Genomic DNA, 55475 nt, shown 5'->3' on the forward strand with positions numbered 1-55475 from the left:
ACTGGGAGGGAACCGGAATGAAGAAACTGCTCGTGTCCGTGCTGACCGCGTTGTCGCTGGTCGCCGTTGCCGCACCGGCCTCGGCGGCGGATTCGGCTCCGCCGAAGGTCACGTCGGGGCCGTGCCGGTACACCTCGACGCCGGACGATCCCGCGGTGCGCCCGGTTTCGCTCCCGCGCGATCCGAAGCACACGCCGAACCACGGCAGCGTCGACGTCGCGGTGTTCTCCAACCAAGGCCTGCTCCCGCTGAAGCTCAACCGCGCGCAGGCTCCGTGCACCGTCCAGAGCTTCCTGCACCTGGCGGCCAACGGCTTCTACAACCAGACGACCTGCCACCGGCTCACCGCGTACCCGACGCTGAAGGTCCTGCAGTGCGGCGACCCGTCCGGCACCGGCGAGGGCGGTCCGGGCTACAAGTTCCGCGACGAACTGCCGACGACGCTCCCTCCCGCCCCGTCCGACCCGACCGGCAAGCGCCGGACGTACGCGCGCGGCCTGCTGGCCATGGCGAACGCCGGACCGGACACGAACGGCTCGCAGTTCTTCGTGGTGTACGGGGATTCCAGCCTGCTGCCGAACTACACGGTCTTCGGCACGGTCGGCTCGGCCGGACTCCGCACGCTGGACCGCGTCGCGGCGGGCGGCATCCAGCCGGACGCGGACACCCCGCCGGGGAAGACACCGGTGGACGGGAAACCGGTGCGGAAGACAGATCTCGAGCTGGTTTTGCCGCTTTGCCTGTTCTGCGGTCGCTGAGCGCGCAGTAGAACAGGGGGATGCGACCCGAGCCTGGCCAGGTGCTGCACTTTTCCGAGGACCCGGGGATCACGCGGTTCGTGCCCCACATCGCGGCGACCGCACGGCAGCCGCGGCCGTACGTCTGGGCGGTCGACTCCGCCCGCTGCCCCGATTACTGGTTCCCGCGCCAGTGTCCTCGGGCGATGGCGTGGGCGACGTCGTCGACCACCGATGCCGACCGGGAACGGATCCTCGGCGGCGACGAACGGGTCCACGCCGTCGAGTACCGCTGGTTGGATGCGCTCCGGACGGCGAAATTGTTCGCCTACCGGCTTCCCGCCGCCAGCTTCCGGCCGTTCGGCGAGCCCGAGCCCCATGCCCAGGTGGCAACTGAACCGGTCGAACCGCTCGGCCCGCCGGAACCAGTCGGCGATCTCCTGCGCCTGCACGAGGAGGCGGGGATTCAGCTGCGGGTGCTGCCGAATCTCTGGCCGTTCTGGGACGCGGTGACCACCAGCACGGCGGGGTTCAGCGGGATCCGGCTCCGCAACGCTCGGCCGCGGCCCTGACTGGCCCACGCCACTCACCCCGAACTGGACCACCTGCCTAGGCCAATCCCGATTAGCGTGGGTGGCATGACGAAGCGAATCGCGCTCGCCACGGGCGGGTTGTATCAAGCGATGTCCCACCTGCAGGGCGAGGTGAAGAAGGCCAGCGCGAACGCCGGGCTCGACGAGAAGCTCATCGAGCTGGTCAAGATGCGCGCGTCGCAGATCAACGGATGCGCCTTCTGTCTCGACATGCACGCGGCGGAGGCCGTCGCGGCCGGGGAAGCGCCGCGGCGGCTTTACGTGCTCGAGGGGTGGCGTGAGACCGAGCTGTTCACCGAACAGGAACGCGCCGCGCTCGCCTACACCGAGGCGATGACCCTGATCTCGGACCACAAGGACGTCCCCGAAGACGTCTACGCCGAGGCCGTCCGCTTGTTCACCGAGGACCAGTACCGCGCGCTGGCGTGGTGCGTCGTCGCCATCAATACCTGGAACCGGCTCATGGTCGCGAGCCACGCCGAGCTGCCGGAGCGTGCGGAATGACCGCGGAGAAGCTGCGGGCGCTGCATGTGCCCGGGAAGCCGTTGATCCTGCCGAACGCCTGGGACGCGGATACCGCGCAGGCAGTGGAAGCGGCCGGGTTCCCGGTCGTGGCAACGAGTTCCGCGGCGGTCGCGGCGGCGCTCGGGCAGGCGGACCACGAGGGCGGGTCCGCGGACGAGATGCTCGCGGCGGCCAAGCGGATCGTGGACGCGGTGTCGGTGCCGGTGACCGTCGATGCCGAGGCCGGATATGGGTTGGCGCCAGCCGATCTCGCTGCCCGGCTGAAGGAAATCGGTGCGGTCGGCTGCAATATCGAGGACACCGATCACAGCAAGGGCAGTCAGCGACCGGCGGCGGAGCAGGCGGAGTGGCTCGCCGGGTTGCGCCGGGCGGCGGGCGACAGGCTCGTGGTCAACGCGCGGGTGGATTCGTTCCTCGGGGTGCCGGACGAGCAGGCGGTGCTTGACGACGCGGTGGCCCGCGGGCGCGCGTATCTCGAGGCCGGTGCGGACTGTGTGTACCCGATTCTCGTGCGTTCGCCGGACGTGCTGGCCGAATTCGTCCGCCAGGTGGGCGGTCCGGTCAACGCTTCGGCGCTTCCCGGCGGTCCGGGTCTGGCCGGGCTTGCCGAACTGGGGGTAGCCCGGATTTCCCTGGGGGCCGGGTTGTGGCGGTATCTGCGCGGCGTGCTGGAAAGCACGCTCGGCGGGATCGCGCAGGGGACGCTGCCGTATTGAAAAACCGCTGGGTGCCGCGGCAAAAGCGGCACCCAGCGGTTTCAGCGGGTAAAACTCAGTGCTCCACAGCCTTTTCCGCACCGGCGCCGGTGAGTGCCCGTACTTCCATTTCGGCGTACTTCGCCTTGTCGTGTTCCTTCGACAGGATCGTGCCGAGCCAGCCGAGCACGAACGCGATCGGGATGGACACCAGACCCGGGTTGTCGAGCGGGAACCAGTGGAAGTCGACGCCCTGCAGCATCGACGCGCTCTTGCCCGTCTTCGGGTCGACCGGCTTCCCGGAAACGGCGGGCGAGAACACGATGAGCACGATCGTCACGATCAGCCCGCCGTAAATGCTCCACAGCGCGCCCTGGGTGTTGAACCGCTTCCAGAACAGCGAGTACAGAATCGTCGGCAGGTTCGCCGAAGCCGCCACCGCGAAGGCCAGCGCCACCAGGAACGCGACGTTCTGCCCATTCGCCAGAATGCCGCCGAGAATCGCGACAATGCCGATCACCACGGCGGTGATCCGGGCGACCCGGACCTCCGAACCGGTGTTGGCCTTGCCCTTCTTCAACACGTTCGCGTACACGTCGTGGGCGAACGAGGCGGACGCGGTGATCGTCAATCCCGCGACCACGGCGAGGATCGTGGCGAACGCGATCGCCGAGATCAACCCGAGCAGCACCGGACCGCCGAGGTTCAGCGCCAGCAACGGCGCCGCGGAGTTCACGCCGCCCGGCGCCTTCTTGATCGCGTCCGGTCCGACCAGCGCGCCCGCGCCGTAGCCGAGCACCAGGGTGAACAGGTAGAACACGCCGATCAGCACGATCGCCCACACCACCGAACGACGCGCCTCGCGCGCGGTCGGCACGGTGTAGAAGCGCATCAGCACGTGCGGCAGGCCCGCGGTGCCCAGCACCAGTGCGATGCCGAGGGAGAAGAAGTCCAGCTTGGTCGTGCCGTTGGTGCCGTACTGCTTGCCCGGCCCGAGCAGCGCCTCACCGGCGTGGCCCGCCTTGTCGACCGCGCCCTGCAGCAGCGCGGAGAAGTTGAAGCCGTACTTGCCGAGCACCCACAGCGTCATCGCCAGCGCGCCGACGATCAGCAGCGCCGCCTTGATGATCTGGACCCAGGTGGTGCCCTTCATGCCGCCGATGAGGACGTAGGCGATCATGATCACGCCGACCACCGCGATCACCAGCGACTGCGCGGCCTTGCCCTCGATGCCCAGCAGCAGCGCGACCAGACCGCCCGCGCCCGCCATCTGCGCCAGCAGGTAGAAGAACGACACCACGAGCGTCGAAACCGCCGCCGCGGCGCGCACCGGGCGTTGCCGCATCCGGAACGCCAGCACGTCGCCCATGGTGAACTTGCCGGTGTTGCGCAGCAGTTCCGCGACCAGCAGCAGCGCGACCAGCCACGCCACCAGGAAGCCGATCGAGTACAGGAACCCGTCGTAGCCGTACACCGCGATGGCGCCGGCGATGCCGAGGAACGACGCCGCCGACAGGTAGTCGCCGGAGATCGCGATGCCGTTCTGCGGGCCGGTGAACGCGCGGCCGGCCGCGTAGTAGTCGGACGCGGTCTTCGTGTTGCGGCTCGCGCGGAACACGATCACCAGGGTGATGACCACGAACAGCGCGAAGATCGTGATGTTGAGCGTCGGGTTGCTGCCCTCGACGCTCGCGGCGAGAGTCTTCACGCCCCCTCCTTCGCCGGGTTCTCGATGTCGTCCTTGATCCGCGCGGCCAGCGGGTCGAGCTTCTTGTTGGCGTAGCGCACGTACAGCCACGTGATGAGGAACGTGGAGACGAACTGCAGCAGCCCGAAGAGCAGGCCGACGGTGAAGTTGCCGGTGATCTTCGTGCTCATGAAGCCGTGCGCGTAGTCGGCGAGCAGGACGTAGAGCAGGTACCAGGCGAGGAACAGTCCGGCCATCGGGAACACGAACCGGCGCAGCCGGCCGCGGAGTTCGCGGAACTCGGCGCTGTCGTGCGCCTGCTCCCAGATCGTGTCCGGCGGCGCGCCGGACGGGTCGCCTGCGCTCATGGGATCTCCCTTGTGCGACGCTGCGGATGTGGTGCGCGACACAGTAGGGAGGACTCCGAGCCAGCGGAACCGTCAGCGGCTCAAACGCCTCGCCGCACGACGAACGGTTGACGAACGGTCACCGGGCGTGGACGAAGGGCGTTCGTCGAGGTGCAGGCGCAGCATCGCGGCCCCGGCCCAGGACGGTGGGCGCCCGCGCAGTGACACCGTGATCATCACGCCGAAAGCGAGCGGTACTGACCAGGGTGCCGGTTGCGAGACCAAGATCGCCACCCAACCCTGCATCGCGGGTCCCGCCAGCGCAAACAGGATCGACCCGGACGAGGCGGCCAGTCCGGTCAGCACCCCGGCGATCGCGCCCGCCGCGGTGAGCCGCTGCCACCAGATGCCGAGCACGAGCAGCGGGCAGAACGTCGACGCGGCGACGGTGAACCCCCACGTCACCAGCACCCCGGCGTCGAGTCGCGCGGAAGGCAGCGCGAGCAGCACCATCGCGATCGCGGCGAACACGACCGTCACCCGCAGGCGGCGCAGGCCGCCGGGCATCAGGTCGTAGGCGAGCGCGCCGGACATCACCAGCAGCAATCCCAATGACGTCGCCAGAAACGCCGCGAACGCGCCTGCGGTGAGCAACGCGGTGAACAACTGCCCAGCCCAGCTGTGATCGACCTGCGAGGGCAGTGCGACGACCACGGTGTCGGTGTTGCCAGACAGGTACAGCTGCGGCACGAGCACCCGGCCGAGCACGCCGTAGACGCCGGGAAAAAGGTAGAAGACTCCGAGCAGCGCCACGGTGATCGCGGCGGTGCGGCGCGCGGCGCGGCCGTCCGGGCTGGTGTGGAAGCGCATCAGGACGTGCGGGAGGCCCATCGTGCCGAGGACGGTCGCGATGAGGACCGCCCAGGTGCCGAGCAGCGGGTAGCCCTTGTCGATCTCCAGCAGCGGACGCTGCCAGTCCGGCCCGCCGAGCGCGACCTCTCCGCTGACGCCGGGAACCTGCGCACCGGCGGCGAAGGTGAGCTGTTCTCCCTTGTGCACCACCAGTTGTCCGGGCGGGACGGTGCCGCGGTCCTCGATCGCGGTGGGTTCGCGGAAGGTGAGCGTGACGTCGTGGTCGAACTGCACCGGGGTGGCGTGCGAGAAGCGGGTGAACTCGACCGGCGTGAGGCTGGCGTCGCGGGTGTCGGAGCTGATGTGAAGCACCAGCCACAGCGCGGGGACTAGGAACAGCACGAGTTTCAGGAAGAATTGGAACGCTTGGACGTATGTCGCGGCGCGCATGCCGCCGAGCGCGAGCGTGACGCTGACTGCGGTGCCCGCGATGACCACTCCGACCCAGTACGGGGTTCCGCCGACAGCAGTGAGCACGAGACCGGCTGTGCGGAATTGCGGGACTACGTAGATGGTCCCGATCACCAGCACGACCACTGCGGCGAGGCGGCGCAACGCGGGGGAGGCGAGGCGGGCTTCGGCGAAGTCGGGGACGGTGAGTGCGCCGGATCTCCGCATGGGCGCGGCGACGAGCACCAGCATCGCGACGTACCCCGCGGTGAAGCCGACCGGATACCAGAGCGCGCCGACGCCGTCCTTTACCATCAGCCCGGCGACGCCGAGGAACGACGCCGCGGACAGGTATTCGCCGGAGACCGCGGCGGAGTTGACGAAGGGCGAGATCCGCCGGGATGCCACGAGAAAGTCGGACGTGGTGCGCATGGCGGCGACCCCGCGCACGCCGATGAGCAGCGTGACGAGGACGACCGGAGCTACCGCGAGTGCGATGTCCATCTATCCGCCCCCGCCCGCCGCTCCAGCTGTGCACCCCAATGGGGTTTTCTCGACAGCGCGGTGTGCGGCGGGTTCGCGGTAGCGGTGCTGATCAGGGCGCTGCGGCGCACTGGCCGACGAGACGTGCGGGGCGGCTTTTCTCTTGCTGACGTCCGTGAAGGGCTCCTTGAGGGAATCAGATTCCTTCAAGGAGCCCTTCACGGACCTCGCCACCGTGCCCCGAATCCGCCGCGGCAGGGGCGGGAACCTCCGCGGGCGCAGTGCGCGAGGCTTTCCGTGACCGCTGGCCTCGGTCGGGCAGGTGCGAACGTCCGTGAGGGGAACCCTGAGGGAATCTGATTCCCTCAGGGTTCCCCTCACGGACGCGACCACTCGACCTGGCCGGATGTCGCGCATCGCCGCAGCGGCTGAGAAAACCCCAATGTGGCGTTGGGTGCGTGGGACGCACCCAATGTGGCGTTCGGTGCATCTAACGCACCCAACGCCGCATTGGGGCGCTGCGGGCGGGCGGCTCACCGATCGTCCTCGATCTTCTCCGCGCGGCGCAGCTGCCACCACGAGAGCCCGGCGAGCACCGGGTACGGCAGGACCGCGATCAGCAGCCAGGACAGCGGAATTCCCCACACCCGCACGCTGTCGAGCGACGGGGCGAGCGAGAACAGCACCGGCAAACCCAGCACCAGCACGAACATCGCCACCAGCGCGGGGATCCCGCGACGGCGCTGGATCCGGTACAGCACGGCCGCGCGTTCCGCTTCCGGCGCGCGCAGGCGGGGCATCCGCCAGCGGCCGCGTTCGAGCCGTCGCGACCGGGCGAGCCTGGTCTGCGGGCTGGTGACGGCGACGCGTTTGGTGCGGCTCATCGGGCGACCCGCTGAGGCGTCGTGAGTGGCGTTCGCGGTTCCAACCGGGATAAACGCGCACGAGACGCGAAGGGAAGGCGCGGCTCGGGCCTGGTGAGTGGCGGCACCGGTTCCAACCGGCATTGCCACTCACGAGCGGCGCGGCGCGAGCCCCTCACCGGGTGCTCCCGAGTTGCCCGCGCTGTGCCGCCTCCAGCAACCGGTCCCGAAGATCCCGCGCGTGCCGTCGGCTCACTGGCACATCGCCAGCCTCGGTGTGCGCCAGCAGCCCGCCGGTCGTGTCGCTCCGCAATTCCAGCACCGCGCTCACCGCGAGCAGGAATCCGCGGTGCACCCGGGTAAAACCGGTACCTTCCCAATACTCTTCAAGCCGCGAGATCGGCATCCGCACGGGATGCACGCCGCCGCGCGTGTGCAGCCGGACGTAATCGCCGTTGGCTTCGGCGAACAGCACGTCATCACGGCGGACGTAACGAGTCCGGCCGCCGGAATCGACTGGCAGTGCGGCCATCGCGTCCGGTGAGGACTTTCGACGGCCACTCGGGACCAACCGGGTCACCTTCCCCAGCGCGGCGGAAAGCCGTTCCGTGCGCACCGGTTTGAGCAGATAGTCCACCGCGCCGATCCCGTACGCGGCCACCGCGTGTCCGTCGTGCGCGGTGACAAAAACGATCACCGGCGGCTCGGACAGTTTCGCCAGCAGCGTCGCGAGTTCCAGCCCGTCCAAACCCGGCATGGAAATGTCGAGGAAGACCGCGTCGAAATGGTCTGCTTGCAACAGTTTCAATGCCTTCAACGCATCGCTCGCGCCGACGACCTCGCCGACTTCCGGTGCTTCGCGCAGCATCCGGCACAGTTCGTCCAGCGCCGGCGCGAGATCGTCGACCGCCAGCACCCGCAGCCCGCTCACGGCAGCACCCCCGGCTGGAACCGCGGTACTCGCAGGACGACCCGGGTGCCTTCGCCGACCGCGGTTTCCACTGTCAGCCCGTACCAGGCCCCGTAGACCGTGCGCAATCGTCTGTCCACATTGGCCATTCCGAGCCCGGTGCCGTCGCCGCTGCCCGCGAGGATGGCGGCGGCGCGCTCGGGCTCCATGCCGACCCCGTCGTCCTCGACGCTGATCACGCAGTCGTTCCCTTCCGCCTGTCCGTGCACCTGGACGAGCCCGGTGCCCGACCGCGGCTCGATGCCGTGCCGGATCGCGTTTTCCACGAGGGGTTCGAGTACCAGGTACGGCACCGCCACCGCAAGTACCTCCGGTGCGACCCGCACCTGCACCTTGAGCCGTTCGCCCAGCACCGCCCGCTGCAGCGCGAGATACGTTTCCACCGCGCGGAACTCCTCGGCGACGACGGTGTACTCGCCGTGCCGCGACAGGCTGTAGCGGGTGTAGTCGGCGAAATCGAGCATCAGCTCACGCGCGCGGTCCGGTTCCGATCGGACGAACGAGGCGATGACGGTGAGCGCGTTGTAGACGAAATGCGGCGACATCTCCGCCCGCAGCGCCCGGAGTTCGGCTTGCGCGGCCTGATCCGCCGAAGCCTCGAGCCGGCCCCGTTCCAAAGCCTGCACGACGAGGTCCGAAGCCTGCCGGGTCACCGCGCCGGGCACCTCGCCGACCAGCAGCAACGCGCCTGCCAACTCGTCGTGGACGTGCAACGGAACCGCCGTCACACCGCCCGAGGAGATCGGCTCTTCCTGGTGCAGCACGTCGTCCAGAATTCGGGACACCGCGTCGTCGGCACCGGGTCGACCGGACCACATCAAGGTGCCGGACAGATCGGAGAGCCCCAGCCCGGCGACGTCGAACAGTCGCCGCAACCCGTGCGCGGCGCGTCGGGCGCGGACTCCGGACAGGCCGTCCTTCAGGTCGTCGGCGACCTTCCGCGCCGCGCCGAGCACGCCGACGGCGTCCGGGCGGGAGCGCCACGGCAGCCGGGCACTCTCGGTCATCGACGGCCTCCCCTCGGGTACCTGGGGGAGTAGATACTAGCCCGTAACACGAAGAAGGGGACTTTCCACGCGGAAAGTCCCCTTCGGCCGTGCCTGAAGCTAGCACTTCTGCTTGTAGAAGTACTGGGAATTCGCGTCCAGGTCGTCCTTGGTGATCGAGTGCAGCTGCGCGGTCAGGTTTCGTTCGGTCGGCTTGCCCTCGAGCGCGGCCACCGCCTGGTCGACACCCTTGGTGCCGATCTGTGCCGGGTCCTGCGCGATGAGCGCCTGGTACTCGCCCTTCTTCAGACCGTCCACTTCGGACGGGCTGGCGTCGAAGCCGACCAGGTTGACCTTGCCGATCTTGCCCGCGTTGCGCAGGCCGGTCGCCGCGCCCTCGCCGGTGTTGAGGTTGGTGGCGAAAATGCCCACGAGGTCCGGCGTCGAGACCAGCGCCGCGGTCACCTTCGACGCGGCCTGCTCCGGTTCGTTCTGGGTGAACTGGATGCCCACCGACTTGAGGTTCGGGTGGTTCTTCAACTCGTCTTCGAAGCCCTTCGCGCGGGCGGCCGTGGTGGACGTGCCCGCGATGGTGTCGAGGACCATCACCGAACCCGGCTTGTCGCCGACGAGCTTCGCCATGGTCTGCGCGGCCAGCTTGCCGCCCTCGGCGTTGTCCGAGGAAACCGACGACACCGCGACGCTCTTGTCCTTGAGCGAAGTGTCGACCTCGACGATCTTCGCGCCGCGGTTTTTCACCTGCTGGATCGGCGCGAGCATCGCCTGGTCGTCCGTCGGTGCGACGAGCAGCGCGGCGGGCGGGTTGGAGCCCATCGCGTTCACGATCGGAGTCTGCATCGCCGCGTCGAACTTCTGCGGCGCCTGCGTGGTCAGTTCATAGCCGAGCTTCTTCGCTTCGGCCTCGGCGCCGCACTGCATCGAGATGTAGAACGGCTCCGCCTGCACGCCCGGGACCAGCGCCAGCTTCTTGCTGTTCGCCGAGTTGCCGCCGGGTTTGTCCCCGGACCCGCTCTGCCCGATCTGTCCGGTGCCGCACGCGGTCACCAGCATCGCTGCGGACGCGAGAGTCCCCGCGGCGAGGACGGTTTTGCTGAATTTCATCGTAAGCACCTCTTTGTACTCGGGGACCGATTCAGCGGGAGTTGCGCTTGCGGCGGCGGCGCTGGTCGAACCACACCGCCGCGATCAGGACCGCGCCGATCGCGATGTACTGCCAGTAGTCCTGCACGTGCGTGATGTTCAAGCCCTTGTTCAGCACCGCCGGGATGAACACCCCGATCACCGTGCCGAGCATCGAGCCGACGCCGCCGAAGAGGCTGGTGCCGCCCATCACCGTCGCGGAGATGGCGTTCAGATTGTCGTTGGTGTGCGCCGAGATCGTGGTCGAGTTCTGGTAAGCCAGCGACATGAAACCGGCGATCCCGGCCAGGAAACCGGTGAGCAGGTACACCTTCAGCAGGTGCGCGGTCACGCCGATGCCCGCCCGCCGCGCCGCCTCGGCGTTCGAGCCGACCGCGAACGTGTACCGGCCGAACCGTGTGGTGTGCAGCAGCCACGCGCAGATCAGCGTGATCACCACGGCCACCAGCACGAGATTCGGGATCCCGCCGAACGACGTGCCGTAACCGAGGGTCTGGTTCAGCTCGGTGGGCACGCTGCGCACGTCCGACCCGTTGTTGAGCAGGTACGACACGCCGAGCGCGGCACCCATGGTGCCGAGCGTGACGATCAGTGGCGGGATGCCCGCCACTGCGATGAGGAATCCGTTGATCAGGCCCCAGACCGTGCCCGCGAGCACCGCCGCGACGAGCCCGACGGTGATGACGCCCCAGCCGGCGTGCGTGGCGTTGCCGCTGCTGAGCGCCTCCATGGTCTTGCCCGCGACCATCCCGGCGAAGATCAGCACCGACCCGACGGAAAGGTCGATGCCGGAGGTGATGATCACGAACGTCATGCCGACCGAAAGCACCAGCAGCACGGACGTTTCGTTCAGCAGTGTCTGGAAAGTGAACAGGTTCGCGAACTCGGCGGGTGCGATGGCGGTGAAAACCGCGATCAGCGCGATCAACACCAGCGCGATCCAGAACGTGTTGGCCCCGACGAGCCGCTTTCCCAGGGGAGGTTTGACGAAATCGCCGTCCACAGTGGTCTGGATGTCCTTGACCGGTGCGCTCATCAGGCAGCCTCCTCCTGGACCAGCGCGCCGGTCATGGCCGCGACCAAGTCTTCGAGTTTCGTGTCCGCACCGGCGAACCGGGCGACGCGCCTGCCCTGCAGCAGCACCTCGACCCGGTCCGACACCGAAAGCACCTCGGGCATGTTGTGGCTGATCAGCACCACCGCGATGCCTTTGTCCCGGACCTTCTTGATCACGTCCAGCACGCGCCCACGCTGCCGTACGCCCAGCGCCGCGGTCGGCTCGTCCATGAACACGACCTTCGACGCCCACGCGACCGACCGCGCCACCGCGACGCTTTGCCGCTGCCCGCCGGACAGCGACCCGATCGACACTTCGGTGCTCTGCAGCGTGACGCCGAGCTTTTCGAACTCGATGACCGCTTGGCGGCGCATCTCCGCCTTGTCGAGCATGCCGAGCTTGCCGAGGATGCCCTTGCGCGGGATTTCCCGGCCCAGGAAGAGATTCGCCGCCGGGTCGAGTTCCGGGGCCACGGCGAGGTCCTGGTACACGGTCTCGATGCCGGCCCGGCGCGCGGCCACCGGCGAATCGAAACGGACTTCCTCGCCCTCGAGCAAGATCCGGCCCGACGTCGGCTGTTCGGCCCCGGACAGGCACTTCACGAGCGTCGACTTGCCCGCGCCGTTGTCGCCGATCAAAGCGGTCACCTCGCCCGCGCGCGCCTGGAAAGACGCGCCGCCCAAGGCTTCCACCGATCCGTAGTGCTTGGTCAGGTCCACCGCTTCGAGCAGGATCTCGCTCATCGGCGCTAACTCCCTTCGGGGGCGGGCGGGCGGCAGCGGATGACAGTGAGCGAACCGGACAGCTCGGTCTGGCCGGCGGAGAACGGCACCGCGTAGGTGTCGCCCTTCGCCACCGGGAACTCGCCGCCGTGCTCGGTGCGCAGGGTGCCCTCGCCGTCGAGCGCGACGAGCACGCTGAACGACGGGTCGAGCGAGAACGCGTTGCCGGACAACTGGATCCGGTCGGCGCGGAAGAACTCCGCCGAGTCCGGTGCGAGCAAGTCCACCGCGGTCGCTTCGTCGCCGGAGGTGTGCTTCACGATCGTCTTGAGCCGGTCGTCGTCCCAGCCCGAGGTGTCGAGCGTTTCGATCGCGGTGTCGAAGCCGATCCCGAGGTGGCCCTTTTCCGGCGACGTGAGGAAGTCACGCCATTCCAGGGTCAGCGAGAAGTCCGTCGGCTGCTGCAGTTCGACCACGAACACGCCCTCGCCGATCGCGTGCGGCAGCCCGGCCGGGATGTAGACCGTGTCGCCCGCCCGCACCGGGATGCTGTTGAGCGCGCCCAGCATGCTCGGCGCGTCCTGCTCGCGGGTCCATTCGGCGACGGTTTCCTTGCTCAGCGTCTCCCGGAAACCGGGGTACACGCGCGGGTCGTCGCCGTAGGTGCCGACCACGATCCACGCCTCGGTCTTGCCGAAGTGCGAGTCGAAGTGCTTGCGGGCGAAGGAATCCGACGGGTGGAAGTGCACCGGCAGCCGCTGTCCGGCGTCGAGCAGCTTGACCAGCAGGCCGGTCGAGTCGCCGAGTTTGGCGACGTGCGCCGCGCCCAGCCACGCGTCCGGGTCGCCGCCGACCGCGTCGCGCAGCCAGATCCCGCTGGGCAGTTTGGTGAGACCGTTGGTCTCCTGGCCGAACATGGTCGTGACGGACCCGACCCAGTCCTCCGGCCCGAATTTCGAGTCGGTGCCGGTCGCGCCGCGCAGGGCGGCGATGGCGTCGCCGCCCCGGTAGAACTGCGGCGGCTGGTTGGCCGGGAGCGCGACCGGCTCGAGGTGCTTGGTCACAGGGCGGCCTCACCGGAACCGCGGGCGACTAGGTGCACGGGCAGAACTACCTTTCTCGGGGCGGACTGGTCTCCCTGGATCCGGGCGAACAGCAGCTCGGCCGCTGCGTGCCCGAGGGCGCTGACGTCGTGGGCGATCACGGTGACCGGCGGGTCGAGCAGGTCCGCCAGTTCGAAATCGTCGAAGCTCACCAGCGCGGGCCTGCGCTCGGAGTGCGCGAGCGCGCGCAGCAGGTGCACCGCGACCCGGTTGTTGCCCGCGATCACGGCGGTGGCCGGGTTCGGCCCGCCGATCAGCTTGCGCACGGCGTGGCCGACGGTTTCCGGCGTCGGCGTCTGCATCGCCACGAGGCTCTCGTCGTAGGAGATCCCGTTGCGCACACAACCTTCGCGGAACCCGCGGAGCCGTTCGGCGGCGGTGAAGATGTCCGGGCTGTCGCCGAGGAACGCGATCCGGCGGTGGCCGTGCCGCACGAGGTGGCCGACCGCCTCGATAGTGCCGCCGAGGTTGTCGACGAGCACGGTGTCGGCCACGATGTCGCCGGCCGGGCGGTCGAGGAACACCACCGGCGTGCCCGCGCGCATCTCCGGTACGAGATACCCGTGCTGCAGCCCGGCGGGCACGATCAGCAGGCCGTCCACGCGCCGCGCGCAGAACTCCAGCGACAGCTCGCGCTCGCGGTCGGAGTTCTCGCCGGACGACCCGGTCAGCACGTGTCTGCCGAAGGACGTCGCGATCCGTTCCACCGCGCGGTTCAGCTCGGAGTAGAAGGGGTTGCCGACGTCCTCGACGACCAGGCCGATGGTGCCGGTGGTCGAGCCGCGGCGCAGGTTGCGGGCGCCGAGGTTCCGGCGGAACCCCAGCTGTTCGATCGCGGCCACCACGCGCTCGGCGGTGTCCGGATGCACCGCGGGCTCGTCGTTGACGACCCGCGACACCGTTTTGATGCTGACGCCGGCCAGCCGGGCCACATCGCTCATCGTGGCCCGCCTGCTGGCGGGGCGGGGGAGTCCGTCCGCGTCCCGGCCCGAGTGAGACAACGTTGTCATAATGCGGGGGATTGGACACCATCCGGCTCCCCGGTGTCAATGCTTGCCGGTCCGCGCTGCCCGCTTCGACGAATCCGCTGGTGCGGATGGTGGACATCGTTGTCTTGAATCGGACAGGCTCTCACCTCGGTCTTGACGATCCGGTGAGCCATTGCCGAAGGTAGCCCGCATCGACGGTGCGCGACAAGGTTGTCATCGATGCCTCGAAGGCCGGTGACGGCGGATTCGCGCCGGACAACTGGAGAGGCGATGGCGATGGCGCGAGCGCGCTGGAGAGCCGGACTGATCTTCCTGACATCCGCGGTCGTGGCGGCGGCAGCGCCCGCTGCCCCCGCACTGGCCGATCCCGCGGCGAGCGCCGCGAAGTCCGCGGACCTGGCGAAGTGGGTGAACCCGTTCGTCGGCACCCGGCCCGGCGGCGCGGACCACGGGACCGGCGGCGGCGCGGGCAACACCTTCCCCGGCGCGGTCGCGCCGTTCGGGATGGTGCAGTGGAGCCCGGACACGAAGAAATCCCAGCCGGGCGGCTATTTCTACGACGACAACACGATCACCGGGTTCAGCCTCACGCACCTTTCCGGCGCGGGCTGCACGACGTATCAGGACCTGCCGTTCATGCCGTACGTCGGCGAGATCAGCACGTCGCCCGCGACCGATCCGGGCCACTACACCTCGACGTTCTCGCATCAGAACGAGCACGCGACCGCCGGCGCTTACGACGTCGCCCTCGACAATGGCGCGAAGGTCGAACTGAGCGCGACGCAGCGCACCGGTTCCGGACGGTTCACCTACCCGGCGGGCGCGGCGTCGACGTTGCTGGTCAACACTTCGGGCTCGGTCAACGGCACCGACGACGCGTCGATCAGCATCGGCAAGGACACCATCAGCGGCTGGGCGACCAGCGGCCGGTTCTGCGGTGCGAAGGACTCGTACCGGGTCTACTTCTCGGCGAAGTTCGACACCCCGTTCGAGTCCGTCGGGACATGGAAGAACGGTGCGGTGACGCCGGGCAAGACCGCGGAGACCGGCGGTGCCAAGGCGAAGGTCGCGCAGCCCAACGGCATCGGCTCGTCGATGGCGCGCCCGGCGGCGGCGAAACCGCAGGACACCACGGTGAGCGGGCCGGGCAGCGGCGGGTACGTGACGTTCCCGAACCTCAACGGCGCGCAGGTCAACGTCCAGGTCGGACTGTCCTTTGTGTCCGTCGACGGCGCGAAGGCGAACCTGAAGGCGGAGAACAACGGCAAGAAGTCGTTCGACGCGGTGGCCGCGTCCGCGCGCAAGGCGTGGAACGACCAGCTCGGCAAGATCCAGGTCAGCGGCGGCAGCGACGCCGACACCACGACGTTCTACACCTCGCTGTACCACTCGCTGATCCAGCCGAACATCTTCTCCGATGTGGACGGTCGCTACCCCGGCTTCGACGGCCGGATCCACCAGGCCGAACGCGGGCACGCGACGTACACCAACATCTCCGGCTGGGACATCTACCGCTCCGAGGTCCCGCTGCTGGCCACGATCGCGCCGAAGCAGACCTCGGACCTCGTGCGCTCGATGATGGCCTTCGCCGAACAAGGCGGTTCGTGGGACCGCTGGACGGTGGCGAACGACTACACCGGCGTGATGAACGGGGATCCTTACCACATCATCGTTTCCAGTGCCTACGCTTTCGGTGCGCGTGACTTCGACGCACAGAAAGCGTTGCTGCTCATGATCAAGGGCGCGACGCAGCCGACCCAGGGCTACACCGAACGGCCGGGCCTGCAGGACTATCAACGGCTCGGCTACGTGCCCGGCGCGGCGGCGGACACCTTGGAGTACACGAGCGCGGACTTCGCGATCGCCCAGTTCGCGAAGAGGCTCGGCGACAGCGCCACGTACACCACGTTCATGAAGCGCGCGCAGAACTGGCAGAACCTCTACAACCCGGGCAGCGGACACCTGCAGCCGCGCAACTCGGACGGCTCGTTCTCCGCGAACTACGACCCGGCCAGCTCGCAGGGCTGGGTCGAGGGCAACGGCGCGCAGTACGACTGGATGGTCCCCTACGACCTCGGCGGGCTCGTGACCGCGTTCGGCGGCACCACCGCCACACAGTCGCGTTTGGACACTTTCTTCACGAAGCTGAACGCGGGAACCCATGAGCCGTATGCGTTCCTCGGCAACGAGCCGAACTCGAACGCGCCCTACGTGTACTCGTTCGCAGGTGCCCCGGCGAAGACGCAGAACATCGTGCGCCGGGCGATGGACGAGCTGTACAACCCGCGTCCGGAAGGCTTGATCGGCAACGACGATCTCGGGCAGATGTCGTCCTGGTACGTCTGGTCCGCGCTCGGCGTCTACCCGGAGATCCCGGGCCGCGCCGAAACCGTGCTGACCACGCCGCGCTTCGCGCACGCCGAGGTGACCACTGGAGCGGGCAAGAAGATCACCGTCAACGCCCCCGGCACCGGCGAATACACCAGCAGTCTGAAGGTGAACGGCGGCGCGGCCACCAAGGCGTGGCTGTCGGAGGGCTTGCTCTCGCAGGGCGGCAAGCTGGACTTCACTCGCTCGACGACCGCTACCGCGTGGGGTTCGGCTCCGGCTGACGCGCCGCCGTCGTTCCGTGAGCAGGAGAAGCCGAGCCTGTCCTTTGTGGACCCGGCACGCGCGGTGGTGCCCGCGGGCACCACCTCGACCGCTTCGGTGGGCGTGCAGGATCTGTCCGGCACCGCGAAGACCTGGACCTATTCCGCGGGTAGCGCCGACGGCATCACGCTGTCGCCCGCGACCGGTTCCGTCCAGGTCCCAGCGGCCGGAAAGGGTCACGCTCAGGTGACGGTAAGCGTTCCGGCAGGCACGTCCGACGGTCCGCGCCGGATCCCGGTCACGTTCTCCTCGCCGGGCCTCGCGGATGTGCAGGCGGTGCTGACGGTCCTGGTGGCGAAGCCGAACAGCTGGCTGGCCACAGTGGACAACACCGGTCTCTCGCCGGACGCCAACTCGGCCGCCGGGAACTTCGACGGCGGCGGCTGGAGCTACTCGGCGGACGCGCTGGCCAAGGCCGGTGCCAAGCCGGGTGGCACGGTGTCGAGCGACGGGCTGAACTTCACCTGGCCGTCGTACCCGGTCAGCGACCCGGACAACGTCGTGGCTTCGGGCCAGACGATCAACCTGTCCGGTTCGGGACGGCTCGCGCTGCTCGGCTCCGCCAGCAACGGCAACGCACAGGGCACGCTCACCGTCACCTACACCGACGGCAGCAAGTCCACCGCCGCCGTCGGATTCTCTGACTGGACCCTGGGCGGCGGCGGAGCGCAGCCAGCGTTCGGCAACCGGATCGCACTGTCCACCCCGTACCGCAACTCCGCGGGCGGCGACGCGCAGCAGATCCGCACGATGGTGTTCGCCACCGCGCCGATCACGCTGGACACGGGCAAGACCGTCGCGAGCGTGACGCTGCCGAGCGGCGTCAGCGGCGGCTCTATGCACGTGTTCGCCATCGCCGCGGGCTGACCTTCCGTGAGGGGAACCCTGGGGGACTCAGAGTCCCTCAGGGTTCCCCTCACGTACTTTTCCCAGAGGAGTCCCATGAGGAGCAGGGTTTTGGCGAGTGCGGTGGCGCTCGCTGTCACCGCGACGGCGCTCACGCCGGTCGCGGCGGAGGCGCGGCCCGCGGATCCGCTGGACGCGGTGAACACGTTCATCGGCACGCAGGACGAGGGCAACACTTTCCCCGGTGCGTCGGCGCCGTTCGGCATGGTGCAATCCAGCCCGATCACCACGCATTACGCGGGTTATCTCTACACCGACACCGCGATCCGCGGCTTCGGGCATTTCTTCCTGTCCGGCGCGGGATGCTGGGAACAGGGCGGCCTGGTGTCGATGCTGCCCACCACCGGCGCTATCGGCCCGGGCGCGGCGTTCGACACGAGCAAGCCCGCCACCTTCGACCAAGCCAAGTACGCCGCGCCGTACACGCACGAAGGCGAGGTCGGGAAACCCGGCTACTACAAGGTGCATCTCACCGGATACGGCGGCATCGACGTCGAAACCACCGCCAGCACGCGTAGCGGCGTCGAGCGATACTCCTTCGACAAATCCGGTCCGGCCAACGTTTTCGTGAACGTCGGGCAAGCCAACGCGAAGGAACCGGTCAGCGGCAGCAGCGTCCGGATCGTCGACGACCGCACCATCGCGGGCACTGTCGAGTCACAAGCCTTCTGCGGCGGCAAGCCGTACACCACTTACTTCACCACCAAATTCGACCAACCCTTTTCTTCCTACGGCACCTGGTCACCGGACGGCGGCACGCCCGGAAGTCGCTCGGCGCAAGGCGGTGCGGGCCTGCGCGGCGCTTGGCTGACCTTCCCGAAGGGCGGCCAAGTCACTGCCACCACGTCGATTTCCCAAGTGGACGCTCGTGGCGCGGACACCAACCTCGCCGACTCGCGCGTCCGTCCATTCGACGCGGTGAAGAACGACGTCCAGCGCGCCTGGCGACGTGAACTGTCCAGTGTGGACATCACCGGCGGCACCCCCGATGACCGCACAGTCTTCTACACCTCGCTCTACCACGCCTTCCTGCAACCGCTGACCGCGAACGACGCCGACGGCCGCTACTACGGCTTCGACAAGAAGATCCACCGCGCGATCGGCTGGACGTACTACGACTTCTTCTCCCTCTGGGACACCTACCGCTCGCAAAACCAACTCCTGGCGCTGCTGAAACCGGACCGGGCCCGGGATGTCGCGAAGAGCATCCTCGCGATCCATGACCAAGGCGGCTGGCTCCCGCGCTGGGCGTACGCGAGCCAGGAAACGAACACCATGACCGGAGACCCGGTCACGCCATTCCTGGTCGACCTGTGGCGCTTCGGCGCGTTGAGCGGCGACGAAATGCACGCCTACCAAGCATTGCTGCAGAACTCCCGCGAAATCCCGCCAGCGTCGTCACCGTTCCAAGGCCGCTCCGGCAACGCGAGCTACCAGGCCGACGGATTCGTCCAATACGACCCGAACTTCCCGAAAAAGGGCCAAGACACCGATCCAGCACACGGTGCGTCGGCGACCCTCGAGTACGCCCTCGGCGACTGTTCCCTCTCCGTGATGGCCTCCGCGCTCGGCCGGAAGCAGGACGCGAAACAGTTGGCGGCCAAAGGCCGGACGTACACGACGTTGTGGGATCCGTCCGTGACCGACCGCGGCTTTACCGGCTACTTCCGCCCGAAGGTGACCGGCGGCAGCTGGTACACCCCGGCCGACGGCCCGTACAGCCCGCAAGGCCAGGACGGCTTCCACGAGGGCACCGCGTGGCAGTACCAGTGGCTGGTGCAGCAGGACGTGCCCGGCCTGGTCGCGAAGATGGGCGGCGCGGCCAACGCGGGCAAGCGGCTCGACGACTTCTTCGCCTACGACGACCTGGTGAAGGACCCGGCGAAAACCGCGCACGAGAAGTGGGTCGTCGGACCATATGACTACTACAAGCAGTTCCGCTACAACCCCAACAACGAGCCCGATCTGCACTCGCCGTGGATGTACACGCTCACCGGACAGCCGTGGAAGACCTCCGCGGTGGTGCGGGCCGCGCACACGCTGTTCACGAACGCCCCCAACGGCGTCACCGGAAACGACGACCTCGGCACCATGTCCGCCTGGTACGTCTTCAGCGCGCTCGGCCTCTATCCGGCCGTCCCGGGCACCGGCGACTTCGTGCTGAACGCGCCGCGGTTCGCCAAGTCCGTGCTGCATCTGCCCAACGGCCGCGACTTCACCGTCAACGCGCGCGGCGCCAGCGGGGCGCAGCTGCAGTACGTCTCCGGGCTTCGCGTCAACGGCACGGCGTCGGACAAAACGTTCGTCAGCCTCGAACAACTGCGCCGCGGGTCCACTCTGGACTTCTCGCTGACCGGCGACGCGCCGCAGGCCACGTGGGGAACGTCACGCTCCTCCGCGCCGCCTTCTCCTTGTGCCGGTTAGTGATCGCCGCGGGACAGTCGGTGAAGACCGCCTCCCGGATCTTGGGATCCGGAGGCGGTCTTTCCCGTTAACCGGGCATTTCCCGCCCGTTTCCGCCCGTCGTCCGGAATTGGTTCAGACCTTTACGGGGATCGCTCGTGACCAGAGTCACGGGCCCCGGTGTTCCGGTGAAGCGGGTCACGCCTCACACTGGTCTCATACCCGTTCGACAGTGCTGTTGACGCCAGGCGGTTTCCGTCCGCCTTGGACAGTCCGTCGGACGTGTTTTTTGTGTGTGCAGTCAGCACGCACGAGGTGACGCACAGGAGGATGTCGTGTCCAGCAAGGCCGCTATCGTGTTCCGCGTGGCCGCAGTCGCCGAGGCTCTGTCCTGGCTCGGCTTGCTGATCGGGATGTTTCTCAAGTACGTCGTCGGCGCCTCTAACGAGGGCGGCGTGCCCGTCCTCGGCATGGTGCACGGCGTCGTCTTCGCCCTGTACGTGATCGTCTCCCTGTCCGTGGCGAAGCCGCTGGGCTGGCGGGGCAAGACCCTGGTGCTGGCGCTGCTCGCGAGCATCCCGCCGCTGTTCACCTGGCTGTTCGAGAAGTGGGCGCTGCGCAACGGCAAGCTCGACGGCCCGCAGCGGCTCACGCACGGCGGCGTCGGCCTCTTCGTGCGCGCCGCGGAGCCGGTGAACGCCTGATCTTCCGCTTTTCCCGAAGGGCCCGTGCGAGCAGCGCGGGCCCTTCGTGCGTTTACGCGGTGAAATCGCCCGCGGACTTGCGGACCTTGGTGAGCAGTTCGGTCAGCTGCTCCACCTGCCGCTCGGTGAGCCCGGTGAGCCCGAAATCGATGCCGGTGACTGCGGCGGTGGCGGTTTCCCGCAGCGCGCGGCCGTCGTCGGTGATCTCGACGAGCGTGGTGCGCCGGTCGGTGGGATGCGGCACGCGCTTCACGAGCCCGTCGCGCTCGAGCCGGTCCACTATGTTGGTGACGCTGGTGGGATGCAGCTGCAGCCGTTCGCCCATCACCCGCATCGGCAGCCGCGCGTTGCGGGAGAAGGTGAGCAGCACGAGCGCCTCGTAGCGGGCGAAGGTGAGGCCGTGCGGCTTGAGAGCGCCGTCGACCGCCGACTGGATGATCTGCTGCACCCGCATCACACCGGTGACCGCGGCCATGGTTCCGGCCGGGCCGATCCGGTCTTCCCACAGCTGCGCGGCACGGGCGATCGGATCGAACGGCAGCGGACGGTTCATGGCAACCGAAGCTACCAGCGGGTACCCCGGTCGTGGGGGTCGCCCTGCGAGAACAGGGAAAGGAAAGCCACATGATCGTCGCGTTCAGCGTGAGCCCCTCGGCGGGAGAACCGGACGGCGGAGTCAGCGAGGCCGTCTCGCGCGCGGTGAAGGTGGTGCGCGAATCGGGGCTGCCGAACTCGACCAGCTCCATGTTCACTGAGATCGAGGGGGAGTGGGACGAGGTCATGGCGGTGGTGAAGAAGGCGGTGGAAGCCGCGGGCGAGGGCTCGGCGCGCGTCGGGCTGGTGCTGAAGGCCGACATCCGCCCCGGCTACTCCGGGCAGCTCGCCGCGAAGGTCGAGCGGGTCGAAGCGCACCTGCGCGAGGACTGAGCCGCGGTTACGGAATCGGCGGCGTGAACGCGACCGTCCAGCGTCCCTTGGCGCTGGTCACCGCGAGCCGGTAGCTGAACTGCTCGCCCGCCCCGGTCTTCCCGTGCACGACGGCCGCGGTGGGGGAGTGCTCGTCCGGCGAGAGCCGCACGGAGATGTCGCGCGCGTTGCCGTCCTTGAGGACGCCGACGTAGTCCTTGGCGAGGTCGTCCCCGCCCGAACCGGGGACGTCGAAGAGCCCGGCGAGCGCGTCCGCGTCCCGCCCGCTCAGCGCGGCGGCGAGCTCCGTGCGCAGCTCCGGCGGGGACGCCGCACCGGGCGGGTCCTGGTGCGCGACGGTCACCGTGATGCTGGCGATCCACGCCACCGCGACCACGACGGCGGCGGCCACCGTGACGTTGCGCCGGCTCAGCATTCTCGGCCTCCCTGTTGTCCTCGCGGAGAGCATGCCTCAGGGGCGCGCGCATGCCAAAAGCGAACCTCGGGACTGCCGCTGAACTCTCGCGGCGAGGCGTGCCAGGATGGAGGGCGTGACACACCCACGCGGATCTGCAGCGAACTCAGCGGCCATGTCCGCCGCGTTGTCCGGCGCGGTCGACCTGTCCGCGCTCAAGGCAAGGGCGGAAGCGACCCGGAACCAGCCGCCTTCGGGCGCGGGGCAGCCGGACGGCGCTCCGGCCCCGTCGTCGGACGCGGTGCTCGAAGTCACCGAGGCGACCTTCCAATCCGTCGTCGAACTCTCGCTCAACCAGCTCGTGGTCGTCGACCTGTGGGCCGGGTTCTCCGAGCAGTGCCAGCAGCTGACCGCCGTGCTGGAACGCCTGGCGGGCGAGAGCGGCGGCTCCTGGGTGCTCGCGAAGGTCGACGTGGAGGCCAACCCGCGCATCGCGCAGGCGTTCGGCGCGCAGTCGGTCCCGACCGTGGTCGCGATCGCCGGCGGCCAGCCCGTGGACGCCTTCTCCGGCGCGCTGCCGGAGCCGGAGATCCGCAAGTGGCTGAGCTCCCTGCTCGACGCCCTGCGCGACCGTCTCCCCGGCATCCGCGCCGCCGAAGAGGCCCGCGGCGGCCCGGTCGAGGAGCCGGAAGACCCGCGCTTCACCGAGGCCGAAGACGCCTTCGAACAGGGCGACTACGCCGCCGCGCAGGCCGCGTACGAGCGCATCCTGGACGCCGAACCGGCCAACGAGCTGGCGAAGAACGCCCTCGCGCAGGTCAAGTTCACCGCCCGCGCCGAAGCCGCCGACCCGAGCGCCCGCGAGAAGGCCGAAGCCGACCCGAAGGACATCGACGCCCAGCTCGCGGCCGCCGACCTGGACATCGCCGAGCAGGACGTCGAAGGCGCGTTCCGCCGCTTGGTCGACGCCGTCCGCCGCACCGCCGGGGACGACCGCAACCGCGTCCGCGAACACCTGGTCGCCCTGTTCGAGCTTTTCGACCCGGCCGACGAGCGCGTGGCGAAGGCTCGCCGCGACCTGGCGAGCGCGCTGTTCTGAGCCCCTGCTTCAAGTCCGTGAAGGGCTCCTTGAGGGAATCAGATTCCCTCAAGGAGCCCTTCACGGCTTTTCAGCCACCCGCGCGCCCGGCCCCCACGCCCGTTCTCGCCCGCGAAACGTCCGTGAGGGCCACCTTCAGGGACTCTGATTCCCTCAGGGTTCCCCTCACGACCCGCAACCATCCTTCAAGCGCAGAAGCTCAGGCGTATTGCTTGGAGCAGGAAGACGACCCCTCGAGGTACCCGCGCCGCAGTGCCTCGACCCGGTCGAACCCGCTGTCCGGCCGCTCCCCGTTCACGTTCGCCGACACCAGCCCGTCCGGCCGGAGCAGATCCGCGATCGCCTCGTCCAGATCCCCGGACGACAACTTCAGCTGCACCCCGCCCGTCGGATTGTTCGAGAACGCCGCCCAAGCCCCCACCAGGCACGCGGTCCGCAACCCGGCATTGGGCGTGTCGATCGACGCCCCCACGCCCTTCTGCACCCCCACCGCATACCGCGACGCCAGTTCGGCGAAGGCCGCGAAGTCGCCAAGCCCGCCGCCGGCCCGGCCGGCCATCTCGGCCTCCTGATCCACCGGCTCGGCCAGCTTCTCCAGCGCCCGCTGATCGAAATTCACCGTGTTGTCGTTCGGGCAGTAAGACGCGGGCGGAGTGCTGGGCCCGCCGGAGCAGCTGCCGGAACCCGCGGTGAACCGAGGCCCCTGCACCCCGGCCCCCTTGAACGCCTCGTCGAGGCTGGCCTTCAAATCCGTCACCGTCTTCTCGCTGAACCGAGCGTCGCCCTTCCCCCGGTCCCCGGAATCGAACGGCCGCTCAGTCAACCGCTTCTGCACGTTCTGCGCGTTCATCCCCGCGCATTCCTTCGGCCCCTTCTCGAACCCGGCCTGGAACGCATACGTCCGGTCGAACGCTGTGCCGTGCGCCTGCCGATCAGTCGCACTCGTCCCGGCCTGGTCGCGAATGAAGAACATCGCCGCCAGGATCTGGTCCAGCCCCTCCGCGGTCGACACCCGGTAGAACTTGCTCTTGTCCTCCGCGACCCACCGGAAGTACCCGCCGGCGAAACAGTCCGCCTGCTGCTCCTTCACGACCGTCGGCGTCGACTTCGAAATCCCCGCCGCGGCCCCGAGCCGGTACTGGATCGCGTGGCCGAACTCGTGCGCCAGCACGGTCACCACGGACATCGGCCCGAACCGCTTGCGCAGCATCGGCAGCAGCACGCCGCGGTCCCACGCCACCGAATCGTCGCCCGCGCAGTAGAACGCGTTCACCAGCTGCTTGACGCTGCCGCACGCGGTGTTCTGGGTGTCGCGCTTCGAGTCGTACGACAGCAGCGATTTGACCGGCTCGAACCGCTTGCCGCCGAACTCCGCGGGCAGCGCTTCGCTCCAGTAGGCCTGCACGTCCGCGATCGCGGCGGTGGCGAGCTGGTCGTCCTCGCCGCCGCTGGCGTTCTTTACGGGAAGATCCGGCCGCGGCGCGTCCGCGCGCAGCCCGCTCTCGAAATGCGTGACCGGCAGCCCGGCGACGTTCCCGGCACCCGGCGTCGCCGGAGGAGTCTTGGTCCCGCACGCGGCCGTCCCCAGCACGGTCGCCGCAACCAGCGCGACCAGCGCGTACCGGCGTCCCCCTCGGCTCATGTTCCCTCGTTCCACTTCCGCGTCCGACAACGAACCCGGACATTACTGACCCGGATGGCGCAACGCGCGGACAATCCCCGAAGTGGGGTGCGAGCGCGAGCGGAGCGGGCCGGATATCGTCGCTGACCATGCGTGCAGTCCGCCGGTTCACCGTCCGCGCCAGCCTGCCCGAGCCGCTCGCCGGGCTCGGGGCCCTCGCGACCAACCTTCGCTGGACCTGGCATCCGCCGACGCGCGACCTGTTCGCCTCGATGGACGCCGAGCTGTTCAACAAGATCCGCGACCCGCTGCGCATGCTCACCGCGCTGCCGCCGGAGCGGCTCGAGGAGCTGGCGAAGGACGAGGACTTCCTCAGCCGCACCCGCGAGGCCGCGGCCGGGCTGGAGCGCTACCTCACCGAACCGCGCTGGTACCAGCGGCGCAGCGACGACGGCCTGCCGCGGGCGGTCGCGTACTTCTCGATGGAGTTCGGGGTCACCGAGGCGCTGCCGAACTACTCCGGCGGCCTCGGCGTGCTCGCCGGCGACCACCTCAAGGCGGCCTCGGACCTCGGCGTGCCGATGGTCGGCGTCGGCCTGCTCTACCGGTCCGGCTACTTCCGTCAGGGCCTGTCGCTCGACGGCTGGCAGGTCGAGCACTACCCGGTGATCGACCCGAACGCGTTCCCGCTGGAGCTGGTCACCGAGGACGGCCGCCCGGTGCTCGTCGAGGTCGCCATGCCGGGCGGGCGCGACCTGCGCGCGCAGATGTGGCGGGCCCGTGTCGGCCGGATCCCGCTGCTGCTGCTCGACACCGACATCGAGGCCAACGACGAGGACCTGCGCTCGGTCACCGACCGGCTGTACGGCGGCGACGCCGACCACCGGATCCGCCAGGAGATCCTGGCCGGCATCGGCGGGTTCCGCGCGGTGCGGAAGTTCTGCGAGCTGACCGGGCATCCGCAGCCGAAGGTGTTCCACACCAACGAGGGCCACGCCGGATTCCTCGGGCTGGAGCGGGCCCGCGAGATCATCCAGTCCGACGGGCTCGCCTTCGACGAGGCGCTGCCCGCGGTCCGCGCCGGGACCGTGTTCACCACGCACACGCCGGTCAGCGCGGGCATCGACCGCTTCCCGGTCGATCTGGTGCAGCGCTACTTCTCCGACGGCAGGCTCGTCCCGGATGTCGACGTGCGCCGCGTGCTGCAACTCGGCGCGGAGGACAACCCGGGCCTGTTCAACATGGCGCACATGGGACTGCGTCTGGCGCAACGCGCGAATGGCGTCTCCGAGCTGCACGGCCGCGTCACGCGCCGGATGTTTTCCCGGCTGTGGCCCGGTTTCGACGACGCCGAGGTGCCGATCGCGTCCATCACCAACGGCGTGCACGGGCCGACCTGGGTGGCGCGCGAGCTGAGCGCGCTGCTCGGCGGCAACCACGAGGAGTTCGGCCACGAAGGCCGCACGCCGGACAGTTCGCTGCGCGACGGCGTCAGCGATCAGCAGCTGTGGGAACTGCGCCGGGAACTGCGGGGAAAGCTCGTCGGCGAGGTCCGGCGGCGGGTGCGGGCGGCGTGGATGCAGCGCGGCGCGTCAGCGCTGGAACTCGGCTGGACGGACCGCGTCTTCGACCCGGACGTGCTGACCGTCGGCTTCGCCCGCCGCGTCCCGACGTACAAACGGCTCACGCTGATGCTGCGCGACCCGGACCGGCTGCGCGCGCTGCTGCTGGACGAGAAGCGGCCGATCCAGATCGTGATCGGCGGCAAATCGCATCCCGCCGACGAGAACGGCAAACAGCTGATCCAGCAGATCGTGCGGTTCGTCGACGATCCCGCCGTGCGCCACCGCATCGTGTTCCTGCCGGACTACGACATGTCGATGGCCCGCTACCTCTACCGCGGCTGCGACGTGTGGCTGAACAACCCGGTGCGGACGCTGGAGGCGTGCGGCACGTCCGGGATGAAGTCGGCGCTCAACGGCGGCCTGAACCTGTCCATCAAGGACGGCTGGTGGGACGAGTGCTACGACGGCTCCAACGGCTGGGCCATCCCCACCGCGGACGGCGTCACCGACCCGCTCCGCCGCGACGACCTCGAAGCCGCCGCGCTGTACGACCTGCTGGGCCAGCAGATCGCTCCGCTCTACTACGACACCGGCGCGGACGACGTGCCGACCGGCTGGCTCGCGATGGTCTGGCACACCCTGGAAACGCTGGGCCCGCGCGTGCAGGCGTCGCGGATGGTGCGCGAGTACGTGGACTCCGGCTACCTGCCCGCGTCGCGGATGGTCGCCGCCGCCACCGACAACGGCCACCAGGGCGCGCTTTCGCTGGCTGACTACCGGACCAAACTGGAAGTCGCGTGGCCGCGCGTGCGGATCTTCGACGCCGAACTCCAGTACGACCACACCGGACGGCTCGTGGTGGGCGCCGAGGTCACCATCCGCGCCCGGATCGACCTGGCCGGGCTCGAACCGTCCGAAGTGGACATCCAAGCCGTGGTGGGCCAGGTCGGCGACGGGGACGAACTCGCGGATTCGGTGCAGGTCCCGATGACGCCGGACGGGATCGGCGCGTTCGCCGCGACCCTGCGCCTGCCGCGCGCGGGCTCGGTCGGCTACACGGTGCGAGTGCTGCCGAAGCACCCGCTGCTGGCCAGCCCGGCGGAGCTGGCGCGCGTCGTGCTCGCCTGACGCGGGCGCCCCAATGCCACATTGGGTGCATGCGACGCACCCAATGTGGCATTGGTTGCGTGGGACGCACCCAACGCCACATTGGGGCGCTCCCGGCTTACGGAACCGCGGGCGATCCGCCCTCCCGCACCGGCAACCCAGCCGCCGCCCAAGCCCGGAACCCGCCCGCCAAATCCGTAGCCTTCGCCAGCCCCAGCCGCTGCAGATCCGCCGCCGCCAGGCTCGACGCGTACCCCTCGTTGCACACCACCACCGCGACGGTCTCCGCCGAAACCCCCGGCAGCCGCCACTCGCTGTCCGGGGCGAGGCGCCACTCCAGGTGGATCCGCTCGACCACCACCGACCCGGGGATCTCGCCCTCGGCGAGCCGGTTGGCGTACGGCCGGATGTCGACGATCAGCGCGCCGTCGGCCTGCAGGTCGGCGGCGCGCGCCGGGTCCGCCCGGTCCAGCGAGGACCGGGCGCCGGCGAGAAAACCTTCGATAGCGGTCATGACCGCACAATGGCAGGCAGCGGCGGGATCTCGTTCGGCACGTCCGCGAGGCTCGTGTATTCGCGGGTCGGCACCAGCGGCGGCGAGTAGGCGTGCACGCTGGCCGCAGGTTCGCTGCCGACGCCGAGCACCTGGTGCGCGCGCCCGGCGCCGAAGCCGATGCCCTGCCCGGCGGTGTGCGTGCGGCGGCGCACCGGGCCGCCGGGGTAGCGGTACTCCTCGCCGAGTTCGCCCTGCAGCACGGTGAACGAACCCGACGCGCCGCCGTGGTCGTGCGGCTTCGTGTGCTGCCCGGGCAGCCACGACAGCAGCCACAGCTCGACGCCGTCGGTGAGCGCGAGGCGCGCCCACCAGCGCTGGTCCTCGTCGAAGCGCAGGACGTCGCGCAGGCTGGTGGTCAGTTCGGTGGTGACCGTGCGGGTCAGGTCGGCCAGCTCGCGCGGCGTCCACAGCAGCCGCGACGGGTGCAGCAGTTCGGGCAGCAGCGGATCGGCCAGCTGGGGGTGGATTTCGACTTCCGGACGGACAATGGACGTGGTCAACGGAGGCTCCTGGAACTAGCTCGGATGGTGCCGGACGCGAGGCGACGCGGCACGCCGACGAGGATCAGCGTGCGTGCCGCGCCCGGCTACACCCGCTGGAGGCCACCAGGAGAAGGTCGATCGCGCGACGGCGCCAGAACACGGGGCGCGCGGAGACGAACATGGCGTGGATGCTGCCACAGCCTCGCGATCACGGCCCCCCGTCCCATCCGCTGGACACCCCGCCGCGCCGCCTTTGACGTCCGTGAGGGGAACCCTGAGGGACTCTGAGTCCCTCAGGGTTCCCCTCACGGACGTGAAGATGCGCCGTTACCCCCGGGCGGGTGCGCGCCCGCGCCCGGGGGACCGCCACAATGGGGCTCGTGAGCGAGCCGATCCTGCCCAGCGATCCTGACGACCTCGTCGTGCGGATGTCCGGTGTCGGCGTCCGCCGTACCGGAAACGACCTCCTCGCGGCCCTCGACTGGGCGGTGGAGCTGGACGAGCGATGGGTGGTGCTCGGGCCCAACGGGGCCGGCAAGACCACCCTGCTGCGCCTGGCCGCCGCCGAACTGCACCCCACGTCCGGCACGGTCGACCTGCTCGGCGACCGCATCGGCAAGGTGAACATCTTCGACCTGCGCCCGCGCATCGGCTTCACCTCCGCCGCGATCGCCCAGCGCGTGCCCGGCGACGAGCGCGTCGCCGACGTCGTGGTCAGCGCCGGGTACGCGGTGATGGGCCGCTGGCGCGAGCAGTACGACCGGATGGACCTCGACCGGGCGACCGAACTGCTCGGCACGCTCGGCATCGCGCACCTGGCCGAGCGCACCTTCGGCACGCTGAGCGAGGGCGAGCGCAAGCGCGTGCTGATCGCCCGGTCGCTGATGACCGACCCGGAGCTGCTGCTGCTCGACGAGCCCGCCGCGGGCCTCGACCTCGGCGGCCGCGAGGACCTCGTGGCCCGGCTGTCGGTGCTCGCGATGGACCCGGACGCGCCGGCGATGGTGCTGGTCACCCACCACGTCGAGGAGATCCCGCCCGGCTTCACCCACGCCCTGCTGCTGCGCGAGGGCCGCGCGGTGGTGTCCGGGCTGGTGGACGACGTGATCACCGGCGAGAACCTGTCCAAGACGTTCGACCAGGACCTGGTGCTGGAGCGCTCGGGCGAGCGGTTCTTCGCCCGCCGCAGGTAGCTTGTCCTTACCGGCCGGTAGCCTGCTGTCAGTTCGTCAACGAGGAGGAATCCCGTGGGAGAGTTCGTAACCCTGGAAGTCGAGGGCGGGGTCGGCACGATCCGGCTGGACCGGCCGCCGGTCAACGCGCTGAACAACCAGGTGCAGGCCGAGCTCGCCGAGGCCGCGCGCGAGGCGTCCGACCGCGACGACGTGCGCGCGGTGATCCTCTACGGCGGCGAGAAGACCTTCGCCGGCGGCGCGGACATCAAGGAGATGGCCTCCCGCACGTACCCGGAGATCGCGAAATTCGGCGCCGAGCTGACCGCGTCGCTCGCCCGGGTCGCGAACATCCCGAAGCCGGTCGTCTGCGCGATCACCGGCTACGCCCTCGGCGGCGGCCTCGAACTGGCGCTGACCGCGGACTGGCGCGTCGCGGGCGACAACGTGAAGGTCGGCCAGCCGGAGATCCAGCTCGGCATCATCCCCGGCGCGGGCGGCACGCAGCGGCTGACCCGGCTGATCGGCCCGAGCAAGGCCAAGGACCTCATCTTCACCGGCCGGTTCGTGAAGGCCGAAGAGGCGCTCAAGCTGGGCATCGTCGACGAGGTCGTGGCCCCGGACGACGTGTACGCCGCCGCGCACAAGTGGGCCTCGCAGTTCGCGAACGGCCCGGCGATGGCGCTGCGCGCGGCCAAGGCGGCGATCGACTCCGGTCTCGACGTGGACCTGGCCACCGGCCTGAAGATCGAGACGCAGCTGTTCACCGCGCTGTGGGCGACCGAGGACCAGAAAAACGGCATGCAGTCGTTCATCGACAACGGCCCCGGCAAAGCCAGTTTCGAGGGGAAGTGACTTCCGTGTCCGACCCGGCGCCGAATCCGCACGCCACCGAAGACGAGGTCAAGGCGGCCTACGCCGACCCGAAGCTCGCGAACGTCCTCTACCACGACTGGGAAGCCGGGACGTACGACGAGAAGTGGTCCATTTCCTACGACGAGCGCTGCATCTCCTACGCCACTGACGTGTTCAACGCGGTCGCGGGCGACGACGGCCAGCCCTACCAGCACGCGATGGAACTGGGCAGCGGCACCGGCTTCTTCCTGCTGAACCTGATGCAGGGCGGCGTCGCGAAGAAGGGTTCGGTCACCGACCTGTCGCCGGGCATGGTGCAGGTCGCGCTGCGCAACGCCGAGGGCCTCGGGCTCGACGTCGACGGCCGGGTCGCCGACGCGGAGCGGATCCCCTACGACGACAACACGTTCGACCTCGTGGTCGGGCACGCGGTGCTGCACCACATCCCGGACGTGCGCCAGGCGTTCGGCGAGGTGCTGCGCGTGCTCAAGCCGGGCGGGCGGTTCGTGTTCGCCGGCGAGCCGACGAAAATCGGCGACCGCTACGCGCGCCGGCTCGGCCAGTTCACCTGGTACCTCACCACGAACATCACCAAGCTGCCCGCGCTGAGCGGCTGGCGGCGTCCGCAGTCCGAATTGGACGAGTCCTCGCGGGCGGCGGCGCTCGAGGCCGTGGTCGACATCCACACCTTCGACCCGTCGGAGCTGGAGTCGATGGCGCGCGGTGCCGGTGCGCAGGACGTCCGCGCGGTCACCGAGGAGTTCTCGGCGGCGCTGGCCGGCTGGCCGATCCGCACCTTCGAGGCCGCGGTGCCGCAGGAGAAGCTCACCGTGCGCTGGCGGCTGTTCGCCTACCGCCTGTGGCTGCGACTGTCCGCTTTGGACAAGAAGCTGCTGTCGAAGGTGCTGCCGCGCGAGCTGTTCTACAACGTGATGATCACCGGGACCAAGCGGCCGTCCTGAATTGCCCTACAGTTTCACGCTCGACGACGTCGCCTTCCTGCGCTCCGCCGCGGGACGGGCGGCGCTCGCCGAGTGCTCCACTTTGGACGCTTCGCGGATCGCGGACGTCACTACGGCTCGCCGCCTGGTCGGGGAGCACGCCTCTCCGGTGCTGGAAACCGTTGCGCTGCGGCGTAAATCGGTTCTGAAACTGGCTTCTTCTGCCGAGTGGTTGTTCACTGCCGACGCTTTGCAGCAGGCGAGTGCTACTCCGGTGGCTCGGCATCGCGCTTCCCGGCTTGCTGGTCTCGCCGTGCATGACGTCACCTGCTCGGTAGGCGCGGACCTGGTCGAACTGTCTCGGGTCGCTTCGGTCGCGATGGGGTCCGATGTGGACCCGGTGCGGCTGGAAATGGCTAGGCACAACGCTTCCGTCGCCGAGGTGTCGCCGCTCGTCGCGCGGGCCGATGCCTTGCAGCCGGTTTCCCGGGACACCGCCGTGGTCGCCGATCCCGCCCGCCGCGACTCTGCCGGTCGCCGGGTGTGGCGTCCAGCTGACTTCCTGCCGCCGCTCGACGAACTCGTGGCCGCCTATCCCGGCCGGGTCCTGTCGGTGAAATGCGCGCCCGGCATGGATTTCTCCATCGCACCCTGGGCGGACGAGGTGGAACTCGTGTCCCTTGACGGTCAAGTCCGCGAGGCCTGTCTGTGGCGAGGGCTTTCGTCGGGTGTCACGCGCCGAGCGACAGTGTTGCGCTCGGATGGTGCACAGTGGACTCTCACCGACGCGGAACCGGACGACATTCCCGTTCTGGCGGCGGGGGAGTGGCTGGTGGATCCCGACGGCGCAGTCGTCCGCGCCGGACTCGTGCGGCATTACGCGGCGCGGCATGGGTTGTGGCAGCTGGACGAACGCATCGCCTACCTCACCGGCGACACGCCACCGCCGGGCGTGCGTGCCTTCCGAGTGCTGGAACAGTTGCCTTATCGGGAAAAAACGCTCGGTCAGGCGTTGAAGAAGCTCGATGTCGGACGGCTGGAAATCCTCGTCCGCGGTCTCGACGTGGACCCGGACGCCTTGCGTCGCAAGCTGAAACCGCGTGGTCACGAAGAGTCCACTGTGGTGCTCACGAGAATCGGCCGGTCACCGGTGGCGTTCGTGTGCCGGGCCGAACGCATCCCAACGGAGGGTTTTCAAGCCGGTTGACGCGGCGTAAGTTCTGCGGGTTGGCGAATAATCACTGGAGGGTCGCTGTGTCTCGTTTTCCCGCTCTCGTCAAACTCGCTGCCGCCGCGGCCGTCGGCGCTACCGTCGCAGGAGGCGCGACCGCACTGGCCGGGTCGGACGAAGTCACCGCCGCGCACGGCCGGGAGCCGGCCAACATCGGCCAGGTGAAGAACGACGTCAAGGCGTACTACGGCGACTGGCTCGACGCGTCCGGCAAGCACCACTACTCCGAAACCAGCCGGTTCGTCACTGACACCAAGCGCGTGGTCGCCGACGCGAAGCGGTACCTGCAGCAGAAGCTGGGGAAGGTGAAGAACCCGGCGATCGTGCTCGACGTGGACGACACGTCCGAGATCACCTACGGCTGGGAAGCCGACAACGACTTCGGCTTCGACCCGGTGAAGCAGCAGAAAGCCATCGACGACGGCACCTTCGAGGCCAACAAGCCGGTGCTGGAGCTGACGAAGTGGGCCGCCGAACGCGGCGTTCAGGTCTATTTCCTGACCGGCCGCAACGACAAGCAGGGCCCGCAGTCGCTCAAGAACCTCGCGAACGAGGGCTACCCGACGCCGACCGGCGCGTACTTCAAGCCGAAGACCACCGCGCCGGACTACCTGCCGTGCGGGCTGAACTGCAACACCGTGCAGTACAAGTCGGGCACCCGCGCGCACATCCAGTCGACCGGCGCGCACATCGTGCTCAACCTCGGCGACCAGTTCAGCGACCTCGAAGGCGGCTACGCCGACCACCCGGTGAAGCTGCCGAACCCGATGTACTACCTGCCCTGATCTTTCGTGCCGGAGTCAGCCCGGGTCCCGCGCCGGGCCCGGGCTGCTCCGTTTTCGTCAGCCGGAGTACCCGGCGAAGATCCTCGAGAATTCGTACGGCTGCTGGGAAATGTTGGTGCACCGGTACAGCGCGCCGGTGCACGCGTTCGCGTCCCGGCCGAGTTCCCAGAACGACAGCATTCCCATGTGGACACTCTGCGCGAAGCTGACCACCGCGCTGGCGTCCTTCTGGTAGAAGATCTCGTTCTGCGAATCGTTGACGCCCAGCATCGGGGTCAGCCCGACCTTCTGCCAAGCGTCCGCATCGGACAGTCCGAGCGCCGTTTTCAGTTGCCCCTGCGTGGATTGCGCCGCCTGGATCGCCTTGGCCCCTTGGTCGCCGGCCCCCTGGTAGTAGTCCATCGCCATGACGTTCACCAGGTCGAGAGTGACACCCGCGTCGTGCGCCGAGGTCACGACGTTCAGCCCGTCCGCCGTGAGCCCGGTCGGAAGCACCGGCAGCGTCAGCGAAATCTTGAGCCCGGGATTGTCGTCCTGCACCTTTTTCAGTGCTTCGGAACGAAGTTTGATCGAACCGGGGTCGGCGACCGCCGCGCCCTCGATGTCGACGTCGATGTATTTGAGGTCGTAGGCTTTGATCACCGCCTCGTACTCGCCGACGAGAGAATTGACGTCGCCGCACGCCTGCGCGAGCTCGACGCCGGACGCGCCGCCGAAGGAGACTTTGACATCTCCGCCAGCCGCGCGAATCTTCGCGATTTCGTCGGACTGCCACCCCTGCCGGGGATCGTAAGCAGCGAACCAGCTGGCCTTGCACGCGGCTCCGGTGACAAAGCCAAGCGTGAAACTCTTGATGCCGCTCTGCTCGGACATCGACGACAACACGGGCGACGGCCACGCGCCCATGTCCACATAGGGCGCGAGCGCGATCGACGAGTCGCTCGCCGCGGCCGCGGTGCTCTGCGGCACCGCGAGTCCGGCTACGGCCAGCAGCCCGCCGAGCGCGGCCGCCAGTTTCCGGGGGGAGGACAGACGCATGGGTGGAACCTCCACGGTGAGGACCGAGGGGTGGAAAACCCCTGTCCAAAAGGTATAGACCAATAATCCCGCGGAGGCCATGGGCCATTAGTATGCCGATCCGTCCCGCTGAACGGGATTCAGTGTCGCGGGGCGGGCCGGAACCGCAGGTCGATCGCGAGCGCGGGATCCCCGTCGTGCACCCGGTCCCACCGAACCGGTTTCCCGCCCGGATTGTCGAACAGCCGCACCCCGGACCCGAGCATCACCGGCATCAGGTGCACGAAGAACTCGTCGACAAGCCCCAGCTCAACGCACTGTCGCGCGATATCTTGGCTGTGCAGCTCAAGATCTTTCCCGCCCGCCGCCGCGAGCCCGATCTCGACCGCCTCCCGGACGTCGCAGTCGAGAAACGTCACCCCGTCCTCTGCCTGCGCGTCCTCGGGATGATGGGTAAGCACGAAAACCGGCCCGCTCCACGCCCCGCCGTACGGCTGCTTGGCGACCTTCCCCGGCGCTGTTGCCGCCAGCGCGTCAAACCCGCGCCGCCCGCCCAAAATCGCCCCGATCCGCGCGATGGATTCCTCGTGCACGCCCGGCGTGATGTGCACCCCCGACATCCAGTCCATCGCATGCCCGTCCGCGGCGACGAACCCGTCCAGCGACATCGCGACGTGCCATAACACCTTGCCCATGGCTCCTCCTCGTTCGTTCGATACGAGGTAGACCGGGGGAGCGGCGAAAACTCATCGGTCCTCAGGGCGTCAAATTCTCCGCGCAGATGCTCAACAGCTCAGCCAGCCGTCGCCGCTCGGATTCCGGCATTCCGGCCAGCATCCGCTCCTCGATGTCGTCGACCACCCGATGCGTTTCTTTCAGTCGAGCCTCGCCGGTCACGGTGAGCCGCACCGGCCGTGCCCGCCCCGTCGACGCTTCCTCGGCGACCGCGACCAGCTCGGCCGTCTTCAATCCGGTCAGCACGTCCCGCAACGACTGCCGCGTCACGAAACACTGCCGCGCCAACTCGGCCGACGAGGCCCCCGGGCTCTCCGCCAGCGCCGCCAGCACCGCGTATTGCGCCATCGACAACCCGATCGGCCGCAACAGTTCGTCGGACGCCTGCCGGAACGCCTGCTGCACCCGCTTCACGAGATACCCCGGCCGTCGCGTCGCCTCTTGACTCATGACAGGAACCTTACACATAATGGCCCCTTGTCAGGAACCTGTCATTCCGGAGGAGGACCCGTGACCCCCACGACCATCAGCACCGACGCCGACGTCGCCACCTTGATCAACGTCTTCACCGTCGCCCCGGAGAAGCAGCAGGCCCTGGTCAAGGTCCTGACGACGGCGACGGAAGAGGTCATCGGCCACCGCCCTGGCTACGTGTCCGCGAACATCCACGCGAGCACCGACGGCACGCGCGTCGTGAATTACGCGCAGTGGACGAGCGCCGAGGCCCTCCAGGCGATGTTCGCCGACCCGGAATGCCAGGAGCACATGTCCGCGGCCTTGGCGCTGGCCGAGTGCGAACCGCACCTGTACACCGTGGAATCCGTGCACCACGCCTGATGGTCCGGCGCAGTGCCCGGCGTGCCACCAAAGTCCGCGTGCCGAACTTCCCCAGCCCGGCCGGATGCGAGCGGGACCGAAAGCGCGTCGGAGCTTCTTCGCACGCCCCGTTCCGCCGAAATCCACGCGCTTCTTTCGGGTCAATCAGCCCCGCCTCGCACCGCCCGTCCCGACGGCTCCGGTCCGGCCGCCCCCTGACTGACCGGACCGGAGCCGCCGCTTGGTCACCGCTTCCGAGCCACCAGCACCGTGTCCCGAACCACCGTCTCGGCCCCGACCGCGGCCCGCTCCCGCGCCTCTGCGGCCACCGAAGCCCAAGACTGGTCCAACGTCTCCGCCACTTCCTGGGCCGTGAACATCATGTCCGGCATGTGCGGCCGCCCGGCGTGGACGTCGGCGGGGTCATGCCCCACCACCAGCAACGTCCCGCCCGGAGCCACCGCGTCCGCGAGCCGTGCGAACGCCACCGTCCTGGCCGCCGACGGGATGTGCAGGAAATGCGTCGTCACCAGGTCGAACTTCGACTCCGGCATCCACTCGCCCACATCGGCGGCGACCCACGTGATCCGCTCGCCCACGCCGAGTTTCGCCGCCTGCGCGCGCCCGCGTTCGACGGCCGTCGTGGAGAAGTCGACCGCCGTCACCCGCCAGCCCTGCTGCGCGAGCCAGATCGCGTCGCCGCCCTCGCCGCAGCCCGCGTCCAGCGCGTGGCCCGGTTCCAGCCCGGAAGCCTCGGTCACGAGCTGGTCGTTCGGCCGCCCGCTCCACATCTCGTCCCGCGAGCGGTACCGCTCCTCCCAGGAATGGCGGTCGAACGGCGGATGCTCGTTGGTCCGCGCGACCTCCCGCTCCATCTCGTGCGAGAACGGCATTTCCCGCTGCCGCACGGCTTCCGCGGCTTCCTCCTCGACCAAATCGCCGTTGATCGCCGCACCGGCCATCAACCCAGCCGCAGCCGAAACCACGACCTGCGCCCGCATGTCCGCGACGTTCCCCGCCACCCACAAGCCGGGAACGGACGTCCGTCCCGCCGCGTCCGCGGGGACCTTCGTGCCGATCACGAAACCGTTGAACTCCACCGGTTCCGGCTCGATCCCGAGCGGCGCGAGAAAGTCCGCCCGCGTCCTGGCCGGCGCCGCGACGGCCAGCGCCTCGCGCGTCACGACCTCGCCCGATTCGAGCCGCACCCCGGTCAGCTGGTCGTCCTCGGCCTCGACCGCGGCGACCACCCCGTCCACGATCCGGATCCCGCGCGCCAGCAGCGGAGCCTCCTCGAAATCCCCGTGCGTGTGCCGGAAAACGACGACGTCGTCGGTCAGCTGCCGCCACATCAACGCCTGGTGCACGGTCATCGGACCGGTCGACAGCACGCCGATCGCCCGGTCGCGTGCTTCCCAGCCGTGGCAGTACGGGCAGTGCAGCACGTCCCGGCCCCACCGTTCCGCCAGCCCGGCGACCTCGGGAAGCTCGTCGACGAGACCGGTCGCGACCAGCACCCGCCGCGCGTGCGTGCGCCGCCCGTCGGCCAGCGAGATCTCGAACCCGTTGTCCCCGTTGGCGATCGACGTCACCGTCTGCGCGAGCACCTCGCCGCCGTACCCGGCCAGCTCCGCGCGGCCGATCGAGAGCAACTCGGCAGGCGGCGTGCTTTCGCGGCCAAGGTAGTTGTGCACGTGCCCGGCCGGCGCGTTGCGCGGCTCGCCGGAATCCACGACCAGCACCGACCGCCGCGACCGCGCGAGCGCCACCGCCCCGCTGAGCCCGGCCGCACCGCCGCCGACCACCACCACGTCGTACTTCTCGTCCACTGGATCCTCCTGTAGTCCCCTTGCCCCGGACTATCCGGAGAATGCGCCGACTTGACAAAGTTCTTTGCCGAAGTGGCAAATTGAACGGCATGAGCGAAGACGACCAGGACCTCGGCGACGTCCTGCACGCGGTCGGCCCGAGGCTGCGCGCCCTGCGCAAGCAGCGCAACGCGACGCTGACCGGCCTCGCGGAGACGACCGGGATCTCGGTGAGCACGCTGTCGCGGCTCGAAGCCGGCCAGCGCAAACCGACCCTGGAGCTGCTGCTCGCCCTGGCCCGCGCCTACCAGGTCCCGCTCGACGAGCTGGTCGGCGCGCCGCCGACCGGCGATCCGCGCCTGCACCCGAAACCGTTCGTCCGGCACGGCCGCACCTACCTGCCGCTCACCCGGCGGCCGGGCGGCGTGCGCGCCTACAAGATGATCCTGCCGCCGGAGCGCCTCCCCGAACCTCCGGACCAGCGGGTCCACGAGGGGTACGAGTGGATGTACGTCCTGTCCGGACAGTTGCGCCTGATGCTCGGCGAGCACGACGTAGTTCTCCGGCCGGGCGAGGTCGCCGAATTCGACACGCACGTTCCGCACTGGTTCGGCAACGCGGGCGCCGAGCCCTGCGAGGTCCTGGCCCTTTTCGGCCCGCAAGGGGAGCGGTTCCACGTCCGCGCCTGGCCTGCCTCTTGACGCATACCCATATCGGCATATGATTGTCCGCATGGCACGGGCAGCGACCACCGCGGACGTCTTCAACGCCGTCGCCGAACCGCGGCGCCGGGAGATCCTGGACGTCCTCGCCGACGGCGAACGTCCGGTGAACGACCTCGTCCGCGTGCTGGGCCTGGGGCAGCCGCAGGTGTCGAAGCATCTGCGAGTACTGCGCGAGGTCGGCGCGGTCGAGGTGCGAGACGAGGGCAGGCAGCGCCTTTACCGGCTGAACGCCCGCGCGCTCAAACCGATCCACGACTGGGTGCGTCGCTACGAACGTTCCTGGGAGGAACGGTTCGAGTCGCTGGACGCCGTGCTGGAAGAAATGGGCTCGACCGAGGAGGACGATCATGACCGACACGACGACCGGCACGGCGAAGGTGACCCTGCCCGCTGACGACCAGATCCTGATCACCCGGGATTTCGCCGCCCCGCGGCGGCACGTCTACCGTGCCTGGACCACGCCGGACCTGGTGAAACGCTGGTGGGCGGGCAAACGAGGCACTGTGACGTCCGTGGACATCGACCTGCGGGTCGGCGGCCAGTGGCGCTATGTGCTGATCGCGAACGGCAACTTCGAGGTCGCCTTCCACGGCGAATATCGCGAGATAGTTCCCGAGGAGCGCCTGGTCCACACCGAGGTCTACGAAACCCCGGGAGCCTTGGACGTGGAGGCCCCCGTGGTCACCGTGACGTTCGCCGAATCGGGCGACCGCACCACGGTGACCATGCTGACCGAAACGCACACCAAGGAACTCCGCGACACCATTCTGGAATCCGGCATGGAAGGCGGGATGCAGGAGTCGATGGACGCGCTGGAAGAGGTCGCGGCTTCGCTGCCGTGAACCGGCGAGGCGGCCCGGATTCCGCTCTCCGGGCCGCCGCGATTCAGCCGTACGAGTAGAACCCCTCGCCGGTCTTGATCCCGAGCTTGCCCGCCTCGACGTACGTGCGCAGCAGGTCCCGCGGCCCGGCGGGCAGGTGCGGATTCTCGTCGGCGTAATGGTTTTCGATGTCCAGCACCACGTCCAGGCCGACCTGGTCCATCATCTGGAACGGCCCGTACGGCAGATGCCAGTTGATCTTGAACATCCCGTCCACGTCCTCGGGCCGGGCGACGCCCTCCGCGACGACGGCGAGCGATTCCCGTTTGATCGCCGCCCACACGCGGTTGAAAATGAACCCGACGCTTTCCTTTCGCGCCTCGAACGGATGAATGCCGAATTCCGGCAACACCCCGAGCAGCGTGTCGAGCACGGTCCGGCCGGTTTCGCCGTCGGACATGAGGTCGACCGCGTTCGCCGTCGGCGGCATGTAGAAGTGGATGTTGCACAGCCGCGATTTGTCGCGCACTTTCTCGGCCATCATCCGCGACGGGTACGACGACGAGTTCGTGGCGAAGATGGTGTCGGCGGGCGCGGCCTCGTCGATTTGGCCCCACAGCGGGATTTTGATGTCCAGCCGCTCCGGCACCGCCTCGACGACGAGCCACGCGTCTCGCAGGGCGTCCTCGATCGACGCGGCGTCCTCGACCTGGCCGATCTCGCCGCTGCCGCGCTTTTCGAGCAGGACGGGCAACGCCTCCGCCACGTATTCCGCCGCCGCCGCGACCTGTTCGGCGCTCGGGTCGCTGATCCGCACGGTTCCGCCGCGCGAGGCGAACATCAGCGCGATGCGCCTGCCCAGCGTCCCGGCGCCGAAGACGGTGACCGGCCGGTCGCGGATCTGGTCGAATGTGTACGCGTACGGCATGGCGGGCTCACCTTTCGATCTTGAGCCAAGAAGACCATCCGTCCTCGCCCGCCGCAATTCCGCGGCCACTGGTGGGGGACCGGCTCGCGTAGAATGCGGCGGTGGTCGATGTTCGCGAGGTTCGCCGTCTCTGTTACGGCTTCGCCCGTCGTACCGGCGGAACCCTCGCCGAATTCCGCGTCCCGGACGTCACGCCGAACTTCTGGCAAGCCGTCGTCGAGTACCCCGACCGCACGGTCTCGGTCGTCGCCGCCAACGACGCGCCGGTGCTCGCGCTCGCCCGGCCCCGCTCGCCCGACTTCGCGCCGTCCCGGGAATGGGGTCCGCTGGAGTTCGTCGACGAGCCGGAACTGGCCGCCGTGCTAGCGGAAACGGAGCAGTTCCGGGTGCTCGCGCCAGCCGACCTCGAACGTTCCTTCAAGGCCGAAGACTGGCCGCACCTCACCCGGTCCGACATCGCGTACTGGAAACCGGCGACCGTCGGTGAAGCTCTGTTCAATTACTGGGACTGACCTCCCGGACTCCGGACAGCGGGAAGGTGCCGCCGCCGGAAATCGTGACGGAACCGGTGAAGACGTCCCCGTCGACTGTGCCGGTCACGCTCACCTCGAAGCGCACCGGATCAGTCACCAGCGCGGTGAAGGCGATTTCCCGGCCGTCGACCGTTCCGGACACGATGGGGACCGTGACGTTCAGCTGGGAGTCGAAAATGGAACCGGACACCGCGGCGCCGTCGGCCGCGAGGTCGAGAAGCAGGTCTTTGCTCCCGGCCGGGTGAACGAACGTGACCTTCCAGGTGCCGTCCGGACCGGTTTTCCCGCTGGCGGTCCGGGAAACCTGCGCCGGGCGGGCCACCGGAACCGGAGGCTCGCCGAGCGCGGGTTGTCCGGGCTTCACCGGAACGCCCGCGGAATTCAGGAACCCCGCCATCATCCGGTAATAGCCGACGAGGAACAGGATCTCGATGATCTCGGCATGGTCGCGGGTCGCGGCGAGAGCCGTCCAGGTTTCTTCGGACACAAAGACATTCGCGCACAGTTCGTCCACGGCACGCAGCACCGCGTCATCCTCGGGCGACCAGCTGGCGTCCGGGTCGGAAAGCGCCTTGATCTCGGCTTCGGTCGCGCCACCACCGAGCGCGGCAGGCGCGTGATTGGCCCATTCGTACGGCGCGTCGCACCGGAGCGCGACGCGGAGGATCGCCAGCTCACGGATCCGCGGATGCAGTTTCCCTTGGCTCAGCAGGAAAGCGCCCAATTTCCCGGACGCCTCCATCACCTCCGGCGCGCGGGCGAGAACCTGGATCACGGTGTCCGCGCCGAGTTTCGCCAGCTTTTGCTGTTCGGGATCCATCTCGTCGAGTTCGAGCGGCGGGATGCGGGGAATCGTCGCGTGCGGCATGTCAGTTTCCTTCCGCGGGCAGGCGATCGAGGGCAGCCTGCGCTTCGTCGAGGCTGAGCTGGGGATGCGAGTGGATGTCGATCAACGCGCGGGCGAGGAGGTTGTCGCCAGCCGGACTGAGGATGTCGACGCCGGCCGCGCGGGAAATGTGCTGGTGCAGCACGGTGATCGACAACGCCATCGCCGCACCGATCGCAGCGCGGACCTTCGGCTCGACCGTCGGCGGATCCGACCGTCGCCGATCAGCCGCGACGAGCCGGTCCGCGCCAGCCTCAACCATCGCGTCGAACAACGGCGCGACCCCGCCTTCGACCAGCGCCCGGACGAGGTAATCCCGATACGGCCCGACGGCGATTCGCGCCGCCGCAACCGGATTCGCCGCGACGCTGGCTTCGGGGTCGGTCAGCTCGGCCAAATCAGCCGGGACCTGGTCGTTGAGCTTGCCGAGGAGCTTTGCCAAGTGCGCGTCGCACGCCTCACGAAGCTCCTGTTTAGACCCGAAGTGGTGCCGTACCAACCCCAAGGACACGCCCGCTTCCACGGCGATGCCCCGGATCGTGGCGCGCTCGAAGCCATGCTCGCCGAAGTGCCGCATCGCCGCGTCGCGGATCCGGGCGCGCGCGGTCAGGTCGTCGGGGTCGGTCATGACGCCGTCACTATACGCATGAACAGCAGGCTATACCCGCGTATAGCCCTAGCGCCAGACGAGGACACCGTTGTCCCCGCACTACTGCTGGTCAGAACTGCTTCTCGCCACCGTCGACGTAAATGTTCGCGCCGAGGATGAAGCTGCTCTGCTCGGAGGCGAGGAACAACACAGCGTCAGCGACCTCGCGCGGCGTCCCCATCCGCCCGAGCGGAACTCGCGCCGTGAAACTCGCCCGAGCCTCGTCGACCTTGTCCGCGCCGACCGCCTTCTCGAGCACCGGCGTGTCGATGGTCCCGGGCGAAACCACGTTGACCCGGATACCGCGCCCCTTCAGCTCGTTGGCCCAAGTGCGAGCGTAGGACCGAAGCGCGGCCTTGGACGCCGAATACGTCCCGAACGCTTCAAGGCCGTCATCCGCCCGGACCGACGAATTCAGAATCACCGACGCACCTTTGTTGAGCAGCGGCAACGCTTTCTGCACTGTAAATAGCGTGCCGCGGACGTTGGTGCCAAAGACCTGGTCGAAGTGCTCCGCGGTCGTCTCTTCCAGGCTCGCGAACGATCCCGCCGCCGCGTTGGCGAACACGACGTCGAGCCCCTTGCCCCGAGCGCGAACCGCGTCGTAAAGCCGATCCAGATCATCCAGGTCAGCGATGTCCCCCGGTACCGCAGTCGCCGCCCCGATGGTCTTCACGGCCGCATCCAGCGCGTCCCGATTCCGTCCAGTGACGAAGACGTACGCCCCCTCAGCCGCGAACCTCTCGGCGGCAGCCAACCCGATCCCGCTGCTTCCACCAGTGACGACCGCCGTCTTGCCCTCGAGCTGCCCCATTTGCCGACCTCCGATTATTTAGGTACCGATCGGTACTGAATGAAACCGTAGCACTTCCGGACCGATCGGTACTGAAGGGCTAGACTGGTGCGGTGCCCACTCAGGACAAGCCGCACATCGGCCGCCCGCGCAGCTTCGACGCCGACGAAGCGCTGCGGCGCGCCATGCTGGTGTTCTGGGAGCAGGGCTACGAAGGAGCCAGCCTGGCCGACCTGACCGGGGCCATGGGCATCACGAAAACCAGCATGTACGCCGCTTTCGGCAACAAAGAGCAGCTGTTCCGCAAGGCTCTAGCCCTTTACGACGAGGGTCCAGCCTCCTACGGCCCACGAGCCTGGGCGGAGCCAACCGCCGCCAAGGTAGCCGCCGCGATCCTCAACGGCGCCGTCCGAGCAACGACCGACCCCGACTGTCCACCCGGATGCCTAGGCGTCCAGGGCTCGCTGGCAGCGGGCGAACTAGGCCTCCCCGCGCGCGAATTGCTGGTCGAATGGCGAAATGCCGCCCGTCGAGCCCTGGAGAAACGCTTCCAGCGAGCCGTAGACGAACACGATCTACCCCCGTCCGCCGACCCGGCCCGGCTCGCTCGCTACGTCATGACAGTCGCGTTCGGCATCGCCGTAGAAGCAGCCAGCGGCGCGAGCCGGGAAGAGCTGCAGGAAGTCGCCGTCGCGGCCCTTTCCAACTGGCCGGAACTTCAACGACCGCAGTAAAGATCAACCGCGACAGCCATCCGCTCCCGAAACTCGTCGCGGGTTTTCGCGTCGTACTTGATGCCGATCGCCGTGCTGATCAACGTCCCAGTCACGTCGGCAGCCGAGCGACCACCGATCGCCTCGGTAACAAGCGCCCGGAACTGCTTCGGATATTCAGCCGGCAGGTCGCCGAGCAATTCAGGATTCGAGTCGATCAGGACGCCGATCTCCGCAGCCATCGCCCCGACGTAGCGCCCGGCCCAATGATCGAACGCCTCAACCAGCCGCTCCCGCAGCGGTCGCCGCAAATCGGCGAGAGCACTCTGCGCCGCCGAGATGCTGCCGTCAAGCGAATGCCGCACCGTCGCGCGGAACAACTCCGGCTTGGACGAGAAGTAGAAGTACAAGCCAGGACGCGAGATGTCCGCAGCCTTCGCGACGTCGTCCATGGACGCCTTGCGGTACCCGTAGCGCGCGAAAACCTCCAACGCCGAGTCCAGTACGTGCGTGCGCCGATCGCTGCCCATAGTCACACTATACAACTCACGTCTAACCCGTATAGTCGAAAGGGTGCCTCAACCCTCCCGCATCCACGCTGCCTTAGCCGCCACGAGCACCCCCGCCGACGTCGGCGCAGGCCCCAACCGCACGGCCGTCAACGCCGCTAGCGCCGCCACCGCAGACTTGATTCACACAGCCGTCAAGACCACCAGCGCCACCGCCGACGTCGCCACAGACCCGACCCATACGGCCGTCAATGCCGCCGCCACCACCGATGTCGCCGCAGACGTGATCCACGCGACCGTCAAGGCCAGCGTCGCTGCCGATGTCGTCGCAGGCCTGATCCACAGAGCCAGCAATGCCACCGGTGCCGCCGCCGACGTTGGCGCAGGCCTCAACCCAGCGGTCGTCAATGCCACCGCCAACACCGACGTCGCCACAGACCTGATCCGCACGGCCTTCAACGCCACCAGCACCGCCGCCGATGTGGTCGCAGGCCTGGACCTCACCGGCATCCGCGCCGTCGTCACCGGTGCCACATCCGGCCTAGGCCGAGAAACAGCCCGCGCGCTCGCCTCAGCCGGCGCCGACGTCACCCTGGCCGTGCGCAACCCTTCTGCGGGCAAAAACGTAGCCGACGCCATCGCCGCATCCACCGGAAACCACGCCGTCCGCGCCGCGCACCTGGAACTGGCCGACCTCGCCACCGTCGCCCACTTCACCGCCAGTTGGGACGGCCCGCTGCACCTGCTGATCAACAACGCCGGCGTCATGCGCCCAACGCTGGGCCGCACCCCGCTGGGCTGGGAACTGCAGTTCGCGACCAATCACCTAGGCCACTTCGCACTGGCACTGGGCCTGCACGACGCCCTGACCGCCGGCGCGAACGACCGCGGAGCGGCCCGGATCGTCGCAGTGACCTCAGGCGCGCACATGTACTCATCTGTTGTCTTCGATGACATCCACTTTACCCAGCGAGCCTACGACCCCCAACTGGCTTACGGACAGTCGAAAACGGCCAACTCGCTGTTCGCGGTGGAAGCGACCCGCCGATGGGCGGCCGACGGAATCGTCGCCAACGCGGTCAACCCAGGCGGAGTTTCCACTGGCCTGCAACGAGATTTCACCCAAGACATGAAGGATCACCTAGACCGTCTGGAAGCCGCCGGCGTCTTCGCCTACAAGACGATCGAACAAGGCGCAGCCACCACGCTCGTCGCCGCGACCGCCCCAGAATTCGCCCATAACGGTGGCCATTACCTGGACGACGGCAACGAAGCCGAGACAGTCCCCGACGACGCCGACTTGGCGGACAACAGCCACGCCGTCAAACGCTGGGCCCGCGACGAGGCGACCGCGCGGAGACTGTGGGAGGTATCCCTGGATCTGGTCCGCCAACACTGACCGGCTTCCATCAAGCTGTTCGCTCGCATCGCTGGCTCTCCACAGCGGACAAGACATCCGGGGTCGCGGATCTGTAGTTGTCCTTGCGAGCGGTGAACTCTGCACCCAAGGCTTCCTTGACGACGGTCGGACTTACTGGGGCGCAGTGTTGTGCAGAACCAGCTTCATTGCTGGCGTTTCCAGCCCAACCCGTCCGAACCGCCGGTCGCATCGACCGCACTGATGGTCAGGCCGTCGGCCGCCCCGCGCCCGCGTAGTCGTCGCCCGGCTTCCGATACGGATGAACCTGCACCGCCTGCCCAGTCTGCGGCGCGTCGATCATCTGCTGATTCCCGATGTAAAGCCCCACATGATGGATCTTCGTCGTCGGCGCACCGTAGAAGATCAAATCGCCCAATTGGGGTTCGCTCACATGGGCAACGCTGCGGAATTGCGTGTCCGCCGTCCGCATCAGCTTGACGTCGGCGCTCGCATAAGCCGCGGTCGTGAGACCGGAACAGTCAAAACCTGGGTCAGCATCACGGGTCCCGTTGCCGCCCCAGACGTACGGCAGCCCAATCTGGTCAATCGCGAAGTCGACCGCCGTGAGCACTGCCGGATTGGGCGGCTGCTCGTTCTGCCCGACCGTTCCGTAGACATTGGTCGTCGCAAGCGTCCGATGCAGCACCACCGGCGCCGGCTCCAGCGTCGCGACCCCGTTCCACCAGTCCGTCGCCAGATCGCGGCCATTCGCGCAGAGCGCACGTCCAGCCGTGAGCGCTGAATCGTCGATGTTCTGAATGTCAGGCTTCCCGCCAGACGCACTCCGCTGCCACTTGCTCCACACCGCAGGGGAGATCTGCAACGGCCCCGCCGCCCCCGGCGTCGAAACGGTCCTGTGATAGAAGTCGAGAACCTCAACCGTGCCAAGCGGTTTCGCGAGAGTCCCGTTCTCCCTGACTTGATTACCCTGCGCCCGCCCATGATCGCTGGTGACTTTCCCGATCGCGGCGAGAGTGATCCAGGACAGGTGACAATCGGGCTGTTCCTTGCTGAGCGTGACAGTCGCCTGCGCGTACCCGTTCATCGCCCGCAACGGAATGTCGAGCCACTGACTGGTCCGAGACGCCCACGGCCCGAACTCCCCGGCCCGCGGCACCCCAGGCTGAACCGGCACCACCGACGTCGGCGCAGCGGAAGCCGGAGCGGTCTTCGAGGTAACCGGAGCCACCGACGATGTCGCCGCGACGTTCCCGGAATTCGCGTCACTGGCCCCGCCCGGCAAAACCTGCACCGCGACGGCCAACGCCGCAACGACCACTACAACCGCCCCCAGCGCGACCACAGCCCGCCGGTTCCGCGCGAGAAAACCCTGCTTCGCGGAAGGCGCGCCCCCTTCGCTGTCCGACGCCTGGAATCCGTCGCCACTAAACGGCGACGCACTGGTCAGCTCAGGTGCCTCGCCATTCAGCGGCGACTCGCTGCCCGGCTCGGGCACGTGGCCTTTCAGTGGCGACTCGCTGCTCGGCTCGGGCACGTGGCCGCTCAGTGGCGACTCGCTGCTCGGCTCAGGTGCGTCGCCGCTCAGCGGCGAGATGCTGGACGGGCCGGGCGCGCCGCCGTTGGATGCCGAGACGCTGGCTGGCTTAGGACCCTCGCCGTTCCGCGGCGACCCGCTCGCCGAGCCGGACACGTCGCCATTGAGCGGCGACTCGCTGGCCAAGTCAGCTGCCTCGCCGCTCAACGGCGATGCACTGGTCGGCTGAGATACGTCGCCACTCAACGGCGAGGCAGCACCCCACTCAGCCATTTCGCCGTTCAGCGGCGAACCAGAGATCGATGCAAATGCCTCGCCGCTCGGCTGCGAAACAGCATCCGATCCGAGGCCGTCGTCACCCAACGGCGAAGCGCTGGCCAACTCAGGCGCATCGCCACCCCGCGACGCCTCATCAGCCAGCCCAGAAGTTTCGCCACTCAGCGGCGACACACTGGTCGACCCACGATTCTCGCCGTCCACCGGTGACGCCTCGCTCACGGACGAACCACCGGTGCCGACTGATTCACCGCCCGCTGGCGACGCCTCGCCCACCGACGTCCCAGCCGATTCGCCACTCACCGGCAACGAAGCCGCACCCCCAGGCTCACCACCGCCCTCACCCGCCACCGCACCAGGCGTGACCTGCGATTCGCGATCCAGCGGCGATCTCCCAGCCCCCTCCATCACTGGCCTCCGGCGAGTCTCGACAACACGAACTCGCGCAGCACATCCAACTCCGTGTCCACCGCCACCTCGACCGGCCGCCCGGTCGCCGCAGTCGGGACCTCCCGCCGGTCGACGATCGTCATGCCTCGGGTCGGGCCGAGACCGGAGTCGACGTCGACCGGGTAAGTCTCCGTGTGCAGGAGGCCCGGCCGGATGGCCTCGGCGACGGCCACCGCGTCGTGCATGACGATGCCTTCGTAGCCGAGCACCTGCCGGTAGTGCGCGAGGTAGTCCGGCGTGAACGAGTCCAGCGCCTGCCCCACCGGTCCGGACGCGGCGAGTTTCGCCAGCCACACGCTGTCGACCGCGCATCGGTGAGTGAGATCGAGGGGGACCATCACGCACGGGACGTCGTCCTCGGCGAGCACGCGCCGCGCCGCGTCCGGGTCGGCCCAGATATTGAATTCGGAGACCGCGGTCGAGTTGCCAAGGGCGAGTGCGCCGCCCATCAGGACGATTCGCGCGATTTTCGAACGCACCCCGGGGTGAGCGGCGAGCAGGGCGGCGATGTTCGTGAGCGGACCGATCGGCGCGATGGTCACCGGTTCGTCCGAGGCTTCGATCAGCGAGACCATCAGGCTGACCGCGTCGGAATCTTCGAGCGGGCGGGTCGCGTCGGGCAGCGAAGCGGCGTGCCCGGAAAGCCCGTCGGAACCGTGGACGGTGCTCGACCGGTGCAGTTCGCGGTAGAGGAGCGGCCGCGAGGCACCCGCGGCGACCGGCACGTCCGAGCGGTCGCACAGCTGCAGCAGCCGTCGCGCGTTCGAAGTCGTCGTGGTCAGCGGCACGTTGCCGAAGACTGTCGTCACGCCCAGCAGGTCGACGTCCGCCGACCTCGCGGCCAACGCGATCGCGAAAGCATCATCGACGCCGGGGTCGGTGTCGATGATCAGCTTGGTTCCCATCGTGCTCCCCTTGCGTGTGGCTGGCCGTCGTCCACAGGTTACGGTCAAAGGCATGACGTCGATGTGGGGTGCGCCCGCGTTGTCGCGCGTGCGCGCCTGGCGGCGGGCCCGGCGGGACCCGCACCAGGCGAAGTTCCTGACGGCCGACTCGCTGCGCTGGGTGCTGCGCAATCGCGCGTACACGCCGTGGTACCTCGTCCGCTACTACCGGCTGCTCAAATTCCGCGTCGCGAACCCGCACATCATCCTGCGCGGCATGCTGTTCCTCGGCAAGAACGTCGAGATCCACTGCCGCCCCGGGTACGGCCGGATGGAGATCGGCCGCTGGGTGCACATCGGCGACGGCAACGCCATCCGCTGTCACGAGGGATCCCTTCGCATCGGCGACAAGTCGGTGTTCGGGCGGCAGAACGTGATCAACTGCTACCTCGACATCGAGCTCGGCGCCGCCACGCTCGTCGCAGACTGGGTGTACATCTGCGACTTCGACCACGTGACCGCGGACATCCACGTGCCGATCAAGGACCAGGGCATCGTCAAGTCGCCGGTCCGGATCGGCCCGGACACGTGGCTCGGCACGAAGGTCAGCGTCCTCAAGGGCACGCGCATCGGCCGCGGCAGCGTCCTCGGCGCGCACGCGGTCGTGCGCGGTGACATCCCGGACTACTCGATCGCGGTCGGTTCACCGGCCCGGGTGGTCCGCAACCGCGAGGACGACTACGCGGCGGATGCGGCCCGGCGCGAGGCCGTCGCCGACATGGCTCGCAAGGCGAACAAGGCACTGCAGAAGACGCTCGGAGACAGCTGACGTAGCGGGGCGGCGTGTCGAGTTCTCCCGCGAAAATAGCCTGACAGCGTCGATAACCTCGGCTTATGAGCGAAGCCCTGCGTCGGCACGTCGCCGCTTTCAACGACCGTGACCTTCGAGGTCTCCTCGACGGCTTCACCGACGACGCCGTCTGGATCACCGGCAGCAGCGTCGTGCGCGGACGCGACGAACTCACCGAGCTTTTCAGCGGTGCGATGGAACAACTTCTCCCGACGTTGACGGTCGAGAACGTTCTCGCGGACGGTGACCAGGTCGCCGCCCAATTGACTGAGCGCCTCACCCACAACGGCGACGACCACGTTTTCGCCATCGCCGGCTTCTATCGGCTGTCCGGAGACCGGATCGCATCGGCGAAGATCTACCGCGAGGGCAGCGCCGAACTCGGCTGACCGGCGTTGCCGTTTTTTGGCGAATCGCTCTGAACTGCGCAAACTCTCCTCCGCGCGGCTCGATTCGCCGATCGACGGCCAGCAACAAACTGTCTTCAACCGTCGCCGCGGCGAGACTGCTCCGACAATGCCCTCGCCACTACGTCGTCGATAAAGGCGGTCTTCGCGGCGGTGTAGGCAGCACGGTCCGTACAGAACCGCTGGGCGAGCGATCGCTTCAGCTTCACGTACGAGTGACCTGTGTCGGAGTGGATGCGCAGGAAGTCCCGGAAGTCGAGTACCCGAGCGAGATTCCCGTTGTCGGCTGCGCAAACGTCGAGGTGGTGCGCTGGAAGGCCGGAGCAGGCGGGGCCTGTCGCCAGTCGGCGGCGAAACCAGAGAAATCAGCGACACCTCAGAGCAAGAAGTGGAACAACGGACTCCCCGGTTCCACCTGCTCCACCTGCAACGGGCTCTTCTCCAACCGCGCCAGCAGTCCCGGCAGGTCCGCGCGTCGCGGGATCTCGACGCCGATCAGCGCCGGACCGATCTCCCGGTTGTTGCGCTTCACATACTCGAACCGCGTGATGTCGTCCTCCGGCCCGAGGATTTCGTCAAGGAACCGCCGGAGCGCACCGGGTTCCTGCGGGAAACTAACGAGGAAGTAGTGCTTCAACCCCTCGTGCATCAGCGAGCGTTCAAGGATTTCGCTGTACCGGCTGACGTCGTTGTTGCCCCCGGACACGATGCACACCACCGTCTGCCCCTGCTCGACCTGCACGCTGGTCCCGAGGGAAGCGGCCGCGAGCGCACCCGCGGGTTCGGCGATGATGCCGTCCGACTGGTACATCGACAGCATCTCCGTGCACACCGCGCCCTCGGCGACGGACGTCAGATCCGCGCCGCTGTCCCGGATCAACGGGAACGTCACCTGGCCGGCCTCGCGCACAGCGGCACCGTCGACGAACGGGTCGACCGCGTCGATCCGCACCGGCTGGCCCGCCTCGACCGCCGCCGCCATGCACATCGCGCCCGCCGGCTCGACGCCGACGACCCGGATGTCCGGATGCCGCTCGCGGACCCACGTCGCGATCCCGGCCAGCAACCCACCGCCGCCAACTGGCACGACTAGGACATCGGGCACGAAGCCGAGCTGCGAAACCACTTCGAGCGCGACAGTGCCCTGACCGGCGACAGTGCGGACGTCGTCGAACGCCGGCACGAGCGTTGCCCCAGTGCGGTGAGCGTCGTCTTTAGCCGCAGCGAAGGCGTCTTCGTACGTCTCGCCAACGACGATGACCTCGATGTGCGCGCCGCCGAGCGCCGCAATGCGCTGACGCTTCTGTCGAGGCGTCGTACCCGGCACGTACACGCGACCGTTCGCCCCTAAACGGCGACACGCGTACGCGACGCCCTGCGCGTGGTTGCCCGCGCTCGCACATACGACACCGCGCGCCCGCGTCGCAGCGTCGAGCTGCACGATGAAGTTGTACGCGCCGCGGATCTTGTACGAGCGCACAGTCTGCTGGTCTTCGCGCTTAAGCCAGACGCGCGCGTCTACGCGGGACGAGAGACGCGCGTTGGGCTCAAGGGGCGTGCGCGTGACCACGCCCGCGAGCCGTTCGGCGGCCTGTTCGACCAGTTCTGCGTTCACCGTGTCGATGTCGTGCACTCGGGTGAATGTACTTCGCACCCGGTGACCACTTACGGGGCACTCACGTCACAGGCTGCGTTCACGTCTTCGGCACCGCCGGGTACGGGACGAAGGTGCTGGTGTTTTCGTCGACCGTGAGCGGTTTGCCGATAGCCGGAAACGCGCGTTGCGAACAAGCGGGCCGGTCGCACACTTTGCACCCCATGCCGATCGGTGTCGCGGCGGCGGGTTCGTCCAGGTCAAGGCCGGTTGAGTAGATCAGCCGGCCGGCGTGCCGCAGCTCGCAGCCGAGACCGACGGTGAATGTCTTGCCCGGGCTGCCGTAGCCGCCGATGTTGCGCGACACCGTCCGCGCGACCCAGAAGTACCGCTTGCCGTCCGGTAGCGCGGCGATCTGCGTGAGGATCTTGCCCGGCGAGGTGAAGGCCTCGTAGATGTTCCACAAGGGGCAAGCGCCGCCGACGCGCGAGAAGTGAAAACCCGCCGCGGACTGGCGTTTCGACATGTTCCCGGCCCGGTCCACGCGCACGAACGAGAACGGCACGCCGCGCTGTTTTGGCCGTTGAAGAGTCGACAGCCGGTGGCAAGTGGTCTCGAAACCGACGCCGAAGTGGTCGCAAAGCCGCTCGATGTCGTACCGGAACTCCTCCGCCGCGGCCAGGAACGGGCTGTACGGCAGGATCAGCGCGCCGGCGAAGTAGTTCGCAAGGCCGACCCGCGCGAGCGTCCGCGCGGCCGGGCCGGAAAATGCCCACGAATCGGCAAGTTCGGTGATCAGGTCGTCGTATTCCAGCAGCGCGATCTGAGACGCCATCCGGAACGCTTGCTGCCCGACCCGCAGGCTCGGCGCCAGCCGCAACACCCGCGTCGCCGGCTCGTACCGGTGCTGTTCACCTGCGGATTCGTTGATGCCCTCGCTCGTCACGTCGACGCCGTAGCGCTGCCACAGCCGTTCCTTGAGCGACCCGAGCACCGCTCCGCGCCGCAGCGGGATCTCGGCGGCCATCCGTTCGGCGCGCTCATCGAGTTCGGCGACGTAGTTCTCCCGCTCGTAGAAGAAGTCGCGGACCTCCTCGTGCGGCAACGGCGCGGCGGCGCTCCCGTGCAGGCCCAGGCCGTTTTCCGTGGTCAGCGCGGCCGTGCTCTCGACCGCGTTGCGGTAGCTGCGGTGCAGTTTGACCAGCGCCTGGGCGATGGACGGCAGGTTGCTGGCCAGGTCGTTCAGTTCGCTCGTGGTCGCTTCGACGCCCACCGCCTCGTCAAGCAGGGCTTCCTTCACATCGGCGACAAGCCGCGACGTGTCGTTGTTGGCGAAAAACTCCGTGTCGACGCCGAACGCCTGCGTGATCCGCAGCAGCACCGGCACCGTCAGCGGGCGCGAATTGTGCTCGATCTGATTGAGGTAACTGGGTGAGATCTCGAGCACACGGGCGAGGTCCGCCTGGCTCATCGACCGGCTTTCGCGCAAATGCCGCAGCCGCGCCCCGGCGAAAGTTTTGTCCATGAGTGCTCCGTCCGGCCGGAAGGTTTCCGGGCCTGAACGATTACGTGAACGATCAAGCCCGCGAATTTTCGCTGCGGTTGCGAACGGCTGATTCGCAACCTTTGCAACATGCTAGGCAATCTTCGCAGAAATTGGCAAATTGGAGCGGTAGACCAGGTTTTCGTGCTCGTGTCAGGGTCGTGACCAGGCAAGGCGAGCAATCGCAAACTTCGCAACACGGGAGAGTCCGATGACCGAGCAGGCCAATCAGCTCGAGCAGGCGGCGGCCGAGCTGGCCGAGCAGTGGAAGACCGACCCCCGCTGGGCGGGTGTCCAGCGGACCTACTCCGCCGCCGACGTGGTGAAGCTTCGCGGTTCGGTCGTCGAAGAGCACACCCTCGCCCGCCGCGGCGCGGAGAAGCTGTGGGAGCTGCTGCACAGCGAGGACTACGTCCACGCGCTGGGCGCCCTCACCGGCAACCAGGCCGTGCAGCAGGTGCGCGCCGGCCTGAAGGCCATCTACCTGTCCGGCTGGCAGGTCGCCGCCGACGCCAACCTCTCCGGCCAGACCTACCCGGACCAGAGCCTCTACCCGGCCAACTCGGTCCCGGCCGTCGTCCGCCGCATCAACAACGCGCTGGGCCGCGCCGACCAGATCAACTGGGCCGAGGGCAACGGCGACATCGACTGGTTCGCCCCGATCGTCGCCGACGCCGAAGCCGGCTTCGGCGGTCCGCTGAACGCGTTCGAGCTGATGAAGGGCATGATCGCGGCCGGTGCCGCGGGCGTGCACTGGGAAGACCAGCTCGCGTCCGAGAAGAAGTGCGGCCACCTCGGCGGCAAGGTCCTCATCCCGACCAAGCAGCACGAGCGCACCCTGAACGCCGCCCGCCTCGCCGCCGACGTGCTGAACGTGCCGTCCCTGGTCGTCGCCCGCACCGACGCGCAGGCCGCGACCCTGCTGACCAGCGACGTCGACGAGCGCGACCAGAAGTACTTGACCGGCGGCCGCACCGCTGAGGGCTTCTACGAGGTCAACAACGGCATCGAGCCGTGCATCGACCGCGGCCTGGCCTACGCGCAGTACGCCGACCTGCTGTGGATGGAGACCTCCACGCCGGACCTCGAGGTCGCCCGCAAGTACGCCGAGGCGATCAAGGCGCAGTACCCGGACCAGATGCTGGCCTACAACTGCTCGCCGTCGTTCAACTGGAAGAAGCACCTCGACGACGACACCATCGCGCGGTTCCAGCGCGAGCTCGGCGCCATGGGCTACAAGTTCCAGTTCATCACGCTGGCCGGCTTCCACGCGCTGAACTACTCGATGTTCGACCTGGCGCACGGCTACGCCCGCGAAGGCATGAGCGCCTACGTCGACCTGCAGGAGCGCGAGTTCGCTTCGGAGGAGCGCGGCTACACCGCGACGAAGCACCAGCGCGAGGTCGGCACCGGCTGGTTCGACCTGGTGTCCACCGCGCTGAACCCGGAGAGCTCGACCACCGCGCTCAAGGGCTCGACCGAAGAAGACCAGTTCCACTGACGCACCCCGCGGGCCGGCGATTCCGGTCGCCGGCCCGCCCCTTCCCTTTCCCCCTTCGCGGAGGTACGAGATGGCTGACACGTTGAACACCCGCATCGAGGTCACCGGGCCCGCCGATGGCCGCTTCGCCGAGATCCTCACCCCGGCAGCACTGGACTTCGTAGCCAAACTCGACAACACCTTCGCCGGACGCCGCCGCGAACTCCTCGACGAGCGCCGCCGCCGTCGCGAACGGCTGCAGTCGGGGGAGGAGCAGCTGGACTTCCTGCCCGAGACGAGGTCGATCCGGGCGGACGAGAGCTGGCACATCGCCCCCACCGCGCCCGGTCTCGAGGACCGGCGCGTGGAGATCACCGGCCCGACCGACCGGAAGATGACGGTCAACGCGCTCAACTCCGGCGCGAAGGTCTGGCTGGCCGACTTCGAGGACGCGACCTCGCCGACCTGGCACAACGTCGTCGACGGCCAACTCAACCTGTTCGACGCCATCCGCCGCAACATC

At 68.5% G+C, this 55475-nt stretch carries 56 protein-coding genes (1 of these 56 running past the window's edge); 26 read left to right on the top strand and 30 right to left on the bottom strand.

What is annotated here, in order from left to right:
• The first annotated feature begins 17 nt into the window (after positions 1–17).
• The 4 genes from ACFORO_RS14320 to ACFORO_RS14335 all read left to right on the top strand — a co-directional run bounded on the left by ACFORO_RS14320 (position 18) and on the right by ACFORO_RS14335 (position 2571).
• Positions 18–758, top strand: a complete 741-nt coding sequence (locus ACFORO_RS14320) for a peptidylprolyl isomerase (RefSeq protein ID WP_377875088.1) — start codon at positions 18–20, stop codon at positions 756–758.
• Between the two features lie 20 nt (positions 759–778).
• Positions 779–1309, top strand: coding sequence for a DUF6886 family protein (locus tag ACFORO_RS14325; RefSeq protein ID WP_377875086.1), 531 nt, complete (start codon positions 779–781; stop codon positions 1307–1309).
• Between the two features lie 66 nt (positions 1310–1375).
• Complete coding sequence (locus tag ACFORO_RS14330; protein WP_377875084.1) at positions 1376–1834, top strand: carboxymuconolactone decarboxylase family protein; 459 nt, start codon at positions 1376–1378, stop codon at positions 1832–1834.
• The gene (locus ACFORO_RS14335; RefSeq protein ID WP_377875082.1) at positions 1831–2571 is read left to right on the top strand and encodes an isocitrate lyase/PEP mutase family protein; all 741 of its coding nucleotides are present in this window, start codon (positions 1831–1833) and stop codon (positions 2569–2571) included. Before ACFORO_RS14330 ends, ACFORO_RS14335 begins: the two co-directional genes overlap by 4 nt.
• A 55-nt stretch (positions 2572–2626) precedes the next feature.
• Here ACFORO_RS14335 and ACFORO_RS14340 read toward each other — a convergent pair whose 3' ends face one another.
• From ACFORO_RS14340 to ACFORO_RS14390, 11 genes are all read right to left on the bottom strand, one after another.
• A complete protein-coding gene (locus ACFORO_RS14340; protein ID WP_354750716.1) occupies positions 2627–4258 on the bottom strand; it encodes a solute symporter family protein in 1632 nt (543 codons plus the stop codon).
• A complete protein-coding gene (locus tag ACFORO_RS14345; protein WP_354750717.1) occupies positions 4255–4605 on the bottom strand; it encodes a DUF485 domain-containing protein in 351 nt (116 codons plus the stop codon). Before ACFORO_RS14345 ends, ACFORO_RS14340 begins: the two co-directional genes overlap by 4 nt.
• Positions 4606–4677: 72 nt before the next feature.
• Positions 4678–6390 carry a sodium/solute symporter gene (locus tag ACFORO_RS14350; RefSeq protein ID WP_377875079.1) on the bottom strand — a complete coding sequence of 571 codons (1713 nt, stop codon included), beginning with the start codon at positions 6388–6390 and terminating at the stop codon, positions 4678–4680.
• Between the two features lie 512 nt (positions 6391–6902).
• Complete coding sequence (locus ACFORO_RS14355; protein ID WP_354739064.1) at positions 6903–7253, bottom strand: hypothetical protein; 351 nt, start codon at positions 7251–7253, stop codon at positions 6903–6905.
• Between the two features lie 154 nt (positions 7254–7407).
• Positions 7408–8163 carry a LytR/AlgR family response regulator transcription factor gene (locus ACFORO_RS14360; protein ID WP_354739066.1) on the bottom strand — a complete coding sequence of 252 codons (756 nt, stop codon included), beginning with the start codon at positions 8161–8163 and terminating at the stop codon, positions 7408–7410.
• On the bottom strand, positions 8160–9209 hold the full coding sequence (locus ACFORO_RS14365) for a sensor histidine kinase (RefSeq protein ID WP_377875076.1): 1050 nt from the start codon (positions 9207–9209) through the stop codon (positions 8160–8162). The genes ACFORO_RS14360 and ACFORO_RS14365 overlap by 4 nt, the downstream gene beginning before the upstream one ends.
• 99 nt (positions 9210–9308) lie before the next feature.
• A complete protein-coding gene (locus ACFORO_RS14370) occupies positions 9309–10310 on the bottom strand; it encodes an ABC transporter substrate-binding protein (protein WP_377875074.1) in 1002 nt (333 codons plus the stop codon).
• Between the two features lie 31 nt (positions 10311–10341).
• The gene (locus ACFORO_RS14375) at positions 10342–11385 is read right to left on the bottom strand and encodes an ABC transporter permease (protein ID WP_377875072.1); all 1044 of its coding nucleotides are present in this window, start codon (positions 11383–11385) and stop codon (positions 10342–10344) included.
• Positions 11385–12149, bottom strand: a complete 765-nt coding sequence (locus tag ACFORO_RS14380; protein WP_377875070.1) for an ATP-binding cassette domain-containing protein — start codon at positions 12147–12149, stop codon at positions 11385–11387. The genes ACFORO_RS14375 and ACFORO_RS14380 overlap by 1 nt, the downstream gene beginning before the upstream one ends.
• A gap of 5 nt (positions 12150–12154) precedes the next feature.
• Positions 12155–13192: a class I mannose-6-phosphate isomerase gene (locus ACFORO_RS14385; protein ID WP_377875068.1), complete on the bottom strand. Its 1038-nt coding sequence runs from the start codon at positions 13190–13192 to the stop codon at positions 12155–12157.
• Positions 13189–14172, bottom strand: a complete 984-nt coding sequence (locus tag ACFORO_RS14390; protein ID WP_344269759.1) for a LacI family DNA-binding transcriptional regulator — start codon at positions 14170–14172, stop codon at positions 13189–13191. The genes ACFORO_RS14385 and ACFORO_RS14390 overlap by 4 nt, the downstream gene beginning before the upstream one ends.
• A 318-nt stretch (positions 14173–14490) precedes the next feature.
• Here ACFORO_RS14390 and ACFORO_RS14395 point away from each other — a divergent pair, with 318 nt between their 5' ends.
• The 3 genes from ACFORO_RS14395 (at position 14491) to ACFORO_RS14405 (ending at position 20885) form a co-directional block, all read left to right on the top strand.
• Complete coding sequence (locus tag ACFORO_RS14395) at positions 14491–17739, top strand: GH92 family glycosyl hydrolase (RefSeq protein WP_377875065.1); 3249 nt, start codon at positions 14491–14493, stop codon at positions 17737–17739.
• A gap of 75 nt (positions 17740–17814) precedes the next feature.
• Positions 17815–20202 (top strand): GH92 family glycosyl hydrolase, encoded by a 2388-nt coding sequence (locus tag ACFORO_RS14400; protein ID WP_377875063.1) that lies wholly within the window; start codon positions 17815–17817, stop codon positions 20200–20202.
• Positions 20203–20516: 314 nt separating this feature from the next.
• The gene (locus ACFORO_RS14405) at positions 20517–20885 is read left to right on the top strand and encodes a DUF3817 domain-containing protein (RefSeq protein ID WP_354739083.1); all 369 of its coding nucleotides are present in this window, start codon (positions 20517–20519) and stop codon (positions 20883–20885) included.
• A 52-nt stretch (positions 20886–20937) separates the two neighbouring features.
• On the opposite strand, the gene ACFORO_RS14410 is transcribed toward ACFORO_RS14405, so the two are convergent.
• Positions 20938–21438: a MarR family winged helix-turn-helix transcriptional regulator gene (locus ACFORO_RS14410; protein ID WP_344269771.1), complete on the bottom strand. Its 501-nt coding sequence runs from the start codon at positions 21436–21438 to the stop codon at positions 20938–20940.
• A gap of 71 nt (positions 21439–21509) precedes the next feature.
• Here ACFORO_RS14410 and ACFORO_RS14415 point away from each other — a divergent pair, with 71 nt between their 5' ends.
• Positions 21510–21812: a thiamine-binding protein gene (locus ACFORO_RS14415; RefSeq protein WP_344269774.1), complete on the top strand. Its 303-nt coding sequence runs from the start codon at positions 21510–21512 to the stop codon at positions 21810–21812.
• A 7-nt stretch (positions 21813–21819) separates the two neighbouring features.
• Here the strand turns inward: ACFORO_RS14415 and ACFORO_RS14420 are convergent, their stop codons facing one another.
• The gene (locus ACFORO_RS14420) at positions 21820–22227 is read right to left on the bottom strand and encodes a hypothetical protein (RefSeq protein WP_377875060.1); all 408 of its coding nucleotides are present in this window, start codon (positions 22225–22227) and stop codon (positions 21820–21822) included.
• Between the two features lie 154 nt (positions 22228–22381).
• On the opposite strand from ACFORO_RS14420, the gene ACFORO_RS14425 reads away from it, so the two are divergent.
• The gene (locus ACFORO_RS14425; protein WP_354739091.1) at positions 22382–23305 is read left to right on the top strand and encodes a tetratricopeptide repeat protein; all 924 of its coding nucleotides are present in this window, start codon (positions 22382–22384) and stop codon (positions 23303–23305) included.
• Between the two features lie 199 nt (positions 23306–23504).
• Here ACFORO_RS14425 and ACFORO_RS14430 read toward each other — a convergent pair whose 3' ends face one another.
• A complete protein-coding gene (locus tag ACFORO_RS14430; protein ID WP_377875058.1) occupies positions 23505–24947 on the bottom strand; it encodes a neutral zinc metallopeptidase in 1443 nt (480 codons plus the stop codon).
• 128 nt (positions 24948–25075) lie between these two features.
• On the opposite strand from ACFORO_RS14430, the gene glgP reads away from it, so the two are divergent.
• Entirely contained in the window at positions 25076–27619 is a 2544-nt protein-coding gene (gene glgP, locus ACFORO_RS14435) for an alpha-glucan family phosphorylase (protein ID WP_377875056.1), read from the top strand.
• A 97-nt stretch (positions 27620–27716) separates the two neighbouring features.
• Here glgP and ACFORO_RS14440 read toward each other — a convergent pair whose 3' ends face one another.
• Both ACFORO_RS14440 and ACFORO_RS14445 read right to left on the bottom strand, forming a co-directional pair.
• Complete coding sequence (locus tag ACFORO_RS14440) at positions 27717–28112, bottom strand: rhodanese-like domain-containing protein (protein ID WP_377896565.1); 396 nt, start codon at positions 28110–28112, stop codon at positions 27717–27719.
• Positions 28109–28654 (bottom strand): cysteine dioxygenase, encoded by a 546-nt coding sequence (locus ACFORO_RS14445; protein ID WP_354739107.1) that lies wholly within the window; start codon positions 28652–28654, stop codon positions 28109–28111. Before ACFORO_RS14445 ends, ACFORO_RS14440 begins: the two co-directional genes overlap by 4 nt.
• A gap of 353 nt (positions 28655–29007) precedes the next feature.
• Here ACFORO_RS14445 and ACFORO_RS14450 point away from each other — a divergent pair, with 353 nt between their 5' ends.
• From ACFORO_RS14450 to ACFORO_RS14470, 5 genes are read left to right on the top strand one after another with little or no spacing between them, the layout of a single operon-like run.
• Positions 29008–29829, top strand: a complete 822-nt coding sequence (locus ACFORO_RS14450) for an ABC transporter ATP-binding protein (RefSeq protein ID WP_377875052.1) — start codon at positions 29008–29010, stop codon at positions 29827–29829.
• A 54-nt stretch (positions 29830–29883) separates the two neighbouring features.
• The gene (locus ACFORO_RS14455; RefSeq protein WP_354739111.1) at positions 29884–30663 is read left to right on the top strand and encodes an enoyl-CoA hydratase/isomerase family protein; all 780 of its coding nucleotides are present in this window, start codon (positions 29884–29886) and stop codon (positions 30661–30663) included.
• Positions 30660–31625, top strand: coding sequence for a class I SAM-dependent methyltransferase (locus ACFORO_RS14460; protein ID WP_377875048.1), 966 nt, complete (start codon positions 30660–30662; stop codon positions 31623–31625). Before ACFORO_RS14455 ends, ACFORO_RS14460 begins: the two co-directional genes overlap by 4 nt.
• 1 nt (position 31626) lies before the next feature.
• Positions 31627–32811, top strand: a complete 1185-nt coding sequence (locus ACFORO_RS14465; protein ID WP_377875046.1) for a class I SAM-dependent methyltransferase — start codon at positions 31627–31629, stop codon at positions 32809–32811.
• 47 nt (positions 32812–32858) lie between these two features.
• Positions 32859–33620 (top strand): HAD family acid phosphatase, encoded by a 762-nt coding sequence (locus tag ACFORO_RS14470; protein WP_377875044.1) that lies wholly within the window; start codon positions 32859–32861, stop codon positions 33618–33620.
• 57 nt (positions 33621–33677) lie between these two features.
• Here ACFORO_RS14470 and ACFORO_RS14475 read toward each other — a convergent pair whose 3' ends face one another.
• The 3 genes from ACFORO_RS14475 to ACFORO_RS14485 form a co-directional block, all read right to left on the bottom strand.
• Positions 33678–34658 carry a chitinase gene (locus ACFORO_RS14475; protein WP_377875042.1) on the bottom strand — a complete coding sequence of 327 codons (981 nt, stop codon included), beginning with the start codon at positions 34656–34658 and terminating at the stop codon, positions 33678–33680.
• A 119-nt stretch (positions 34659–34777) separates the two neighbouring features.
• Entirely contained in the window at positions 34778–35332 is a 555-nt protein-coding gene (locus ACFORO_RS14480; RefSeq protein ID WP_377875040.1) for a dihydrofolate reductase family protein, read from the bottom strand.
• 61 nt (positions 35333–35393) lie between these two features.
• Positions 35394–35822 carry a MarR family winged helix-turn-helix transcriptional regulator gene (locus ACFORO_RS14485; RefSeq protein ID WP_377875038.1) on the bottom strand — a complete coding sequence of 143 codons (429 nt, stop codon included), beginning with the start codon at positions 35820–35822 and terminating at the stop codon, positions 35394–35396.
• Between the two features lie 60 nt (positions 35823–35882).
• Between ACFORO_RS14485 and ACFORO_RS14490 the strand changes: the two genes are divergently transcribed.
• Positions 35883–36209, top strand: coding sequence for a putative quinol monooxygenase (locus tag ACFORO_RS14490; protein WP_377875036.1), 327 nt, complete (start codon positions 35883–35885; stop codon positions 36207–36209).
• A gap of 224 nt (positions 36210–36433) precedes the next feature.
• Here ACFORO_RS14490 and ACFORO_RS14495 read toward each other — a convergent pair whose 3' ends face one another.
• Positions 36434–38017 (bottom strand): FAD-dependent oxidoreductase, encoded by a 1584-nt coding sequence (locus ACFORO_RS14495; protein ID WP_377896567.1) that lies wholly within the window; start codon positions 38015–38017, stop codon positions 36434–36436.
• Positions 38018–38106: 89 nt separating this feature from the next.
• On the opposite strand from ACFORO_RS14495, the gene ACFORO_RS14500 reads away from it, so the two are divergent.
• From ACFORO_RS14500 to ACFORO_RS14510, 3 genes are read left to right on the top strand one after another with little or no spacing between them, the layout of a single operon-like run.
• Positions 38107–38697 carry a helix-turn-helix domain-containing protein gene (locus tag ACFORO_RS14500; protein WP_377875032.1) on the top strand — a complete coding sequence of 197 codons (591 nt, stop codon included), beginning with the start codon at positions 38107–38109 and terminating at the stop codon, positions 38695–38697.
• Between the two features lie 31 nt (positions 38698–38728).
• Complete coding sequence (locus tag ACFORO_RS14505) at positions 38729–39115, top strand: ArsR/SmtB family transcription factor (protein ID WP_377875030.1); 387 nt, start codon at positions 38729–38731, stop codon at positions 39113–39115.
• Positions 39069–39563 carry an SRPBCC family protein gene (locus ACFORO_RS14510; protein WP_377875028.1) on the top strand — a complete coding sequence of 165 codons (495 nt, stop codon included), beginning with the start codon at positions 39069–39071 and terminating at the stop codon, positions 39561–39563. The genes ACFORO_RS14505 and ACFORO_RS14510 overlap by 47 nt, the downstream gene beginning before the upstream one ends.
• A gap of 43 nt (positions 39564–39606) precedes the next feature.
• On the opposite strand, the gene ACFORO_RS14515 is transcribed toward ACFORO_RS14510, so the two are convergent.
• A complete protein-coding gene (locus ACFORO_RS14515; RefSeq protein WP_354739135.1) occupies positions 39607–40470 on the bottom strand; it encodes a 3-hydroxyacyl-CoA dehydrogenase family protein in 864 nt (287 codons plus the stop codon).
• A gap of 101 nt (positions 40471–40571) precedes the next feature.
• Between ACFORO_RS14515 and ACFORO_RS14520 the strand changes: the two genes are divergently transcribed.
• A complete protein-coding gene (locus ACFORO_RS14520) occupies positions 40572–40982 on the top strand; it encodes a hypothetical protein (protein ID WP_377875025.1) in 411 nt (136 codons plus the stop codon).
• Here the strand turns inward: ACFORO_RS14520 and ACFORO_RS14525 are convergent.
• The 3 genes from ACFORO_RS14525 to ACFORO_RS14535 form a co-directional block, all read right to left on the bottom strand.
• Positions 40966–41871 carry a carboxymuconolactone decarboxylase family protein gene (locus ACFORO_RS14525; protein WP_377875023.1) on the bottom strand — a complete coding sequence of 302 codons (906 nt, stop codon included), beginning with the start codon at positions 41869–41871 and terminating at the stop codon, positions 40966–40968. The genes ACFORO_RS14520 and ACFORO_RS14525 overlap by 17 nt on opposite strands.
• 1 nt (position 41872) lies before the next feature.
• Complete coding sequence (locus tag ACFORO_RS14530; protein ID WP_377875021.1) at positions 41873–42517, bottom strand: TetR/AcrR family transcriptional regulator; 645 nt, start codon at positions 42515–42517, stop codon at positions 41873–41875.
• A gap of 91 nt (positions 42518–42608) precedes the next feature.
• Complete coding sequence (locus ACFORO_RS14535; protein WP_377875019.1) at positions 42609–43352, bottom strand: SDR family oxidoreductase; 744 nt, start codon at positions 43350–43352, stop codon at positions 42609–42611.
• 92 nt (positions 43353–43444) lie between these two features.
• Between ACFORO_RS14535 and ACFORO_RS14540 the strand changes: the two genes are divergently transcribed.
• A complete protein-coding gene (locus ACFORO_RS14540; RefSeq protein ID WP_377875017.1) occupies positions 43445–44065 on the top strand; it encodes a TetR/AcrR family transcriptional regulator in 621 nt (206 codons plus the stop codon).
• Here ACFORO_RS14540 and ACFORO_RS14545 read toward each other — a convergent pair.
• On the bottom strand, positions 44050–44574 hold the full coding sequence (locus tag ACFORO_RS14545; protein ID WP_377875015.1) for a TetR/AcrR family transcriptional regulator: 525 nt from the start codon (positions 44572–44574) through the stop codon (positions 44050–44052). The two genes, ACFORO_RS14540 and ACFORO_RS14545, sit on opposite strands and share 16 nt — an antisense overlap.
• 43 nt (positions 44575–44617) lie before the next feature.
• Between ACFORO_RS14545 and ACFORO_RS14550 the strand changes: the two genes are divergently transcribed.
• A complete protein-coding gene (locus tag ACFORO_RS14550) occupies positions 44618–45952 on the top strand; it encodes an SDR family NAD(P)-dependent oxidoreductase (RefSeq protein ID WP_377875013.1) in 1335 nt (444 codons plus the stop codon).
• A 226-nt stretch (positions 45953–46178) separates the two neighbouring features.
• Here ACFORO_RS14550 and ACFORO_RS14555 read toward each other — a convergent pair whose 3' ends face one another.
• Together ACFORO_RS14555 and ACFORO_RS14560 are read right to left on the bottom strand one after the other, a co-directional pair.
• Positions 46179–47276 (bottom strand): C40 family peptidase, encoded by a 1098-nt coding sequence (locus ACFORO_RS14555; RefSeq protein ID WP_377875175.1) that lies wholly within the window; start codon positions 47274–47276, stop codon positions 46179–46181.
• 875 nt (positions 47277–48151) lie between these two features.
• Positions 48152–49099, bottom strand: a complete 948-nt coding sequence (locus ACFORO_RS14560; protein WP_377875011.1) for a nucleoside hydrolase — start codon at positions 49097–49099, stop codon at positions 48152–48154.
• A gap of 52 nt (positions 49100–49151) precedes the next feature.
• On the opposite strand from ACFORO_RS14560, the gene ACFORO_RS14565 reads away from it, so the two are divergent.
• Positions 49152–49907: an acyltransferase gene (locus tag ACFORO_RS14565; RefSeq protein WP_354739152.1), complete on the top strand. Its 756-nt coding sequence runs from the start codon at positions 49152–49154 to the stop codon at positions 49905–49907.
• A 65-nt stretch (positions 49908–49972) separates the two neighbouring features.
• Positions 49973–50317 (top strand): nuclear transport factor 2 family protein, encoded by a 345-nt coding sequence (locus ACFORO_RS14570; protein ID WP_377875008.1) that lies wholly within the window; start codon positions 49973–49975, stop codon positions 50315–50317.
• A gap of 95 nt (positions 50318–50412) precedes the next feature.
• On the opposite strand, the gene ACFORO_RS14575 is transcribed toward ACFORO_RS14570, so the two are convergent.
• From ACFORO_RS14575 to ACFORO_RS14585, 3 genes are all read right to left on the bottom strand, one after another.
• A complete protein-coding gene (locus ACFORO_RS14575) occupies positions 50413–50679 on the bottom strand; it encodes a GrpB family protein (protein WP_377875173.1) in 267 nt (88 codons plus the stop codon).
• A 32-nt stretch (positions 50680–50711) separates the two neighbouring features.
• Positions 50712–51968 carry a threonine ammonia-lyase IlvA gene (ilvA, locus tag ACFORO_RS14580; protein WP_377875006.1) on the bottom strand — a complete coding sequence of 419 codons (1257 nt, stop codon included), beginning with the start codon at positions 51966–51968 and terminating at the stop codon, positions 50712–50714.
• A gap of 61 nt (positions 51969–52029) precedes the next feature.
• Complete coding sequence (locus tag ACFORO_RS14585) at positions 52030–53454, bottom strand: short-chain fatty acyl-CoA regulator family protein (RefSeq protein ID WP_344285467.1); 1425 nt, start codon at positions 53452–53454, stop codon at positions 52030–52032.
• 229 nt (positions 53455–53683) lie between these two features.
• Between ACFORO_RS14585 and aceA the strand changes: the two genes are divergently transcribed.
• The gene (aceA, locus tag ACFORO_RS14590) at positions 53684–54973 is read left to right on the top strand and encodes an isocitrate lyase (protein WP_354739159.1); all 1290 of its coding nucleotides are present in this window, start codon (positions 53684–53686) and stop codon (positions 54971–54973) included.
• Between the two features lie 70 nt (positions 54974–55043).
• On the top strand, positions 55044–55475 hold the start of the coding sequence (gene aceB, locus ACFORO_RS14595; RefSeq protein WP_377875001.1) for a malate synthase A. The gene runs 1173 nt beyond the window's last position; only the first 432 of its 1605 coding nucleotides appear in the window; the start codon lies at positions 55044–55046; its stop codon lies beyond the right edge, outside the window.

This window comes from Amycolatopsis halotolerans, assembly GCF_042647905.1.
Taxonomy (GTDB): domain Bacteria; phylum Actinomycetota; class Actinomycetes; order Mycobacteriales; family Pseudonocardiaceae; genus Amycolatopsis; species Amycolatopsis halotolerans.

Excerpts from the sequence above, each read along its gene's own strand:
- ACFORO_RS14410 (WP_344269771.1), bottom strand. The coding sequence starts at position 21,438 with ATGAACCGTCCGCTGCCGTTCGATCCGATCGCCCGTGCCGCGCAGCTG.
- aceA (WP_354739159.1), top strand. The coding sequence starts at position 53,684 with ATGACCGAGCAGGCCAATCAGCTCGAGCAGGCGGCGGCCGAGCTGGCC.
- ACFORO_RS14355 (WP_354739064.1), bottom strand. The coding sequence starts at position 7,253 with ATGAGCCGCACCAAACGCGTCGCCGTCACCAGCCCGCAGACCAGGCTC.
- ACFORO_RS14535 (WP_377875019.1), bottom strand. The coding sequence starts at position 43,352 with ATGGGGCAGCTCGAGGGCAAGACGGCGGTCGTCACTGGTGGAAGCAGC.
- ACFORO_RS14585 (WP_344285467.1), bottom strand. The coding sequence starts at position 53,454 with ATGGACAAAACTTTCGCCGGGGCGCGGCTGCGGCATTTGCGCGAAAGC.
- ACFORO_RS14390 (WP_344269759.1), bottom strand. The coding sequence starts at position 14,172 with ATGAGCGATGTGGCCCGGCTGGCCGGCGTCAGCATCAAAACGGTGTCG.
- ACFORO_RS14365 (WP_377875076.1), bottom strand. The coding sequence starts at position 9,209 with ATGACCGAGAGTGCCCGGCTGCCGTGGCGCTCCCGCCCGGACGCCGTC.
- ACFORO_RS14350 (WP_377875079.1), bottom strand. The coding sequence starts at position 6,390 with ATGGACATCGCACTCGCGGTAGCTCCGGTCGTCCTCGTCACGCTGCTC.
- ACFORO_RS14500 (WP_377875032.1), top strand. The coding sequence starts at position 38,107 with ATGAGCGAAGACGACCAGGACCTCGGCGACGTCCTGCACGCGGTCGGC.
- ACFORO_RS14515 (WP_354739135.1), bottom strand. The coding sequence starts at position 40,470 with ATGCCGTACGCGTACACATTCGACCAGATCCGCGACCGGCCGGTCACC.
- ACFORO_RS14545 (WP_377875015.1), bottom strand. The coding sequence starts at position 44,574 with ATGGGCAGCGATCGGCGCACGCACGTACTGGACTCGGCGTTGGAGGTT.
- ACFORO_RS14380 (WP_377875070.1), bottom strand. The coding sequence starts at position 12,149 with ATGAGCGAGATCCTGCTCGAAGCGGTGGACCTGACCAAGCACTACGGA.
- ACFORO_RS14320 (WP_377875088.1), top strand. The coding sequence starts at position 18 with ATGAAGAAACTGCTCGTGTCCGTGCTGACCGCGTTGTCGCTGGTCGCC.
- ACFORO_RS14345 (WP_354750717.1), bottom strand. The coding sequence starts at position 4,605 with ATGAGCGCAGGCGACCCGTCCGGCGCGCCGCCGGACACGATCTGGGAG.
- ACFORO_RS14395 (WP_377875065.1), top strand. The coding sequence starts at position 14,491 with ATGGCGATGGCGCGAGCGCGCTGGAGAGCCGGACTGATCTTCCTGACA.
- ACFORO_RS14425 (WP_354739091.1), top strand. The coding sequence starts at position 22,382 with ATGTCCGCCGCGTTGTCCGGCGCGGTCGACCTGTCCGCGCTCAAGGCA.
- ACFORO_RS14475 (WP_377875042.1), bottom strand. The coding sequence starts at position 34,658 with ATGCGTCTGTCCTCCCCCCGGAAACTGGCGGCCGCGCTCGGCGGGCTG.
- ACFORO_RS14565 (WP_354739152.1), top strand. The coding sequence starts at position 49,152 with ATGACGTCGATGTGGGGTGCGCCCGCGTTGTCGCGCGTGCGCGCCTGG.
- ACFORO_RS14510 (WP_377875028.1), top strand. The coding sequence starts at position 39,069 with ATGACCGACACGACGACCGGCACGGCGAAGGTGACCCTGCCCGCTGAC.
- ACFORO_RS14415 (WP_344269774.1), top strand. The coding sequence starts at position 21,510 with ATGATCGTCGCGTTCAGCGTGAGCCCCTCGGCGGGAGAACCGGACGGC.
- ACFORO_RS14375 (WP_377875072.1), bottom strand. The coding sequence starts at position 11,385 with ATGAGCGCACCGGTCAAGGACATCCAGACCACTGTGGACGGCGATTTC.
- ACFORO_RS14560 (WP_377875011.1), bottom strand. The coding sequence starts at position 49,099 with ATGGGAACCAAGCTGATCATCGACACCGACCCCGGCGTCGATGATGCT.
- ACFORO_RS14400 (WP_377875063.1), top strand. The coding sequence starts at position 17,815 with ATGAGGAGCAGGGTTTTGGCGAGTGCGGTGGCGCTCGCTGTCACCGCG.
- ACFORO_RS14430 (WP_377875058.1), bottom strand. The coding sequence starts at position 24,947 with ATGAGCCGAGGGGGACGCCGGTACGCGCTGGTCGCGCTGGTTGCGGCG.
- ACFORO_RS14420 (WP_377875060.1), bottom strand. The coding sequence starts at position 22,227 with ATGCTGAGCCGGCGCAACGTCACGGTGGCCGCCGCCGTCGTGGTCGCG.
- ACFORO_RS14525 (WP_377875023.1), bottom strand. The coding sequence starts at position 41,871 with ATGCCGCACGCGACGATTCCCCGCATCCCGCCGCTCGAACTCGACGAG.
- ACFORO_RS14480 (WP_377875040.1), bottom strand. The coding sequence starts at position 35,332 with ATGGGCAAGGTGTTATGGCACGTCGCGATGTCGCTGGACGGGTTCGTC.
- ACFORO_RS14485 (WP_377875038.1), bottom strand. The coding sequence starts at position 35,822 with ATGAGTCAAGAGGCGACGCGACGGCCGGGGTATCTCGTGAAGCGGGTG.
- ACFORO_RS14325 (WP_377875086.1), top strand. The coding sequence starts at position 779 with ATGCGACCCGAGCCTGGCCAGGTGCTGCACTTTTCCGAGGACCCGGGG.
- ACFORO_RS14370 (WP_377875074.1), bottom strand. The coding sequence starts at position 10,310 with ATGAAATTCAGCAAAACCGTCCTCGCCGCGGGGACTCTCGCGTCCGCA.
- ACFORO_RS14530 (WP_377875021.1), bottom strand. The coding sequence starts at position 42,517 with ATGACCGACCCCGACGACCTGACCGCGCGCGCCCGGATCCGCGACGCG.
- ACFORO_RS14440 (WP_377896565.1), bottom strand. The coding sequence starts at position 28,112 with ATGACCGCTATCGAAGGTTTTCTCGCCGGCGCCCGGTCCTCGCTGGAC.
- ACFORO_RS14450 (WP_377875052.1), top strand. The coding sequence starts at position 29,008 with ATGGGGCTCGTGAGCGAGCCGATCCTGCCCAGCGATCCTGACGACCTC.
- ACFORO_RS14330 (WP_377875084.1), top strand. The coding sequence starts at position 1,376 with ATGACGAAGCGAATCGCGCTCGCCACGGGCGGGTTGTATCAAGCGATG.
- glgP (WP_377875056.1), top strand. The coding sequence starts at position 25,076 with ATGCGTGCAGTCCGCCGGTTCACCGTCCGCGCCAGCCTGCCCGAGCCG.
- ACFORO_RS14570 (WP_377875008.1), top strand. The coding sequence starts at position 49,973 with ATGAGCGAAGCCCTGCGTCGGCACGTCGCCGCTTTCAACGACCGTGAC.
- ACFORO_RS14505 (WP_377875030.1), top strand. The coding sequence starts at position 38,729 with ATGGCACGGGCAGCGACCACCGCGGACGTCTTCAACGCCGTCGCCGAA.
- ACFORO_RS14335 (WP_377875082.1), top strand. The coding sequence starts at position 1,831 with ATGACCGCGGAGAAGCTGCGGGCGCTGCATGTGCCCGGGAAGCCGTTG.